Annotated in this window: 55 protein-coding genes (1 of these 55 running past the window's edge); 14 read left to right on the forward strand and 41 right to left on the reverse strand. The window is 50.6% G+C overall.

The features are described from left to right. The 3 genes from hemG to AC6R0R_RS07550 form a co-directional block, all read right to left on the reverse strand. Positions 1-468, reverse strand: a 468-nt coding sequence (gene hemG, locus AC6R0R_RS07540; RefSeq protein ID WP_500626261.1) for a menaquinone-dependent protoporphyrinogen IX dehydrogenase, incomplete at its 3' end; no start/stop codon positions are given. Positions 469-477: 9 nt separating this feature from the next. Continuing rightward, positions 478-1,935 (reverse strand): TrkH family potassium uptake protein, encoded by a 1,458-nt coding sequence (locus AC6R0R_RS07545; protein WP_500626262.1) that lies wholly within the window; start codon positions 1,933-1,935, stop codon positions 478-480. A gap of 42 nt (positions 1,936-1,977) precedes the next feature. Next, complete coding sequence (locus tag AC6R0R_RS07550; protein ID WP_500626299.1) at positions 1,978-2,604, reverse strand: YigZ family protein; 627 nt, start codon at positions 2,602-2,604, stop codon at positions 1,978-1,980. A 261-nt stretch (positions 2,605-2,865) separates the two neighbouring features. Between AC6R0R_RS07550 and fadB the strand changes: the two genes are divergently transcribed. Together fadB and fadA are read left to right on the forward strand one after the other, a co-directional pair. Then, on the forward strand, positions 2,866-5,037 hold the full coding sequence (fadB, locus tag AC6R0R_RS07555) for a fatty acid oxidation complex subunit alpha FadB (protein ID WP_500626263.1): 2,172 nt from the start codon (positions 2,866-2,868) through the stop codon (positions 5,035-5,037). A 12-nt stretch (positions 5,038-5,049) separates the two neighbouring features. Next, the gene (gene fadA / locus AC6R0R_RS07560) at positions 5,050-6,225 is read left to right on the forward strand and encodes an acetyl-CoA C-acyltransferase FadA (RefSeq protein ID WP_500626264.1); all 1,176 of its coding nucleotides are present in this window, start codon (positions 5,050-5,052) and stop codon (positions 6,223-6,225) included. 62 nt (positions 6,226-6,287) lie between these two features. Here the strand turns inward: fadA and AC6R0R_RS07565 are convergent, their stop codons facing one another. After that, positions 6,288-7,010, reverse strand: a complete 723-nt coding sequence (locus tag AC6R0R_RS07565) for a transporter substrate-binding domain-containing protein (protein ID WP_487902973.1) — start codon at positions 7,008-7,010, stop codon at positions 6,288-6,290. Between the two features lie 142 nt (positions 7,011-7,152). Here AC6R0R_RS07565 and AC6R0R_RS07570 point away from each other — a divergent pair, with 142 nt between their 5' ends. Next, on the forward strand, positions 7,153-7,893 hold the full coding sequence (locus AC6R0R_RS07570) for an amino acid ABC transporter permease (RefSeq protein WP_500626265.1): 741 nt from the start codon (positions 7,153-7,155) through the stop codon (positions 7,891-7,893). 49 nt (positions 7,894-7,942) lie between these two features. Here the strand turns inward: AC6R0R_RS07570 and glmU are convergent, their stop codons facing one another. The 23 genes from glmU to AC6R0R_RS07685 form a co-directional block, all read right to left on the reverse strand. Further along, the gene (gene glmU, locus AC6R0R_RS07575) at positions 7,943-9,304 is read right to left on the reverse strand and encodes a bifunctional UDP-N-acetylglucosamine diphosphorylase/glucosamine-1-phosphate N-acetyltransferase GlmU (protein ID WP_500626266.1); all 1,362 of its coding nucleotides are present in this window, start codon (positions 9,302-9,304) and stop codon (positions 7,943-7,945) included. Positions 9,305-9,558: 254 nt separating this feature from the next. After that, entirely contained in the window at positions 9,559-9,990 is a 432-nt protein-coding gene (locus AC6R0R_RS07580) for a F0F1 ATP synthase subunit epsilon (RefSeq protein WP_334555545.1), read from the reverse strand. A gap of 22 nt (positions 9,991-10,012) precedes the next feature. Next, on the reverse strand, positions 10,013-11,416 hold the full coding sequence (gene atpD / locus AC6R0R_RS07585) for a F0F1 ATP synthase subunit beta (RefSeq protein ID WP_334555544.1): 1,404 nt from the start codon (positions 11,414-11,416) through the stop codon (positions 10,013-10,015). Between the two features lie 30 nt (positions 11,417-11,446). Continuing rightward, positions 11,447-12,313 carry a F0F1 ATP synthase subunit gamma gene (gene atpG / locus AC6R0R_RS07590; protein WP_334555543.1) on the reverse strand — a complete coding sequence of 289 codons (867 nt, stop codon included), beginning with the start codon at positions 12,311-12,313 and terminating at the stop codon, positions 11,447-11,449. A gap of 35 nt (positions 12,314-12,348) precedes the next feature. Beyond that, entirely contained in the window at positions 12,349-13,890 is a 1,542-nt protein-coding gene (gene atpA, locus AC6R0R_RS07595; RefSeq protein WP_500626267.1) for a F0F1 ATP synthase subunit alpha, read from the reverse strand. Between the two features lie 18 nt (positions 13,891-13,908). Then, the gene (locus AC6R0R_RS07600; RefSeq protein WP_487902951.1) at positions 13,909-14,439 is read right to left on the reverse strand and encodes a F0F1 ATP synthase subunit delta; all 531 of its coding nucleotides are present in this window, start codon (positions 14,437-14,439) and stop codon (positions 13,909-13,911) included. 15 nt (positions 14,440-14,454) lie between these two features. Continuing rightward, on the reverse strand, positions 14,455-14,925 hold the full coding sequence (gene atpF, locus AC6R0R_RS07605; RefSeq protein WP_487902952.1) for a F0F1 ATP synthase subunit B: 471 nt from the start codon (positions 14,923-14,925) through the stop codon (positions 14,455-14,457). Positions 14,926-14,998: 73 nt separating this feature from the next. Beyond that, the gene (gene atpE / locus AC6R0R_RS07610; RefSeq protein WP_334555539.1) at positions 14,999-15,217 is read right to left on the reverse strand and encodes a F0F1 ATP synthase subunit C; all 219 of its coding nucleotides are present in this window, start codon (positions 15,215-15,217) and stop codon (positions 14,999-15,001) included. A gap of 42 nt (positions 15,218-15,259) precedes the next feature. Then, positions 15,260-16,084: a F0F1 ATP synthase subunit A gene (gene atpB, locus AC6R0R_RS07615; RefSeq protein WP_334555538.1), complete on the reverse strand. Its 825-nt coding sequence runs from the start codon at positions 16,082-16,084 to the stop codon at positions 15,260-15,262. Continuing rightward, on the reverse strand, positions 16,077-16,481 hold the full coding sequence (locus tag AC6R0R_RS07620) for an ATP synthase subunit I (RefSeq protein WP_334555537.1): 405 nt from the start codon (positions 16,479-16,481) through the stop codon (positions 16,077-16,079). The genes atpB and AC6R0R_RS07620 overlap by 8 nt, the downstream gene beginning before the upstream one ends. Positions 16,482-16,623: 142 nt before the next feature. Continuing rightward, positions 16,624-17,526 (reverse strand): ParB/RepB/Spo0J family partition protein, encoded by a 903-nt coding sequence (locus AC6R0R_RS07625; RefSeq protein ID WP_500626268.1) that lies wholly within the window; start codon positions 17,524-17,526, stop codon positions 16,624-16,626. A gap of 21 nt (positions 17,527-17,547) precedes the next feature. Further along, positions 17,548-18,321 carry a ParA family protein gene (locus AC6R0R_RS07630; protein ID WP_500626269.1) on the reverse strand — a complete coding sequence of 258 codons (774 nt, stop codon included), beginning with the start codon at positions 18,319-18,321 and terminating at the stop codon, positions 17,548-17,550. A 14-nt stretch (positions 18,322-18,335) separates the two neighbouring features. After that, positions 18,336-18,968 carry a 16S rRNA (guanine(527)-N(7))-methyltransferase RsmG gene (rsmG, locus tag AC6R0R_RS07635; RefSeq protein ID WP_487902954.1) on the reverse strand — a complete coding sequence of 211 codons (633 nt, stop codon included), beginning with the start codon at positions 18,966-18,968 and terminating at the stop codon, positions 18,336-18,338. Continuing rightward, on the reverse strand, positions 18,965-20,863 hold the full coding sequence (gene mnmG / locus AC6R0R_RS07640; RefSeq protein WP_500626270.1) for a tRNA uridine-5-carboxymethylaminomethyl(34) synthesis enzyme MnmG: 1,899 nt from the start codon (positions 20,861-20,863) through the stop codon (positions 18,965-18,967). The genes rsmG and mnmG overlap by 4 nt, the downstream gene beginning before the upstream one ends. A 466-nt stretch (positions 20,864-21,329) precedes the next feature. Beyond that, the gene (mioC, locus tag AC6R0R_RS07645) at positions 21,330-21,764 is read right to left on the reverse strand and encodes an FMN-binding protein MioC (protein ID WP_500626271.1); all 435 of its coding nucleotides are present in this window, start codon (positions 21,762-21,764) and stop codon (positions 21,330-21,332) included. Positions 21,765-21,815: 51 nt separating this feature from the next. After that, positions 21,816-23,177: a tRNA uridine-5-carboxymethylaminomethyl(34) synthesis GTPase MnmE gene (gene mnmE, locus AC6R0R_RS07650; RefSeq protein WP_500626272.1), complete on the reverse strand. Its 1,362-nt coding sequence runs from the start codon at positions 23,175-23,177 to the stop codon at positions 21,816-21,818. A gap of 131 nt (positions 23,178-23,308) precedes the next feature. Beyond that, positions 23,309-24,928: a membrane protein insertase YidC gene (gene yidC, locus AC6R0R_RS07655; RefSeq protein WP_500626273.1), complete on the reverse strand. Its 1,620-nt coding sequence runs from the start codon at positions 24,926-24,928 to the stop codon at positions 23,309-23,311. Between the two features lie 2 nt (positions 24,929-24,930). Then, entirely contained in the window at positions 24,931-25,188 is a 258-nt protein-coding gene (gene yidD / locus AC6R0R_RS07660) for a membrane protein insertion efficiency factor YidD (RefSeq protein ID WP_334555529.1), read from the reverse strand. Continuing rightward, complete coding sequence (gene rnpA / locus AC6R0R_RS07665; RefSeq protein ID WP_334555528.1) at positions 25,155-25,478, reverse strand: ribonuclease P protein component; 324 nt, start codon at positions 25,476-25,478, stop codon at positions 25,155-25,157. The genes yidD and rnpA overlap by 34 nt, the downstream gene beginning before the upstream one ends. Positions 25,479-25,520: 42 nt before the next feature. Further along, positions 25,521-25,655 carry a 50S ribosomal protein L34 gene (rpmH, locus tag AC6R0R_RS07670; RefSeq protein WP_005378825.1) on the reverse strand — a complete coding sequence of 45 codons (135 nt, stop codon included), beginning with the start codon at positions 25,653-25,655 and terminating at the stop codon, positions 25,521-25,523. A gap of 257 nt (positions 25,656-25,912) precedes the next feature. Next, a complete protein-coding gene (locus AC6R0R_RS07675; RefSeq protein WP_487902959.1) occupies positions 25,913-26,650 on the reverse strand; it encodes an amino acid ABC transporter ATP-binding protein in 738 nt (245 codons plus the stop codon). Next, positions 26,647-27,318, reverse strand: a complete 672-nt coding sequence (locus tag AC6R0R_RS07680) for an amino acid ABC transporter permease (protein WP_334555526.1) — start codon at positions 27,316-27,318, stop codon at positions 26,647-26,649. The genes AC6R0R_RS07675 and AC6R0R_RS07680 overlap by 4 nt, the downstream gene beginning before the upstream one ends. A 103-nt stretch (positions 27,319-27,421) precedes the next feature. Continuing rightward, positions 27,422-28,168 (reverse strand): amino acid ABC transporter substrate-binding protein, encoded by a 747-nt coding sequence (locus tag AC6R0R_RS07685; protein ID WP_487902960.1) that lies wholly within the window; start codon positions 28,166-28,168, stop codon positions 27,422-27,424. 420 nt (positions 28,169-28,588) lie between these two features. Here AC6R0R_RS07685 and dnaA point away from each other — a divergent pair, with 420 nt between their 5' ends. The 5 genes from dnaA (at position 28,589) to AC6R0R_RS07710 (ending at position 35,593) form a co-directional block, all read left to right on the forward strand. After that, complete coding sequence (gene dnaA / locus AC6R0R_RS07690) at positions 28,589-29,995, forward strand: chromosomal replication initiator protein DnaA (RefSeq protein WP_500626274.1); 1,407 nt, start codon at positions 28,589-28,591, stop codon at positions 29,993-29,995. A gap of 108 nt (positions 29,996-30,103) precedes the next feature. Then, entirely contained in the window at positions 30,104-31,204 is a 1,101-nt protein-coding gene (dnaN, locus tag AC6R0R_RS07695; RefSeq protein WP_500626275.1) for a DNA polymerase III subunit beta, read from the forward strand. A 1-nt stretch (position 31,205) separates the two neighbouring features. Further along, the gene (gene recF / locus AC6R0R_RS07700; protein WP_334555522.1) at positions 31,206-32,288 is read left to right on the forward strand and encodes a DNA replication/repair protein RecF; all 1,083 of its coding nucleotides are present in this window, start codon (positions 31,206-31,208) and stop codon (positions 32,286-32,288) included. Between the two features lie 13 nt (positions 32,289-32,301). Beyond that, on the forward strand, positions 32,302-34,719 hold the full coding sequence (gene gyrB, locus AC6R0R_RS07705) for a DNA topoisomerase (ATP-hydrolyzing) subunit B (protein WP_487902963.1): 2,418 nt from the start codon (positions 32,302-32,304) through the stop codon (positions 34,717-34,719). A gap of 436 nt (positions 34,720-35,155) precedes the next feature. Continuing rightward, a complete protein-coding gene (locus AC6R0R_RS07710; RefSeq protein ID WP_487902974.1) occupies positions 35,156-35,593 on the forward strand; it encodes an Hsp20 family protein in 438 nt (145 codons plus the stop codon). A 101-nt stretch (positions 35,594-35,694) separates the two neighbouring features. Here AC6R0R_RS07710 and AC6R0R_RS07715 read toward each other — a convergent pair whose 3' ends face one another. The 3 genes from AC6R0R_RS07715 to glyQ all read right to left on the reverse strand — a co-directional run bounded on the left by AC6R0R_RS07715 (position 35,695) and on the right by glyQ (position 40,152). Further along, on the reverse strand, positions 35,695-36,945 hold the full coding sequence (locus tag AC6R0R_RS07715; protein WP_500626276.1) for a valine--pyruvate transaminase: 1,251 nt from the start codon (positions 36,943-36,945) through the stop codon (positions 35,695-35,697). A gap of 205 nt (positions 36,946-37,150) precedes the next feature. Next, positions 37,151-39,217, reverse strand: a complete 2,067-nt coding sequence (gene glyS / locus AC6R0R_RS07720; RefSeq protein ID WP_500626277.1) for a glycine--tRNA ligase subunit beta — start codon at positions 39,215-39,217, stop codon at positions 37,151-37,153. Positions 39,218-39,219: 2 nt separating this feature from the next. Then, positions 39,220-40,152 (reverse strand): glycine--tRNA ligase subunit alpha, encoded by a 933-nt coding sequence (gene glyQ / locus AC6R0R_RS07725; RefSeq protein ID WP_334555518.1) that lies wholly within the window; start codon positions 40,150-40,152, stop codon positions 39,220-39,222. 459 nt (positions 40,153-40,611) lie between these two features. On the opposite strand from glyQ, the gene AC6R0R_RS07730 reads away from it, so the two are divergent. Together AC6R0R_RS07730 and AC6R0R_RS07735 are read left to right on the forward strand one after the other, a co-directional pair. Continuing rightward, entirely contained in the window at positions 40,612-41,169 is a 558-nt protein-coding gene (locus AC6R0R_RS07730; RefSeq protein ID WP_334555517.1) for a TMEM165/GDT1 family protein, read from the forward strand. Positions 41,170-41,281: 112 nt separating this feature from the next. Then, positions 41,282-41,542, forward strand: coding sequence for a hypothetical protein (locus tag AC6R0R_RS07735; RefSeq protein ID WP_334555516.1), 261 nt, complete (start codon positions 41,282-41,284; stop codon positions 41,540-41,542). Between the two features lie 87 nt (positions 41,543-41,629). Here the strand turns inward: AC6R0R_RS07735 and tusA are convergent, their stop codons facing one another. Beyond that, complete coding sequence (gene tusA / locus AC6R0R_RS07740) at positions 41,630-41,878, reverse strand: sulfurtransferase TusA (RefSeq protein WP_500626278.1); 249 nt, start codon at positions 41,876-41,878, stop codon at positions 41,630-41,632. A gap of 172 nt (positions 41,879-42,050) precedes the next feature. Here tusA and AC6R0R_RS07745 point away from each other — a divergent pair, with 172 nt between their 5' ends. Together AC6R0R_RS07745 and AC6R0R_RS07750 are read left to right on the forward strand one after the other, a co-directional pair. Continuing rightward, positions 42,051-42,236, forward strand: a complete 186-nt coding sequence (locus AC6R0R_RS07745; RefSeq protein WP_334555514.1) for a hypothetical protein — start codon at positions 42,051-42,053, stop codon at positions 42,234-42,236. Between the two features lie 149 nt (positions 42,237-42,385). Beyond that, entirely contained in the window at positions 42,386-43,327 is a 942-nt protein-coding gene (locus tag AC6R0R_RS07750; RefSeq protein ID WP_334555513.1) for a LysR family transcriptional regulator, read from the forward strand. Positions 43,328-43,378: 51 nt separating this feature from the next. On the opposite strand, the gene acuI is transcribed toward AC6R0R_RS07750, so the two are convergent. The 6 genes from acuI to ilvG all read right to left on the reverse strand — a co-directional run bounded on the left by acuI (position 43,379) and on the right by ilvG (position 50,914). Beyond that, on the reverse strand, positions 43,379-44,359 hold the full coding sequence (gene acuI / locus AC6R0R_RS07755) for an acrylyl-CoA reductase (NADPH) (RefSeq protein ID WP_500626279.1): 981 nt from the start codon (positions 44,357-44,359) through the stop codon (positions 43,379-43,381). Between the two features lie 245 nt (positions 44,360-44,604). Then, positions 44,605-46,167, reverse strand: coding sequence for a threonine ammonia-lyase, biosynthetic (gene ilvA, locus AC6R0R_RS07760; protein ID WP_334555511.1), 1,563 nt, complete (start codon positions 46,165-46,167; stop codon positions 44,605-44,607). 3 nt (positions 46,168-46,170) lie between these two features. After that, positions 46,171-48,012: a dihydroxy-acid dehydratase gene (gene ilvD, locus AC6R0R_RS07765; protein ID WP_500626280.1), complete on the reverse strand. Its 1,842-nt coding sequence runs from the start codon at positions 48,010-48,012 to the stop codon at positions 46,171-46,173. Between the two features lie 13 nt (positions 48,013-48,025). After that, complete coding sequence (gene ilvE / locus AC6R0R_RS07770) at positions 48,026-48,970, reverse strand: branched-chain-amino-acid transaminase (protein ID WP_500626281.1); 945 nt, start codon at positions 48,968-48,970, stop codon at positions 48,026-48,028. A gap of 11 nt (positions 48,971-48,981) precedes the next feature. Then, the gene (gene ilvM, locus AC6R0R_RS07775) at positions 48,982-49,266 is read right to left on the reverse strand and encodes an acetolactate synthase 2 small subunit (RefSeq protein WP_334555508.1); all 285 of its coding nucleotides are present in this window, start codon (positions 49,264-49,266) and stop codon (positions 48,982-48,984) included. A 1-nt stretch (position 49,267) separates the two neighbouring features. After that, complete coding sequence (ilvG, locus tag AC6R0R_RS07780) at positions 49,268-50,914, reverse strand: acetolactate synthase 2 catalytic subunit (protein ID WP_500626282.1); 1,647 nt, start codon at positions 50,912-50,914, stop codon at positions 49,268-49,270. A gap of 544 nt (positions 50,915-51,458) precedes the next feature. Between ilvG and AC6R0R_RS07785 the strand changes: the two genes are divergently transcribed. Then, the gene (locus AC6R0R_RS07785) at positions 51,459-52,985 is read left to right on the forward strand and encodes a YifB family Mg chelatase-like AAA ATPase (protein ID WP_500626283.1); all 1,527 of its coding nucleotides are present in this window, start codon (positions 51,459-51,461) and stop codon (positions 52,983-52,985) included. A gap of 45 nt (positions 52,986-53,030) precedes the next feature. On the opposite strand, the gene AC6R0R_RS07790 is transcribed toward AC6R0R_RS07785, so the two are convergent. Then, positions 53,031-54,026, reverse strand: coding sequence for a DUF2860 domain-containing protein (locus AC6R0R_RS07790; protein WP_500626284.1), 996 nt, complete (start codon positions 54,024-54,026; stop codon positions 53,031-53,033). Between the two features lie 182 nt (positions 54,027-54,208). Between AC6R0R_RS07790 and yihG the strand changes: the two genes are divergently transcribed. After that, on the forward strand, positions 54,209-55,138 hold the full coding sequence (gene yihG / locus AC6R0R_RS07795; protein ID WP_500626285.1) for a 1-acylglycerol-3-phosphate O-acyltransferase, YihG family: 930 nt from the start codon (positions 54,209-54,211) through the stop codon (positions 55,136-55,138). Positions 55,139-55,191: 53 nt separating this feature from the next. Here yihG and AC6R0R_RS07800 read toward each other — a convergent pair whose 3' ends face one another. The 3 genes from AC6R0R_RS07800 to ccoG form a co-directional block, all read right to left on the reverse strand. Then, a complete protein-coding gene (locus AC6R0R_RS07800; protein ID WP_334555503.1) occupies positions 55,192-55,791 on the reverse strand; it encodes a thiol:disulfide interchange protein DsbA/DsbL in 600 nt (199 codons plus the stop codon). Between the two features lie 25 nt (positions 55,792-55,816). After that, positions 55,817-56,818, reverse strand: coding sequence for a serine/threonine protein kinase (locus AC6R0R_RS07805; protein ID WP_500626286.1), 1,002 nt, complete (start codon positions 56,816-56,818; stop codon positions 55,817-55,819). A gap of 157 nt (positions 56,819-56,975) precedes the next feature. Then, positions 56,976-57,671 carry the end of a cytochrome c oxidase accessory protein CcoG gene (gene ccoG / locus AC6R0R_RS07810; protein WP_500626287.1) on the reverse strand. The gene runs 723 nt beyond the window's last position, so 696 of the gene's 1,419 nt are visible here — the last part of the coding sequence; its start codon lies off the right edge, out of view — the gene reads right to left on this strand; it ends in the stop codon at positions 56,976-56,978.

Raw genomic sequence — 57,671 nt, forward strand, 5'->3', positions numbered from 1 at the left:
CACCTCTTTGGTTGTATCGGTTTCACCGCCTGTCATCGACATAATGAACTTAATCATAGTTTTATCGAACCAATTGTAACGTGGGTAACGCAGCGCCCCGGCAAAAACACCAATCAGACTGGGTTGCCAAGCGGATTTGCTGAGGAAGGTTTTGATGTACGCACTCCCTTCTGGGGTGTCCTTTCCTTGCGCTTCTTTTCTCGCGGTCAGATTGACACAAATAAATGCTGCTTTGTGCTGCTGCAGTTGATCGAGGTTTCGCTCAATAAAACGATACAGTTGCTTATTTAAGTGGCCATAACGAATAGAGGCGCCGACCAGCACTCGCTCGTAGGGGGCAAAGTCGACCTGATCAACAAGGTGGAGATCGATAATGTCGCACTCCATGTCCAATTGTTGTTGCAGGGTGTGGAGAATTTTTTTTGTCTGTCCTTCACGGGAAGAATAGAGAAACAGCGCTTTTGACATGGACTTCCTTTAACTTTTCCAAAAGGTAGGGGTCAGCAGAATCAGTAGGGTGAACACTTCGAGACGCCCAAACAACATAGAGACGATCAACACCCATTTGGCTTTATCATTTACATCGCCGAAGTGGAGTGCCACTTCGCCAAGACCCGGGCCTAAGTTGTTCAGCGTGGCGGCCACTGCAGAGAAGGCACTTAATTCGTCCATGCCGCTCGCAATAAGACCCAGCATGCAAACCACAAAGACCAATGCGTAGGCAGAGAAAAACCCCCACACAGCATCGACCACTCGTTGTGATAGAGCACTTCCGCCGACTTTAATGGTATACACCGCTCTTGGGTGAACCAGACGTTTGAGCTCTCGCACGCCTTGTAGTGTTAATAGCAGGATACGGATCACCTTCATCCCACCACCGGTCGAACCGGCGCAACCACCAATAAAAGAGGAGAACAGCAATAGGACGGGAAGAAACAGCGGCCACTCTGAAAATCCTGTGGTAGTAAAGCCTGCTGTTGTCGAAATCGAAACTGTCTGGAACAGCGCTTGGTCAAACGCATCGTATTTTGAGTCGTAAGAGTGATGATTCAATAACACGAGGAAACAGATGATAAAGAGCAGCGCTTGAATAAAGAGGAATGCGCGAAACTCGGGATCTTTCCAATAATATTTAGGGTGTACACCGCCAGAAGCAAAGGCGGCAAAGTGAAGTGAGTAGTTACAGGCAGAAATCAATAAGAACACCACAGTGATCATATTGATGGCGTAGCTATCGAAATACCCCATACTGGCGTCATGAGTAGAGAACCCCCCGATCGCGATAGTCGAAAAGCTATGGCTGATCGCGTCGAATGGCGTCATGCCGGCCAACCAGAACGCAAGTGCACACGCAATCGTCAAACTCAGGTAGATGTACCAAAGCGCTTTCGCGGTTTCTGCAATCCTTGGCGTCATCTTGGTATCTTTGACCGGACCCGGTATCTCAGCGCGATAAAGCTGCATACCACCGATACCCAGCACGGGTAATATCGCCACCGCGAGCACGATGATCCCCATGCCACCAAACCATTGCAGTATCTGACGATAAAAAAGGATCGCTTTTGGTAACTCATCCAGCCCAACAATGACGGTGGCCCCTGTTGTGGTCAGCGCGGAGAATGATTCAAAAAACGCATCGGTCACCGACACATTGGGGTAATCCGCCGCTAAAAAAGGCAGCGCTCCTGCACTGCCCAGTACCGTCCAAAACAGCACCACAATCAGAAAGCCATCACGCGCTTTCAATTCATGTTTATGACGACGATTCGGAAACCAACACACTGCGCCACAGGCAAGCAAAACAAAAAAGGTGGAGACAAAGGGCACGCCCGCACCGTCTCGATAGATGAGTGCGACTAAAGCAGGCGCCAGCATGGTGACGCTAAATAGGGCCAGCAGTAGGCCGACGATGCGAATAATTGAACGAAATTGCATACAGAGACGACTATTGAAGCTTGGCTTCAGACTTCCTAATTATCATTGTTTTCCATCGAAAGAGGTGATGTTAGCTTTGGCGCCACTTTTATTGATGACCGCCTGGGTAAACACAGCGGCATCCCTCCGCTCTATCTCTACCACCAGCACGACATGATCGCTGTACTCGGCCGATACTTCCACGGCATTGAATTGCGGTAGCATCGCCTGCGCAATAGGCAGGAAGCCATAGTCTAACTCCAGTCGCAAGTTTGTGGTGATTTTTTTCTCAATTGTTTGAAGCAACTTAAGCGCTTGCCCCACACCGCCACCATAGGCTTTGACCAAGCCACCCGTCCCCAGCTTGATGCCACCTGAATAACGGGTGACGACCGCCGTCACTTCACCGACGCCCGATCCGGATAATTGAGCCAAGATTGGTTTGCCCGCTGTCCCCGATGGCTCACCATCATCACTGAATCCCCACAGCATGGAATTTTCCGGTCGCCCTGCGACAAAACCCCAACAATGGTGCCGAGCACTGGGGTGCGCCCGTCTCACTTGTTCGATAAACGTCTTAGCACTGTCGATACTTGGTGTGTGGGCGAGCTGGGTGATAAAGACGCTCTTCTTTATCTCTTCTTCAAACACCGCAGGCTGCAGGGGAATTAAATAAGGGTGATCATTCATGGGCATAGCAAGTCTTGGCAAACTGGCGTGAGTCTAACATGAGAGCGGTTTGCGCGTCGTCTAAGATTTGTTCAAGCGCACAATGTTAAACACTTGTTTGAAAAATGTATTGAATTTGTCCAATGAGCGATCCACACTAAGTTCTCTGGTCTAACCAGAGCAATAAATATAACAACTTTCCTAGTTAATCTTGCGTGGTCCATAACGACCGGTTCGCGAGATCAACACGCAATCCACGATTGTATGTCATGGAGATAGACAATGATTTACCAAGCCGACACCCTACAGGTAAAGGAATTAAACGACGGGTTAGCTGAACTCTGTTTCTGCTCTCCACAATCCGTTAACAAACTCGATCTCGCCACACTCGAGTCTCTCGATAAGGCGCTCGATGCCCTCGCTCAACATTCAGGTCTTAAAGGTCTGCTGCTGACTTCAGACAAAGACGCGTTCATTGTTGGCGCCGACATCACCGAATTCTTAGGTTTGTTTGCCAAACCAGAAGCCCAGCTCGATACGTGGCTCCAATTCGCCAACAGCATCTTCAATAAGCTTGAAGATCTCCCAGTGCCGACCGTCTCTGTGGTCAAAGGCCACACCTTAGGTGGCGGTTGTGAGTGTGTACTCGCTACCGACATGCGCATTGGCGATAAAACCACCAGCATCGGCCTACCTGAGACCAAACTGGGCATCATGCCAGGCTTTGGTGGCTGTGTTCGCCTACCGCGCGTGATCGGCGCAGACAGCGCGATGGAAGTGATCACTCAAGGCAAAGCCTGCCGTGCAGACGAAGCACTCGCGATCGGATTGTTGGACGCCGTCGTCGACTCTGAGACACTTTACGACTCTGCGCTGAGCACGCTCACCCTAGCCGTCAATGAGAAAATCGACTGGCAAGCTCGCCGCAAACAAAAAACCTCCGCGCTGACGCTCAGCAAGCTCGAATCTATGATGAGCTTTACCATGGCCAAAGGGTTAGTCGCCCAGAAAGCAGGCCCGCACTACCCAGCGCCGATGACGGCGGTCAAGACCATCGAACAAGGCGCAGGTTTTGCGCGCGATGAAGCGTTGGCCATTGAACGTAAACACTTTATTACGTTGGCAAAATCCGAGGAAGCGAAGGCGTTAGTTGGTCTGTTCCTTAACGATCAATACATCAAAGGGATTGCCAAGAAAGCAGAAAAATCGGCCGACAAAGCCACGGCGCGAGCTGCGGTACTTGGCGCTGGCATCATGGGCGGCGGCATTGCTTACCAATCCGCCCTCAAAGGGGTACCGGTGCTAATGAAAGACATTGCTCAGCCGTCACTGGATCTGGGCATGACCGAAGCCTCTAAGCTACTCAACAAGCAGCTTGAACGTGGCCGTATTGATGGCTTCAAAATGGCAGGCATCCTTGCCTCCATCACACCAAGCTTGCACTACGCGGGCATTGAGCAAGCCGATGTTGTCGTCGAAGCTGTGGTTGAAAACCCGAAAGTCAAAGCCGCCGTGCTGAGTGAAGTTGAGCAGCAGGTGAGCGAAGAGACGGTGATCACCTCGAACACATCGACTATTCCAATCAACTTGCTGGCTAAGTCGCTGTCTCGCCCAGACAAATTCTGTGGTATGCACTTCTTTAACCCCGTACACCGTATGCCATTGGTCGAGATCATCCGTGGTGAACACACCTCAGACGACACCATCAACCGCGTGGTCGCCTATGCGGCTAAGATGGGCAAATCCCCGATCGTGGTCAATGACTGCCCGGGATTTTTCGTCAACCGTGTGCTCTTCCCTTACTTTGGCGGCTTTAGCTTGCTACTGCGTGATGGGGCCGATTTCACCCAAGTCGATAAAGTCATGGAGCGTCAGTTTGGTTGGCCGATGGGCCCTGCTTACTTGCTCGATGTGGTCGGTATTGATACGGCACATCATGCTCAAGCCGTCATGGCGCAAGGCTTCCCAGAGCGTATGGGTAAATCGGAGCGTGATGCGATTGATGCGCTGTTTGATGCAAACAAGTACGGCCAGAAAAACGGCAGTGGCTTCTACAGCTACAGCGTCGATAGAAAAGGCAAACCGAAGAAAACCTTCAGTGATGATGTGTTACCGCTGCTCGCTGAAGTGACGCAATCGTCGCAAGCGTTTGATGACCAAACCATTATTCAACGCATGATGATTCCAATGATCAACGAAGTGGTGCTGTGTCTTGAAGAGGGCATCATCGCCTCTCCTCAAGAAGCGGACATGGCGCTGGTTTATGGTCTTGGCTTCCCTCCGTTCCGTGGTGGGGTGTTCCGTTATCTCGATAGTGTGGGCATTGCTGAGTTTGTCGCAATGGCGCAGCAATACGCGGATCTGGGTGCAATGTACCAGGTGCCAAAACTGCTCAAAACCATGGCTGAAAAAGGCGAGACCTTCTATGGCCAACAGCAGCAAAGTTCTATCTAAGGAGATTTCAGCATGACTAACCACACCAGAAACGTCGTCGTTGTCGATTGTCTACGTACTCCGATGGGACGTTCAAAAGGCGGCGCATTCCGCCATACGCGTGCAGAAGATTTATCGGCACACTTAATGAAAGGCATCTTGGCCCGTAACCCGCAGGTGAACCCAAGCGAGATTGAAGACATCTACTGGGGCTGTGTGCAACAAACCCTTGAGCAAGGCTTCAATATTGCCCGTAATGCTGCGCTCCTCGCAGGGCTGCCGATTGAGATTGGTGCCGTGACAGTTAACCGTCTGTGCGGCTCCTCAATGCAAGCGCTGCACGATGGCACGCGCGCCATCATGACAGGCGATGCAGAGATCTGCCTGATTGGTGGTGTCGAGCACATGGGGCACGTTCCAATGAATCATGGCGTCGACTTCCACCCAGGCATGTCAAAACACGTAGCGAAAGCGGCGGGTATGATGGGTCTCACCGCGGAGATGCTCGGCAAACTGCACCAGATCAGTCGTGAGCAGCAAGATGCATTCGCGGCACGTTCGCATGCTAGAGCTCACGCAGCCACGGTCGAAGGCCGTTTTAAGAACGAGATTCTTCCAACCGAAGGTCACGCCGCAGACGGCACACTGTTTACCCTCGACTTTGATGAAGTAATTCGTCCAGAAACCTCGGTCGAAGGTCTGTCTCAGTTGCGCCCCGTGTTTGACCCTGCCAACGGTACCGTCACAGCAGGCACCTCTTCCGCCCTGTCTGATGGCGCCTCTGCCATGTTGATCATGAGTGAGGAGAAAGCCAAAGAGCTTGGTCTCACCATTCGCGCTCGCATCAAAGGTATGGCGATTGCCGGTTGCGATCCTTCCATCATGGGATACGGACCTGTACCTGCAACACAAAAAGCCCTCAAGCGCGCTGGCCTCTCTATTGATGATATGGATGTGGTTGAGCTCAATGAGGCTTTCGCCGCCCAGGCTCTGCCTGTTGCGAAAGATCTCGGCTTACTGGACGTGATGGATGAAAAGGTCAACCTTAATGGCGGCGCTATCGCTCTCGGTCACCCATTAGGCTGCTCAGGTTCACGCATCTCGACTACCTTGATCAATCTTATGGAAGCGCAAGACGCCAAATACGGATTAGCGACCATGTGTATCGGTCTAGGTCAAGGTATCGCAACCGTGTTTGAACGCCCCTAGGGCGAGTCAAATAATGTCAAAAGAGCCGCTTTGCGGCTCTTTTACTATCTATACCTATTACACTAAAGTGTTTTCAGCCCCCACTTTTCGGCGGTCTGTTTGAAAAATCCTTGGGTTTTCTTCAACTCAACCCAGTGATTAATGTAATTGATCCATACTTGGTCATCTTGGGGTAACAGCATCGCGATCGGGGTAGGCTTTCTTGCCTCTTTGACAGGCACAATCGCCAACTGTTGAAACTTCTCGACCAAGGTCGCAGCTTCCACGTTCGAGGTCACCGAGACGTCCGCGCGGCGCGCCAATAGCTCTTGAAAATCACGAGCGGGCGCTTCGATGACAATGTGCTGCGCAGAAGGGAAAAACGCTTTCACCATCTTTTCTTGTACGGTACCCAATGTGGCCGCCACTTTGACGTCAGGCGAGTCAAAATCAGACCAGTCTGAGAAGCGCTCCAGATCCTTCTTCTGCACAACCGGAACAAACGCGAGATAAAAATAGGGCTGACTGTACCCCGCGACCTTCGCGCGAGACATATTGAGCGACGCACTGCCTGTAATGTCATATTTGTTGGCAGTCACGCCATTGACCAAGGTTTTCCAGTCAGTGGCGACAAACTCGACACTGACCCCTAGATCTTTGGCTAATTCGGTGGTCACATCGATATCAAACCCTCGATAACTATTGGTCGCTGGGTCTTTCATCGTCATTGGGTTCCAGTCGCCGGTCGTCCCGACACGCAGAACGCCTGAGTCTAAAATTTGATGGAGGCGACTGCCTTGAGCCATCGCTTGCGGGAGCGAAAACAGACTGATGAGCAGTGCGCAGATGATCGATTTCATTTTATCGTCCTTAGTGATTACACGAATTCCACTTTCATTGTTAACATAGCAGTAAGAAACGGATTTTCTAGTCTAAACAAGGTGTAATGTGACCACTAAAGTATGGGTGTTGATCACTACGCTGCTGCTGACTGGCTGCAGTGACTATCAATGGGGATGGTATGTACTCGATCCTACCACCGAGCAAGGCCGGGCAAATGTACTGTTTTTGATGGGTGGATTTGGTGAGACGGTGCAGATCTCCTTGCTCAGCATGGTGCTCGCGATGAGCCTTGGCTTGATGGTCGCGATGCCAGCATTATCCAACCTGAGAGTGTTACGTTGGTTTAATCGCCTCTATGTCGAAAGCGTACGCTCAGTCCCGGTGCTCGTTTTGCTGCTGTGGGTCTATTATGGGATGCCGACCTTACTCGATCTTTCCTTAAACCATTTCTGGGCAGGCGTGATAGCCCTAACGATCGCCGAAAGCGCGTTTATGGCGGAAGTCTTTCGCGGTGGTATTCAAGCCATTAGCCGAGGTCAACGCGAAGCCTCTGAATCGTTAGGACTCGGTTACTGGCAGACCATGCGCTTTGTGATATTGCCACAAGCCTTCCGTCAGATTTTGCCGCCACTGGGAAACCAATTTGTTTATATCCTCAAAATGAGTTCGTTGGTCAGTGTCATTGGTCTGAGCGATCTGACCCGCAGAGCTAACGAGCTGGTGGTCACCGAATACTTACCTTTGGAGATTTACACCTTTTTGGTGATCGAATATCTATTGCTTATCTTATTGGTCTCTCAAGCTGTGCGCTGGCTAGAAAAGCGCATTGCGATTCCAAGCCTATAGATCGAAAAAGCCGCTTCAATGAAGCGGCTTTGATATTGAGCATCGACGATTATTTTTTCTTCACCGGACGCTGCCAGCCTGTAATCTTGCGCTCTTTAGCGCGAGTGATGACTAACTCACCTTGTGCAACGTCTTTCGTCAACGTCGTGCCTGCGCCTATGGTCGCGCCATCAGCAATCGTCACTGGAGCCACCAGCTGGCTGTCTGAGCCAACAAACACGTCGTTGCCGATAATGGTTTTGAACTTGTTTGCGCCATCGTAGTTACACGTAATCGTACCTGCGCCAATGTTGGTACGCTCACCAATCTCAGCATCGCCAAGATAAGTGAGATGGTTGGCTTTTGAACCCTGACCAAGACGCGCGTTTTTCACTTCAACAAAGTTACCGACGTGGGCGTCTTTCTTCAGCTCAGCGCCAGGACGAAGACGGGTAAATGGCCCAACGGTACACTCTTCACCGACCGTGGCACCTTCAATCACACTGTATGGGCGCACTATGGTGTTATCGTCGATTTCGCAATCTTTAAGCACACACCCAGCGCCAATCACTACGTTGTCGCCAAGAGAGACGCTGCCTTCAATCACAACATTGACGTCAATCTCGCAGTCCATACCGCATTGCAGCTCACCACGTAAATCAAAACGTGCTGGGTCACGCAGCATCACGCCTTGCTCAAGCAGCTTGCGAGCTTGCATGGATTGGAAGGCACGTTCCAAGCGCGCCAACTGATTGCGATCGTTGACCCCTTCCACTTCGATTGGGTTGACTGGGTGAACCGCCTCGACAGCGCGTCCTTCGTCGTGCGCGGCCGCAATCACGTCAGTGAGGTAATATTCACCTTGCGCGTTTTGGTTGTTGAGGCCTGATAACCAGCGCTTAAGATCGCCGCCTGTCGCAACCATCACACCTGTGTTGATCTCTTTGATTTGACGCTGCTCTTCGGTGGCATCTTTTTGTTCAACGATCGCCACAACAGGGCCATTCTTACGGACGATACGGCCATAGCCTGTTGGGTTGTCCAAGACGACAGTCAAGAGCGCGATACCGCCGGTAGGCTGCGCATCCAGCAGGCTCTCAATGGTCTCTTCCGAGATCAAAGGCACGTCGCCGTACAACACCAGGATCTTTTCATCATCTTGAAACTGATCCGATGCTTGATCCACCGCATGACCTGTCCCCAATTGATCCGCTTGCAATACCCAGTTAACCGACTCTTCGCTCAGTTCAGCTTGCATTTGATCGCCACCGTGTCCATAGACGAGGTGGATGTTTTGCGCGCCGAGCCCAGAGCAAGTATCAATCACGTGCTTCACCATGGGTTTACCCGCTAGGGTATGCAGTACCTTTGGCTTGTTAGAGTACATGCGAGTCCCTTTGCCCGCCGCGAGAATCACCGCGCTAAACTTCATGAAATTACCTATAGACGTTGTCATAAAAACTTGAGGGGTATTCTAGACACTAATCAACGATTAGTTAATGAAATCGGAAAATTTTCCGTTAAAAATTAAGCAGCCACCAGCCTTCTCACCACCTAAGTTGGCTCACTCACGTCGCTATGCTTGGTTAGCGAAACCGTTTCACTCGGAGAAAATAGGTTTCTGTAAATAAACAAAAGCCCCGAGCGAACTCGAGGCTTTATCTAGCGATTCAACGCACAATCATACTAGCGACGGCTGCTGCGTCTCACGAGCTCAATGACTTTCAATTGAGCGACCGCTTTCGCCAGCTCAGCCGCAGCTTTCGCGTAATCAACATCACCGTGAGGTAGGTTGATCAGCTCTTCTGCACGCTGTTTTGCTTCTTCCGCTTTTGCTTTGTCTAGGTCTTCACCTCGAACAGCGGTATCCGCCAAGATGGTGACATCGTGAGCCTGTACTTCAAGAATACCGCCCGAAAGGTAAATAATTTCTTCCTTACCTTTCTTTGTTACGATGCGAACCATACCAGGACGAATCAGCGTCAACAACGGAGTATGACCCGCTAAAACACCGAGATCACCCTCTTCACCTGAAACTTGAATGCTGCGAGCATAGCCAGAGAAAATACGCTCTTCGGCACTCACAACGTCTAGGTTAAAGGTCACTGATGCAGTCATAACGCCTCCTTAAAGTCTTCGCTTACATCTTCTTCGCGTTTTCTAGAGCGTCGTCGATGCTTCCGCAGTACATAAATGCCTGCTCAGGAATATCATCATACTCACCAGAAAGAAGACCTTTAAAGCCACGAAGTGTCTCTGTAAGAGGTACGTATACACCCGGGTCACCCGTGAAGACTTCCGCTACGTGGTAAGGCTGAGTCAAGAAACGCTCAATCTTACGCGCACGAGATACGACTTGCTTATCTTCTTCAGATAGCTCGTCCATACCTAGGATAGCGATGATGTCTTTCAGCTCTTTGTAGCGCTGAAGTGTCTGCTGGACGCCACGAGCGATGTCGTAGTGTTCTTGACCAACCACTAATGGGTCAAGCTGACGAGACGTTGAGTCAAGTGGGTCGATCGCTGGGTATAGACCCATAGCTGCGATGTTACGGTTAAGTACAACCGTTGCATCCAAGTGCGCGAACGTGGTGGCTGGAGACGGGTCAGTCAAGTCATCCGCTGGTACGTATACCGCCTGTACAGACGTGATAGAACCCGCTTTTGTTGACGTGATACGCTCCTGAAGTACACCCATCTCTTCTGCAAGAGTTGGCTGGTAACCTACCGCTGAAGGCATACGACCTAGCAGTGCAGATACTTCCGTACCCGCCAGCGTGTAACGGTAGATGTTATCAACGAACAGTAGAACGTCACGGCCTTCGTCACGGAAACGCTCAGCCATCGTTAGACCTGTCAGTGCAACACGTAGACGGTTGCCTGGTGGCTCGTTCATCTGACCGTAAACCATCGCAACCTTTGATTCTTCAGGTTTTTCGATGTTTACTACGCCCGCTTCCTGCATTTCGTAGTAGAAGTCGTTACCCTCACGAGTACGCTCACCTACACCCGCAAATACAGAAAGACCAGAGTGTTGTAGTGCGATGTTGTTGATAAGTTCCATCATGTTAACGGTCTTACCTACACCTGCACCACCGAATAGACCGATTTTACCACCCTTAGCGAATGGACAAACTAGGTCGATTACTTTTACGCCGGTTTCTAGAAGCGCTGTCTCGTTTGATTGCTCTTCGTAGCTTGGCGCTTGACGGTGGATAGAGTAAACCTCTTCTGCACCGATTTCGCCACGCTCGTCAATCGCGTCACCTAGAACGTTCATGATACGACCTAGGGTCTTAGTACCTACTGGTACTGAAATTGGAGCGCCTGTGTTAACCACTTCCACTCCGCGACGTAAACCATCAGAGCTACCCATCACGATACAACGAACTACGCCACCGCCTAGCTGTTGCTGAACTTCAAGAACAAGACGCTCTTTTGAGTCCGTAACGTTTAGAGCGTCATATACACTTGGTACATCGCTCTGTGGGAACTCTACGTCGACTACCGCACCGATGATCTGTACGATCTTACCTGTAGCCATCGTTAATCCTCTAAATTTAATCTGCCTAAATTACACTGCTGCCGCACCAGAAACGATCTCGGATAGCTCTTGTGTAATCGCCGCTTGACGGGCTTTGTTGTACACAAGCTCTAGTTCATCGATCAAGTTTCCAGCATTGTCAGATGCTGCTTTCATAGCAATCATACGAGCAGCCATTTCGCACGCTAAGTTTTCAACCACAGCCTGGTACACCTGAGACTCGATATAACGAGACATCAAGGTATTGAGCAGAACCTTTTGGTCTGACTCAAACATATAGCTCCACGCATGCTTGAACGACTCATCGTCACTCATGGACTTAGGCAAAGGTATTAATTGATCAATTTTGGGTTGCTGTGTCATTGAGTTCACAAACTCATTGAACACTAGGTACAAGCGATCGATTTCACCCTCTTCATACTTCTTAAGCATGACTTTGATAGAACCGATCAGATCATCTAATGATGGCGTGTCTCCCAAACCTGAGGTTTGAGCGACAATCTTCGCACCTATGCTATTGAAGTAAGATGTGGCTTTTGAACCGATCACTGCCAGCTCAATCTCTACACCTTGATTCGACCAATCGTTCATCTCCTTGACGGCTTGCTTGAACAAGTTAATGTTCAAGCCGCCACAAAGACCACGATCGGTCGATACCACAATATACCCAACGCGCTTAGCGCCACGTTCCACAAGGAATGGATGTTTGTATTCCAAGGTACCGTGCGCTAAATGACCAATGACTTTACGTATTATTTCAGCGTAAGGACGAGGGCCTTCCATTGCATCTTGCGTACGACGCATTTTGGAAGCCGCTACCATTTCCATCGCTTTCGTGATTTTTTGAGTGCTTTTGACACTACCAATCTTGCTACGAATTTCTTTTGTATTGGCCATCGTTACTCTCCGTTAATTACAAAACTTGCTTGTAATTACCAAGTTTGGGTTGCTTTGAAATCATCAACCAAGGCTTTCAGTTGAGCTTCGATTTCATCGTTGTAAGCGCCAGACTTGTCGATCTCAGCTGCAAAATCTGCATGCTGAGCACGAGCATACGATAGTAGAGCACCTTCAAAGTCGAGGACTTTGTTGAGCTCGATATCATCGAGATAGCCACGTTCCGCCGCGAAAATAGACAATGCTTGGTCAAACACTGACATTGGCGCGTACTGCTGCTGCTTCATCAACTCAGTCACTTTCTGACCGTGATTTAGCTGGCGTTTCGTCGCTGCATCAAGATCCGATGAGAACTGAGCAAACGCAGCCAATTCACGGTATGCCGCCAATGCAGTACGGATACCACCTGACAGTTTCTTGATGATTTTCGTCTGAGCCGAACCACCTACACGAGATACTGAGATACCTGGGTCAACCGCTGGGCGTACACCCGCGTTGAACAGCTCAGTTTGTAGGAAGATCTGACCGTCGGTAATCGAGATTACGTTGGTCGGTACGAATGCCGATACGTCACCCGCTTGAGTTTCGATGATAGGTAGCGCAGTCAGAGAGCCTGTCTTACCTTTCACTTCACCGTTGGTGAAACGCTCTACGTACTCTTCGTTGACTCGCGCAGCGCGCTCTAGTAGACGTGAGTGGAGGTAGAATACGTCACCCGGGAAAGCCTCACGGCCTGGTGGACGTTTTAGGAGTAGAGAGATCTGACGGTAAGCGACCGCTTGTTTAGACAGGTCATCGTAAACAATCAGTGCATCTTCACCGCGGTCACGGAAGTACTCACCCATCGCACAACCTGCGTATGGCGCTAGGTATTGAAGCGCTGCAGATTCAGAAGCCGATGCTACGACCACAATCGTGTTCTGCAGTGCGCCGTGCTCTTCTAGTTTGCGGACCACGTTAGCAATGGTCGATGCTTTCTGACCAATCGCTACGTAGATAGAGAAAATACCCGAGTCTTTCTGGTTGATGATGGCATCGATCGCCATCGCCGTTTTACCAGTCTGACGGTCACCGATGATAAGCTCACGCTGACCACGACCGATTGGGATCATTGAGTCAACAGACTTGTAACCGGTTTGAACAGGCTGATCAACCGACTTACGGTCGATAACACCTGGTGCAATCACTTCAACTGGTGAGCTCAGTTTCGCATCGATAGGACCTTTGCCATCAATTGGTTGACCCAGTGTGTTAACCACACGGCCAAGTAGCTCAGGGCCTACAGGTACTTCAAGGATGCGTCCAGTACCCGTCACTTTCATCCCTTCTTTAAGGTCTGCGTACGGGCCCATCACTACAGCACCAACAGAGTCGCGCTCTAGGTTTAATGCCAATGCAAAACGATCACCTGGAAGCTCGATCATTTCACCTTGCATCACATCTTCAAGACCGTGAATGCGGAGAATACCGTCACTTACAGAGACGATCGTACCCTCATTACGAACTTCAGACACGACATTGAATTTTTCAATGCGCTGTCTAATCAGTTCGCTAATTTCCGTGGAATTAAGTTGCATTGCTCCAATTCCCCTAATTTAAGACTTAATAACGTCTTTAAGACGAGTTAAACGGCTAACGAGTGAGTTATCCAACACAGTATCGCCATCACGGATAACCGCGCCGCCGATCAAGTGCGCATCAACGATACAGTTTAATTTCACTGTGCCACCAAAACGCTGTTCAAGGCTGGCGATAAGCTGCGACTTTTGCGCTTCAGACAATTCAGTAGACGTCGTAACCGTCACCTCTTTCGTATTTGAAGCCTTGTCTGCCAGTTTCTTGTACTGCTGATAAATATCACTTAACGCTGAGGTGCGACGATTCTCGATCACCACTTTCAAAAAGTTTTGAAAGGGTTCATCAAAGTATTCCCCGCCAACATCAACATACAATTGCACTAGTTGCTCAGGCTGCAAACTCAAAGCAGCGGTCTTTAGCTCTTTCACTGAAGACATCTCTTTGGCAAATGCAAGCATCTGTGACCATTGTTCAATGGCACTGTTATCACTCGCAAAGCCGTATGCAGCCTTAGCATATGGTCGAGCAATAGTTGTCAAATCCGACATACTGATGCCCTCTTGTTATAGTTTTGCTGAAATACTATCAAGGATGTCTTGATGTGCAGCTGGATCAATAGAACGCTCGATCACTTTCTCTGCGCCAAGAATCACTAAGCTCGCCACGTCTTTCTTCAGCTCATTGCGCGCACGCAATGTTTCTGCTTCCAGCTCAGCTTTACCTTGAGAAAGAATATGATCTCGCTCGACAGTAGCTTCGTTGCGGGCTTCATCCAAAATCTGAGCTTTGCGTTTGTTCGCTTGCTCGATGATTTCTAATGCTTGTTTCTTCGCGTCTTTCAGCTGGTCTGCCGCATTGTGCTTGGCAAGCTCTAACGCTTTGTCCGCACGTGCCGCCGACTCTAGACCTTCAGAGATCTTCTTTTGGCGTTCTTCAATAGCAGCAATTAATGGTGGCCACACGAACTTCATGCAGAACCACACAAAAATTAGAAATGCTATTGCTTGTCCCAGCAGAGTAGCATTGATATTCACAATGACCCTCCTTTACCTATTCTTAGTTTCGAAACATCGAAACGACGTATCATGAATGAATAAGAGAGGTCTATTACAGTGCGAATAGCATGTACATAGAGATACCAACACCGATCATTGGAACCGCATCCAATAGACCCGCGATGATGAACATGTTGGTTTGTAGAACAGGCGCCATTTCTGGCTGGCGAGCAACTGACTCAAGGAACTTACCACCAAGGATCGCGAAACCAAAACCTGTTGCGATAGCACACATGCCTAGTAGTAGACCTACAACCAAATAAATTTCCATAATTATCTCCAAATCAGATTTGATAAAAAAGTTAGGTAAAAATTAATGTGAATCGTTACTTGCCATGCTGAGGTAAACAACAGTCAGCATTGTAAAAATGAAGGCTTGTAAAACAATTACTAATATGTGGAAGATTGCCCAAATGACGTGCGCGACGACACCTAATCCACCCAATACAACACCAGCACCGTAGGTCACAGCGATCAGGATAAAGATCAACTCGCCCGAGTACATGTTGCCGTAAAGACGTAAAGAAAGAGACACCGGCTTAGCCAGCAATGAGACACTTTCCAAAACTAAGTTGAAAGGAATTAACGCTTTATTGTTAATTGGGTGAAGCGTAAATTCTTTCACAAATCCTTTAAATCCTTTGTACTTGATGTAGTAAACCACCGTCAGTACTAGGACACCTAATGCAAGTGCTAGCGTGATGTTTAAGTCAACCGTTGGTACGATCTTAAAGTACTCAAAGCCAGCCGCCCCCATTAGATGAGGAATAAAGTCAACGGGTACTAGATCCATCAAGTTCATGAGGAAAATCCACACAAACAAGGTGAGAGCTAGTGGTGCGACTAATTTATCACGACCATGGAAAGCATCTTTTACAATGGCATCGACTTGCTCTACGACCATTTCGATAAAACATTGCAGCTTACCAGGCGTGCCTGTGGTTGCATTTTTTCCGACACGATAAAACAACCACAAAAATAGTGCACCCAGACCAACAGAGAACAACAATGAATCCCAATGTAAGGTCCAGAACCCAGCGTCGGCACAACCATAGTTGGTTGCTACGCCACCATCAACCACACAAATCTTCGCGTTGGTTAGGTGGTGCTGAATATATTCCTGCGGAGTATCAGCCATGGTTAATCCCATTTTTATGAAAAAATAAAATTGGTGATAACCAGAAGATCAGCAGTGTGAGCTTGTAACCTGTAAAGAACGCCCCAGGTTTGAGGAACTCGTTGACAGAAAACACCAACACAAACATCACTATGGTAAACACCAGCTTTAACGCCCATCCCACCATCAGGAAGCCAAGGAGAACTTTCCCATCGGACCCTGGTTTAGGGAAAAACGTAAACAGGGCATAAATGTAATTACCCATCACCGCGATAAAGCCGCCTTTTAAAACAAAGCGAGCCGTTTCAGGGCTGATCATCACATAAGCCAAGCTCCCGATGAGGAGCACAAATATCAGCTGGAGGTGGACGAGTCTAAAAGCAGCTCTTCCTTGCTTGCTTCGATTTGCACTAAACATCAAAAGCACCTGTTTCTGTATCTAACACCGCATTGATCACAGTCAATGCATGGTGAAAAAAAGCACGAAAATTATATAGCTCCTACCCAAAAACACAATAATTGCTTCGGTGATAAGCTTTATTCCTACTAGGAAGTGTGAGCTAGGAAGCGGAATCGATGTTTTGTAGTTGTTTTAACATCGATTGAAGTTGCTCATTGTCTGCAAAGTTGATGACAATTTTACCATCGCCTTTTGTTGACATTTGTAGGGCAACTTTTGTGTTTAATTGTTCAGACAAATGCTTTAACGATAACTCCGTCGTGTTATCAATTTCTGGTTTTGGCGTGGTTGATTCAACTTCGCCCTGGAGCGTCTTTTTTACTAAGTTTTCTGTTTGACGCACCGTCAGTTTTTTCTTGGCAACGTGATTGGCGAGCGCCACTTGCTGCGTGGCTTCTAACGCCAGTAGCGCGCGAGCATGGCCCATCTCAATCAATTTGGCCGACATCAAGGCTTTCACTTCATTATCTAACTGGTTGAGTCTTAACAAGTTACTCACAGTGGTGCGTGACTTGCCAATCGCATCCGCCACTTGCTGATGAGTCAATTCAAATTCGTCTTGAAGACGCTCCAATGCTTGGGCTTCTTCAATTGCATTGAGGTCTTCGCGCTGAATGTTTTCAATCAATGCCATCGCAACCGCCGCACGGTCTTCGACATTTTTGACCACGCAAGGCACTTGCTTGAGACCGGCTTTACGCGCCGCACGCCAGCGACGTTCGCCAGCGATGATTTCGTATTTGTCCGCCTCAACCTGACGCACAACAATCGGCTGGATAATCCCTTGCGACTCTATCGATGAGGCCAACTCTTCGAGCGCTTCAGGCTCCATCTCTTTGCGGGGCTGATACACGCCCGGTTGTAACGCATTGATACTCAGTTCAGTCAAATGCCCATCGGACGACAACGCTTGGCTATTGAGCGCACTTTGCTGTTTCTCACGCGCCAGTGAGCTGGTCGATAGCAGAGCGTCAAGCCCTTTACCTAAACCACGTTTAGACATAAGACGGAATCCTTCGGTTGATTATGCGGGTACTTCTTCGCGGCGAAGCATTTCTCCAGCAAGGGCAAGGTACGCTTTTGCGCCCGCTGAATACTTGTCGTAATACATGGCAGGTTTGCCATGACTCGGCGCTTCGGCCAAGCGAACATTTCGGGGAATAACAGTGCGGTACACTTTGTTGCCAAAGTGCTTTTTGAGTTGATCGGACACTTCATTCGAGAGGCGATTACGCGGGTCATACATGGTGCGTAACAAGCCCTCGATTTTTAGATTTTCGTTGACGACAGCAGCGAGCTTGCTGATCGTATCCATCAATGCCGTTAACCCTTCTAACGCGAAATACTCGCACTGCATCGGAACCAAGACGGAATCAGCTGCAGCCATAGCATTGATTGTAAGAAGGTTTAGCGACGGAGGACAATCGATAAAGATGAAATCATAGTTATCACGAACGGAGGATAATGCGTGCTTGAGACGCACTTCGCGGGCAAACACTTCCATTAATTTGATTTCTGCGGCGGTGACATCACCGTTGGCCGCGATCAAATCGTAATTGCCAGACGTCTTACGACAGACCACCTCTTCGAACGGTACGTCTTCAACCAGCAGTTCGTAGGCGGTGGCGTCGACTTGGTATTTGTCGACACCGCTTGCCATGGTTGCGTTTCCTTGTGGGTCGAGGTCAATGACCAACACTTTGCGCTTAGTCGCAGCCATAGATGCGGCTAAGTTGACACAGGTCGTTGTTTTACCCACGCCACCTTTTTGGTTAGCAATTGCTACGATTTTTCCCACAGTGAACCTCGCTATTAATCCTTGCGCGATAAGATTACTAGATGACGCTCGCCTTCCAACTCTGGAACATTCAAAGCTTTGATCTCGCTCACAGAACACCAGTCGGGCAATTGTTCAATCTCATCCTGAGGCAATTGACCTTTCAGCGCCAGAAACACGCCTGACTCCGCTTTTGGAAGGTGATGACACCAACTGACCATGTCTACCATAGAAGCGAATGCGCGACTTAGAACAGCGTCAAACTTCTCTTCTGGTTGAAACTCTTCGACGCGACTTTGAATCGGCGTCACGTTTTTTATCCCCAGCTCATGCAGCACTTGTTTGATAAAGCGAATGCGTTTGCCGAGACTGTCGAGCAAATAAAAGGTTTTCTCTGGGTGCATGATCGCCAAAGGGATCCCTGGCAATCCAGGGCCAGTGCCGACATCGATAAAGCGCTCACCGACTAAGTGAGTACTCACAACAATACTATCCAAGATGTGTTTAACTAACATCTCAAACGGGTCACGCACTGAGGTCAGGTTGTAGGCTTTGTTCCACTTGTCCAGCATTGCCACATAGCCCACCAACTGCTCGCGTTGCGCATCAGAGACCTGCAAGTCAGTGGTCGCGATCAGCGCATCGAGTTTGTCACGTAGTGCGCTCATGCCGCTTCCTCACCTTTTTTCAACATACCGTGCTTTTTCAAATGCACCAACAAAATGGAGATCGCGGCTGGCGTAATACCTGAGATACGAGAAGCAATACCAATCGACTCAGGTTTGGCTTCTGACAGCTTGGCAATCACTTCGTTCGACAAACCTTTCACTTGTCGGTAATCCAAATCGAGCGGCAACTTGGTGTGTTCATGACGCAGTGATTTCTCAATCTCGTCTTGCTGACGCTTGATGTAACCTTCGTACTTGACTTGTATCTCCACTTGCTCTGCCGCTTGCTGATCATCCAATGCAGGCTGGAAGGTCTCTAGCGAGGTCAGCTGCTGATAGGTGATTTCAGGTCGACGAAGAAGATCTTCACCGCTTGCTTCACGCACTAACGGAGTTTTCAGTAGATCGTTCAGCGCATCGATCCCCGCCGATTTCGGGTTGATCCAGATATCTTGTAGGCGCTGACGCTCTTTTTCCATCTGCACGATCTTTTGATTGAATCGCGTCCAACGCGCCTCACTCACTAAGCCCAATTCATGCGCTTTTTCTGTCAAACGCAGATCGGCGTTGTCTTCACGCAGCAGCAAACGGTACTCGGCACGTGAGGTGAACATACGGTAAGGTTCTTTCGTGCCCATGGTCGAGAGGTCATCAATCAACACGCCCATGTAAGCTTGGTCGCGTCGTGGGTTCCAACCTTCTTTGCCCTGGCTGTGCAAACTGGCGTTCAAACCGGCCATCAAACCTTGTGCCGCCGCTTCTTCGTAACCGGTGGTACCGTTGATCTGGCCTGCAAAGAACAGACCAGATATAAATTTGGTTTCATAGGTTTGCTTGAGATCACGCGGGTCGAAGAAATCGTACTCGATCGCGTATCCCGGACGCACGATGTGCGCGTTTTCAAACCCTTTCATTGAACGCACGATTTGAACCTGAACATCGAACGGCAAGCTGGTGGAAATACCATTCGGGTAGAGTTCGTGTGTCGTCAAGCCTTCCGGCTCAATGAAAATCTGGTGGCTGTTCTTATCCGCAAAGCGCATCACTTTGTCTTCAATCGAAGGACAGTAACGTGGCCCAATCCCTTCAATCACCCCGGCGTACATCGGGCTACGATCGAGGTTGTTGCGGATCACTTCGTGGGTGCTCTCGTTGGTGTGCGTGATGTAACACGGGATCTGCGCCGGATGTTGGCGACGATCGCCTAAAAACGAGAATACTGGAGTCGGGTTGTCACCGTGTTGCACTTCTAGCTGTGAGAAATCCACACTGCGTGCATCGATGCGCGGAGGCGTACCGGTTTTCAAACGATCAACGCGGAACGGTAATTCACGCAGACGATCCGCAAGCGCGATCGATGGCGGATCCCCAGCGCGGCCACCAGAAGCGCTTTCCATGCCAATGTGGATCTTGCCACCTAGGAATGTCCCGACGGTGAGCACCACTGCTTTGGCGCGAAACTTGAGACCCATTTGAGTCACTACACCCACCGCCACTTCGTTTTCAACAATCAGGTCATCCACCGATTGTTGGAATAGTGTTAGGTTTGGCGCATTTTCCAACGCATGGCGAACATACGCTTTGTACAAAGCACGATCCGCTTGAGCGCGAGTGGCGCGTACCGCTGGGCCTTTGGAAGCGTTGAGTGTACGAAATTGAATACCTGCGTGGTCGATGGCTTGTGCCATCAAACCGCCCATTGCATCGACCTCTTTGACAAGATGGCCTTTACCGATCCCACCAATGGCAGGGTTACATGACATCTGTCCTAGTGTGTCGATATTGTGCGTCAGCAACAGCGTCTTTTGACCTGTACGTGCAGACGCGAGGGCGGCTTCCGTTCCTGCATGACCGCCACCGACAACGATGACGTCAAAGTTTTCGTGATAAAGCATGAACTGACCTCAGGTATTCAATCAAGCAATAGAAAAGTTAAAAGAGCGTTATTCTACCTTCTTTCCAAGGGAGAGAAAATGCTTTTGACGCTTTTGTCTTAAAGGGCTGAAACTCTTATATATATAAGATCTATATATATGATCTTTTATTAGATCTACTATTAGGATCGAAGATCTCTGTGGATAACTAAAAAATGATCAACAAGATCATGGATCTTTTTATGATCACATCATGTGATCTTACCTTGATCAGATCGAGGATTACCTGGGATCAAAATCGATGGTTATACACAGGGGTTGGCAAAGGTAAAAGTTGTTATTTGGATAACTAAAGGAAGATAACGGGATATCATTTTAGTTATCCACAGATGTTTTGGCTAAAAAAGCAGCGAACAGTACGAGAGGAAAAGAGAAGGTGAGGTGAACATCGGCCAATACTGCGCACAATACTGGCCGAGAAGGGGGATCAGAAACGGTCGATATGAGTTTCTAGCCAGGCTTGTGCAGCATCTTCTGGTACGTCATGGCTAAGGACATCAATCGTAACGCACTCCGCGAGCGGCGTGGCACCTATGTCTTCCAATAGGGCGTAGGCATGTTGGCCTGCTGCGCAAAAGGTATCGTAGCTCGAATCACCAATCGCGATCACCGCATAGTTGACGTTCGCCATATTTGGCGGTGTGTTTTGCAGCGCGGCAATGAAGGGCTGAATGTTGTCTGGGTATTCGCCCGCACCGTGGGTTGAAGTGATGATGAGCCAAGTGCCTTGTGCCTCTATCTCATTCAGATCCGGTTGGTTGTGGATTGTGGTTTCAAAGCCTTGTTCAATCAGCAGATCACTAAGGTGATCGCCAACGTATTCGGCTCCGCCTAAGGTACTGCCTGTTATTATGTGGATCATGGGTTTTCCTTACGCCAATAAAAAGCGCGACCGTGTGCCGCGCATTGTGAGTTATTTACCGATACAGAATGAAGAGAAAATTCTGCCTAATAGGTCATCAGAGCTGAATTCGCCAGTGATCTCATTGAGATGCTGCTGAGCGATACGCAGCTCTTCTGCGAGGATTTCTCCGGCCATGTAGCCTTCAAGTTGCTGCTGACCGATATCGAGGTGCTCAGCCGCTTTGGCGAGTGCATCGAGATGGCGGCGGCGGGCCATAAAGCCACCTTCACTGCCGCCGGAGAAGCCCATACAGGCTTTCAGGTGAGTGCGTAGTGCATCGACGCCAGCGCCAGTTTTCGCGGATAAGCGGATCAGCGTCGGTGTGTTCACATGGCAGATCCCAAGTTCCTCGCCAGTTTGATCGGCTTTATTGCGGATCACTGTCATGCCGATGCTGTCGGGCAGACGATCGACAAAATCCGGCCAAATCTCTTTGGGATCGGTGGCGTCGGTGGTGGTGCCATCGACCATAAATAGCACGCGATCTGCTTGGGCAATTTCATCCCAAGCGCGCTCGATACCGATTTTTTCCACTTCATCCGACGCATCACGCAGCCCAGCGGTATCAATAATGTGCAAAGGCATGCCGTCAATGTGGATGTGCTCGCGCAGCACGTCACGCGTTGTGCCTGCAATGTCGGTCACAATCGCAGATTCCTTGCCTGATAGCGCATTGAGTAGGCTGGATTTACCGGCGTTAGGTCGACCAGCGATCACCACTTTCATCCCTTCACGCATGATGGCGCCTTGGTTGGCCTCTTTGCGCACGGCTTCTAGGTTGTCGATGATGGTTTGCAGATCGGCGGCGACTTTACCATCGGCGAGAAAATCGATCTCTTCCTCGGGGAAATCAATCGCGGCTTCAACGTAGATACGCAGATGAATCAGTGACTCGACCAGGGTATTAATTCGGCCCGAGAACGCGCCCTGAAGCGATTGGAGCGCCGATTTAGCCGCTTCTTCTGAGCTCGCATCAATCAAATCGGCGATCGCTTCGGCTTGCGCCAAATCGAGCTTGTCATTTAAAAACGCGCGCTCGGAAAATTCCCCTGGGCGTGCGATGCGAATCCCCGGAATATCGACGATGCGTTTGATCAGCATGTCCATCACAACAGGGCCGCCATGCCCTTGCAGTTCAAGGACATCTTCGCCCGTGAACGAGTGGGGATTGGGGAAATAGAGTGCAATGCCTTGGTCTAGTTGGCTGCCATCTTGGGCCATAAACGGCAAATATTCGGCGTAGCGAGGACGCAGTGATTTGCCGGTCACCGCGATAGCCACTTGCTCGGCAAGCGGGCCTGACACGCGAATGATGCCGACACCGCCTCGGCCTGGGGCGGTGGCTTGGGCTACGATGGTCTCTGTGGTCATAAGATTATCTCTATGGTCAATAAACAGCGAATTAGGCGCTGAATCTGTATGGCGCAATGGTCGTCAGCAAATTGTAAACAGCGCAAAACAAAAAGGCGACCTTTTGGCCGCCTTTTGATGATGCTTAGCTGTTACTTCGAATGTAAGCCTTTTTTCTCCAGCGCCTTGTAAATGAGCGTTTGCTGGATAAGTGTTACCACGTTCGAAACCAACCAGTAAAGTACTAGACCAGACGGGAAGAACAGGAAGAAGAAGGTAAACATCACCGGCATAAAGGTCATGATCTTCTGCTGCATTGGGTCTGTCACTGTGGTTGGGCTCATCTTCTGGATGAGGAACATCGACGCACCCATCAGTAGCGGCAAGATGTAGTATGGGTCTTGCGCAGAGAGGTCGTGAATCCAACCGAAGAACGGCGAGTGACGAAGCTCGACCGATTCCATCAATGCCCAGTAGAGAGCGATGAAGATCGGCATCTGGAGAATAAGCGGTAGACAGCCACCCAGTGGGTTCACTTTCTCTTTCTTATACAGCTCCATCATCTCTTGGCTCATGCGCTGACGGTCATCACCGATACGCTCACGCATCGCTTGCAGCTTAGGCTGAAGCATACGCATTTTCGCCATTGAGGTGTATTGGGCTTTGGTCAGTGGGTACATGGCACCACGGACAATGAACGTGAGGATCATGATAGAGACACCCCAGTTCACCGCAAAGCTCTGAATGAAAGAGAGCAAAGTGTGCAGTGGCTTAGCGATGAACCATAGCCAACCGTAATCGACCACCAAGTCTAGGTTAGGTGCCGTTTCTGCCATTGCGTCTTGCAGTTTTGGACCCACCCACAGCGTGGCGTTGAATTGTGCAGACTCACCATCAGCGATGGTTTTGTTTGGCATGCGAACGCCGATGTCGCCCATGTTACCAATTACACGCGTGTAGAGGTTGGTGCCAGGCTCATTGCGTGGGATCCATGCACTCGCAAAGTAGTGTTGGATCATCGCCGCCCAACCTTGACCATTCGGTAAGGTGATCGACAGATTACGGCTTTGCATATCATCGAAGCTGTACTTTTTGTAACGAGTGTCGTCACTGGAGTACGCACCGCCACGGTAAGTTGGCATAGTGATGCTGCCACCATCGTCCATCAGGTTTTGACGAAGATGCGCGTACATACCAAAGGTCGCGTTGTTGCCTGATAGGTTGCGAACATCAAATTCGACATCCACTGCGTAGCTGTCACGCTTTAGGATGTAGGTTTTGGTGTATTCAAGACCGTTGGCCGCGTACGTCATTGGAATGCGTAGCTCATCTTGACCTTCTGCCAAGGTAAAGCTGTCGGCATCAACGGCGTATTGCGGACGATTCGAGCTGCTTAGGTCAATGCCCTGTGGGCCAACAAGGCCACTTTGAGCGATGAACTGGTGGCCCGCTTCGTTTTTGAGAAGAACGAATGGATCGGTGGAATCAAGTTCAGCGGAGTACTGGTTTAGGTCTGCATGAACCACATCACCACCTACCGTATCAATGGTTAACGTCAAAACGTCAGTGGTTACGGTGATGGTTTTTGCTGAAGCTTGTTGTGACGGTGCGGGATCAAGCTCATCTGCAAAAGATGGTGCAGGTAAAGTACTGCTTGATTGTGCCTGCTCAACCGGCTGCGGTGCTGGGTTCTTTGCGACTTGCCATTGTTGGAACAAGAGGAAAGAAACCAGTGCTAGCGCGATTAACAGGATATTACGTTGAGAATCCATCGTTATTTATCTCTGTCTTGTGTTTGGGCTGGTGGAACGGGGTCATAGCCACCTTCATTCAAAGGGTGGCATTTTAATAGACGTTTGCTTGATAACCAACACCCTTTTACAAAACCGTGAGCTTTCAACGCTTCAATGGCATAGGTAGAACAGGTTGGAGTAAAACGACAGCGCGGCCCAATAAGAGGACTAATCAGGCCTTGATAGAGACGGACCAGCCCGATGGCTAGCCACGTGAAGGGCGAGACAGACGCTGCCATAATTTATCAAACAGGGCGAAAATTTCATCATTGCTGAGATCTTGCGCGCTTTTCTTGGCAATAACAACAAAATCTTTATTAGGAAGTTGGTGTTGTTTGTTACGAAAACTTTCGCGAGCAAGGCGTTTAAAGCGATTACGGCCAACGGCAGTTTTGATTTGCTTTTTAGGTACCGCTAGTCCCAGTCTTGGATGGGAAAGGGTATTGTTACGGGCAATGATGGTGAAATGAGGTGAGCCAGCTCGGTGAGCTTGCTGGAAGACATTTTGATAATGCTCGGGAGTTAACAAACGTAACTCCCGATTGAACGCGTACGTATTCAAAATAAAAAATTATTTTGACAGGCGCGCACGGCCTTTAGCACGACGTGCATTAATTACTTTACGACCGTTCTTAGTTGCCATGCGAGCACGGAAGCCGTGAGTACGCTTGCGCTTTAGAACTGTAGGTTGAAAAGTGCGTTTCATGATAATTACCTTTACTGATCAGTAGTTTTAGGTCGATGTTAACCCGGCGTGGGTCAAAGCGTCTTCTTTATTAAGATAAGGAGGACAAACCGACGCCTCTCAACAAAGAGGCGGAATTGTAATCACTGTCACATTAAGAGTCAATGATGAAATTCCGCGCCGGGGGATTATACGTAGTGTGAGCAAAATCTCAAGGATCAAAGGATCCTTATCGGCGATCCTTGTCGGTGTTTACCGGTGATCCCTTTCAGTGATAGTTACTCAGCGCCTACCTGTCTTAAGAACTTCTTCAGCCTTGGATCTTGTGGGTGATTGAAGAGTTCATCTGGCGATCCCTGCTCAACAATATGGCCTTCAGCCATAAAGATCACGCGATCCGCCACTTCTTTTGCAAACTGCATTTCATGAGTGACCACCAGCATGGTTTGGTGCTTAGTGGCGAGATCTTTCATCAATTGCAATACCTCACCTACCCATTCTGGGTCTAAGGCTGAGGTGGGTTCATCAAACAGCAGCAGTTCCGGTTGCAGCGCCATCGCTCGGCCAATGCCGACCCGTTGCTGCTGACCACCAGAGAGGGCTGCTGGGTAGCTGTCGCCTTTGTCACTAAGGCCGATGTCGTCTAGGATTTGCTGCGCGCGAGCCAGCGCTTGCTCTTTTTTCCAGCCACGCACGGTAATCAGCCCTTCGGCAATGTTTTGTCTGGCGGTCATATGGGCAAACAGCGCGTAGTTTTGAAACACAAAGCCGGTTTTGCGCCTTAGGGCTAACACGTCCGATTTGGTGTGTTTGGCACTGTCGACCGTGACATCATCAATGGTGATGGTGCCTTGATCGGCATTCTCAAGGAAGTTCACACAGCGAAGCAGCGTCGATTTACCGGTACCACTTGAGCCGATGATCACGATGATTTCACCCTGTTTGATGCTGAGATCAATCCCTTTGAGTACTTCGCTGTCACCAAAGCGCTTATGAATATTGGTCAATGTAATCATCGTACGTACGCCTTATTGAGTTTCGCTTCTGCCCAAATCTGCACGCGGGTCAAAATGACCACCACGCCCCAGTAAATCAGCGCAACCGCCAAAAACGCTTCGAAAAAACGAAAACTGGATGACGCTTCCATCTGCGCTTTGGCCATGATCTCGGCCACGCCAAGGGTAAAAGCAAGCGAGGTCGATTTGATCATGTCGATAAAGTAGTTCATCAGCGATGGCAGCGCTACGCGCGTTGCTTGCGGCAAAATAATGCGGCGCATGGCTTGAGGAGTGGTCATACCGACCGACAAGCTCGCCTCCATTTGGCTGCGATCGATGCCGATGATGGCGGCGCGAATGCTCTCTGCCATATAGGCGGCAAAGTGGAGCGTTAAGCCAATCACTGCGGCGCTAAAGGCATCGAGTCCCACCAATAAAGGAAAAATTTGTGGCAGGCCATAATAAAGAAGAAACAGCTGCACCAACAGCGGCGTACCACGGAAGAAGCTGATATAGAGCTGACTCAACTGATCGAGCACTGGGACGCGAAATACGCGAATATTGGCCAATATCACGGCTAAAATTAGTGAAAACACCAAACCCCAAGTGGCCATTTCCATGGTGGTGCCAAGGTACTTGAGCAGTATTGGCATCAGGTTGAGCATGTAATTAAAGTCGAATCCCATTACGTATCCCAATGACTAAGGCGAGAAAAACAAAACCCACTGCAAGCAAGAGAGCAGTGGGTTTTTTCGTCAATCCGAAACGGATTTATGGAGGCGGAGCCGATTACTGAGTAATGTCAGCGCCAAACCACTTTTGAGAAATTTGCTCTAGTGTACCGTCAGCACGCATTTCTGCCAGTGCTTTGTTCACTTCTGCTTGCAGTTTTTGGCCGTTCTCATTGTTCACGAATGGCCATGCGTTTTGAATGGTTTCAAACGGCTGACCGGCTAATTGTAGTGGTAGGCCCGTTTTTTTGATTAGCTCAAGTGCAGAGAGACGGTCCATAACAAACGCATCCGCGCGGCCTAGTGCCACATCGTGTTCGATACCTGTGTCGTAGGTTTTGATGTTGATTTTTCCGTCTTTGTCGTAGCTGCGTAGCAGTTGCTCAAAGTTTGAACCTAAGTTCACCGCAACGGTTTTACCTGCGAGATCTTCCACGCTTTGGATGTCGTCGTTGCCTTTACGTACGGTGATTTGCGCGCCATCTACGACGTATGGGTCAGCAAACAGGTATTTCGCTTGGCGCGCTTCTGTCATGGTGATCTGGTTTGAGATGGTGTCGATGCGGCCCGTTTCTAACAGACCAAACAGACCTGAGAAGTTGGCGGTCACGTACTCTACTTGGTAGTCGTTACGTTTGCCAATCTCATCCCACAGATCCACTTCAAAGCCTTGCAGTTTGTCTTGCTCAACGAAGGTGAACGGGAAGTAACGGCCAGACATACCCACTTTGACCTCAGTCGCAGCTTGAACGGTGGCAGCAGAAAGTGCGATAACGGCAACAGCCGCTTTAATCCAGTTTTTCATTTTACAACTCCTAAAATTTATAGGGAGAAATACTACTGTCATCCTTGTCATTTAGATAAATAACAAGTTGCCATAATCTAGATGGATGCGGAATAAGATTATAGCTGTGGATAATCATTGTCGCTCTATTGATGGGTTTGGGGCGACTTCTGGCGCCGAGATCCGCAAGATATGATCGCTGTGAAACTATTCATTCACAGAGTTATCACCAGATCGACGATCCTGCGATCATTGCGCCATTGTGGATCAATGTGTGGGTAAAAATGGGGCAGGGTGTGATGATCTCACCAATAATGGCAGAAATATTGTGAATAACTTCGATCTTATTCACTGGATCCTCGATCAATCGCTGGCGATCTCGGTTATCAACAGGTAAAATTGCCAGTCTTTTCCGATCATAGAATTACGAGTGAGGGCATCGTGTCATCTTCGCTTTGGTTGCAATGTTTGCAACAGCTTCAAGAAGAGCTTCCAGCAACTGAATTCAGCATGTGGGTCCGTCCTTTACAAGCTGAGCTCAACGACAATACTCTCACTTTATTTGCGCCCAACCGTTTTGTCCTTGATTGGGTTCGCGATAAATACCTCAACAGCATCACCCGTCTTTTGCAGGAATATTGTGGCAACGATATTCCTCATTTACGTTTTGAGGTGGGCAGTCGCCCTGTGCAAGCGCAGGCACCTGCACCCAAACGCACCCCGGCCGATGTGGCGGCGGAATCGTCAGCCCCGGCACAATTGCAGGCGCGTAAGCCTGTGCATAAAACCTGGGATGATGACCCGCAAGCGATGGCAGACATCAACCACCGCTCTAATGTGAACCCCAAGCATAAGTTCAACAACTTTGTTGAAGGTAAATCGAACCAATTGGGCTTGGCGGCGGCACGTCAGGTGTCGGACAACCCAGGCGCGGCGTACAACCCGCTCTTTCTGTACGGCGGTACCGGTTTGGGTAAAACCCACTTGCTGCACGCCGTGGGCAATGCGATTGTTGACAACAAGCCCAACGCGAAAGTGGTTTACATGCACTCAGAGCGTTTTGTGCAAGACATGGTGAAAGCGCTGCAAAACAACGCGATTGAAGAGTTCAAACGTTACTACCGCAGTGTGGATGCCCTCTTGATCGATGACATTCAGTTTTTTGCTAACAAAGAGCGTTCACAAGAAGAGTTCTTCCATACCTTCAACGCCTTGCTTGAGGGCAATCAGCAGATCATCTTGACCTCAGATCGCTACCCGAAAGAGATCAACGGCGTAGAAGATCGCCTGAAATCCCGCTTCGGTTGGGGATTGACGGTCGCCATTGAGCCACCTGAGCTTGAAACGCGCGTCGCCATCTTGATGAAAAAAGCGGAAGATCACCAAATCCATCTGGCCGATGAAGTGGCGTTCTTTATTGCTAAGCGTCTGCGCTCCAACGTTCGTGAGCTAGAAGGGGCGCTCAATCGCGTGATTGCGAACGCCAACTTCACGGGTCGTCCTATTACGATCGATTTTGTGCGTGAAGCCCTGCGTGATCTGCTTGCCTTGCAAGAAAAGCTGGTCACCATCGACAACATTCAAAAAACGGTCGCGGAATACTACAAAATCAAAGTGGCGGATCTGCTCTCTAAGCGCCGCTCTCGTTCAGTTGCGCGACCTCGTCAATTGGCGATGGCGCTGGCTAAAGAGCTGACCAACCACAGCTTGCCAGAAATTGGCGATGCCTTTGGTGGCCGCGATCATACGACCGTACTGCATGCGTGTCGTAAGATTGAACAACTGCGTGAAGAGAGTCACGATATTAAAGAGGATTACTCCAACTTAATCCGTACTCTTTCTTCGTAAATCGCGCTATTCTAACGGTTTATATTCATGGCCAAGGTAGGGCTCAATCCCTTATCGTGGCCATGTTTGTTCTCTTCGCCAACAACAAGATTTCTTTAAGAGCGTGCTATGAAATTTTCCATTCAACGTAGTCATCTGCTGAAACCACTGCAGCAAGTCTCAGGGGCGTTAGGTGGCCGTGCCACTCTACCTATCCTTGGTAACTTATTGATCAAAGTAGTGGATAACCAACTGACGTTGACGGCGACGGATTTAGAAGTCGAGCTGGTCAGCCGTGTGCAGCTTGAAGGTGAATTTGAAGCGGGCAGCGTGACTGTCCCGTCGCGTAAGTTTCTTGATATTTGCCGTGGACTGCCTGATGACGCGGTGATCACCTTTGTTTTAGAGGGCGATCGCGTGCAACTGCGCTCTGGTCGTAGTCGTTTCTCTCTCTCTACACTGCCAGCCAGCGATTTTCCAAATATTGAAGATTGGCAGAGTGAAGTCGAACTCTCCCTGACGCAAAGTGAACTGCGTGGGCTAGTAGAAAAAACGCAGTTTTCGATGGCGAACCAAGACGTGCGTTACTACCTCAATGGCATGTTGTTTGAGATTGAAGACACCACGCTGCGCAGCGTGGCCACCGATGGTCACCGTATGGCGGTCGCGCAAACTCCGCTGGTCGGTGAGTTTGCCAAAAAGCAGATCATCGTGCCGCGTAAAGGGGTGCTGGAATTAGTTAAGTTGCTGGATGCGCCAGAGCAACCTGTGGTGTTGCAAATTGGTAGCTCAAACCTGCGCGCTGAGGTCAACAATTATGTCTTTACCTCTAAGCTGGTGGACGGTCGTTTCCCTGACTACCGCCGCGTGATGCCACAAAGCACCACCAAAACATTGGAAGCGGGCTGCGATGAGCTGCGCCAAGCGTTCTCGCGTGCGGCGATCCTCTCGAATGAGAAGTTTCGTGGCGTGCGCGTTAACCTCGATGGCAGCGAAATGCGCATTACCGCCAACAACCCAGAGCAAGAAGAAGCGGAAGAGATGCTCGATGTTCACTTTGACGGCGAGCCGATTGAGATTGGCTTTAACGTCAGCTATGTGCTGGATGTGCTTAATACGCTGCGCTGCGAGACCGTGAGAGTCTCGATGTCTGATGCCAACGCCAGTGCGTTAATTGAGAACAGCGTCGATGACAGTGCCATGTACGTGGTGATGCCGATCCGACTCTAGCATGCCGCTCTCTCGTCTTGTTATTAAGCAGTTTCGCAATATCAAAGCCTGTGATATCTCGTTATCATCAGGCTTTAACTTTCTTATTGGCCCGAACGGCAGCGGGAAAACCAGTGTCCTGGAAGCCATCTATTTGCTGGGCCACGGTCGGTCGTTCAAAAGCAGTTTGACCGGGCGAGTGATTCAAAATGACCATGATGAGCTGTTTGTTCACGGTCGTTTTTTGAACTCGGATCAATTTGAGCTACCCATTGGCATTAATAAGCAGCGTGATGGCTCAACAGAGGTTAAAATAGGCGGTCAATCTGGGCAAAAGTTAGCCCAGTTGGCGCAAGTGTTACCACTGCAACTGATTCATCCTGAAGGGTTTGATCTGTTGACCGATGGGCCGAAACATCGCCGTGCATTTATTGATTGGGGCGTATTTCATACCGAATCGGCCTTTTATGATGCATGGGGGCGTTTTAAGCGCCTAAACAAACAGCGCAACGCACTGCTGAAAACGGCGCGTAGCTATCGAGAGCTCAGTTATTGGGATCAAGAGATGGCGACACTGGCGGAAAACATCAGTCGTTGGCGTGGTGAGTACGTTGAGCAATTGACGCACAAAGCCGAAGAGATATGCCGGGCATTTTTGCCTGAGTTTGATATCTCGCTCAAGTACTATCGTGGTTGGGACAAAGAGACGCCATACCAAGCGATTCTCGAGAGCCACTTTGAGCGCGACCAGGCGCTGGGTTACACCTTCAGTGGCCCAAACAAGGCGGATTTACGCATTAAGGTAAATGGTACGCCAGTGGAAGATGTCCTGTCTCGGGGTCAGTTAAAGTTGATGGTGTGCGCGCTACGCGTCGCACAAGGCCAACATCTGACTGAGATGACGGGCAAGCAATGCATCTACTTGATAGATGACTTTGCCTCTGAATTAGACAGTCAACGTCGCAAGCGTCTTGCCGATTGCTTGAAACAGACGGGGGCTCAAGTTTTTGTCAGCTCTATTACTGAAAGCCAAATCAGCGACATGCGTGATGAAAATGGCAGGATGTTCCATGTGGAACATGGCACAATAGAGCAAAATATATAGCGGAAGATAACTCATGGCTGAAAATTACGATTCATCGAGTATTAAAGTACTAAAGGGTCTGGATGCGGTTCGTAAGCGTCCGGGTATGTACATCGGCGACACGGATGATGGCACCGGTCTGCACCACATGGTCTTTGAGGTGGTAGATAACTCAATTGATGAAGCGTTGGCGGGTCACTGTAAAGACATCGTGGTGACCATTCATGAGGATAACTCTGTCTCTGTCAACGATGATGGCCGTGGTATCCCAACAGAGCTTCACCCGGAAGAGAAAGTCTCGGCGGCAGAAGTGATCATGACCGTGCTTCACGCAGGCGGTAAATTTGATGACAACTCGTACAAAGTATCGGGTGGTCTGCACGGTGTGGGCGTGTCGGTGGTGAACGCGTTGTCTAAGAAAGTGACGCTGACAATCCATCGCGGTGGCAAAATTCACACTCAAACTTATCACCATGGTGAACCTCAAGCGCCACTGGCTGTGATTGGTGAGACAGAAAAAACGGGCACAGAAATTCGTTTTTGGCCGAGTGAAGAGACGTTCTCTAACACTGAGTTCCATTACGACATTCTTGCAAAGCGTTTGCGTGAGCTCTCTTTCCTAAACTCTGGTGTTTCGATCAAGTTACGTGATGAGCGTGAAGAAGACAAACAAGATCACTTCATGTACGAAGGGGGTATTCAAGCCTTTGTCGATCACTTGAACACCAACAAAACTCCAATTATTGAGAAAGTATTCCATTTCAACTCAGAACGTGAAGATGGCATCGCAGTCGAAGTGGCGATGCAGTGGAATGATGGTTACCAAGAGAATATCTTCTGTTTCACCAACAATATTCCACAGCGTGATGGTGGTACTCACCTTGCCGGTTTCCGTGCGGCATTGACGCGTACCTTGAACTCGTTCATGGACAAAGAAGGCTTCTCGAAGAAAGCGAAAACCGCAACGTCTGGTGATGATGCGCGTGAAGGTCTCACCGCGGTTATCTCGGTGAAAGTACCTGATCCAAAATTCTCAAGCCAAACCAAAGACAAGCTGGTTTCTTCTGAAGTGAAATCTGCGGTTGAGTCTGCCATGGGCGAGAAACTGTCAGAGTTCCTTGTTGAGCATCCAACAGAAGCAAAAATCGTTTGTACCAAGATCATTGATGCAGCACGTGCTCGTGATGCGGCGCGTAAAGCACGTGAGATGACTCGCCGTAAAGGCGCCCTAGACCTTGCTGGTCTGCCAGGTAAATTGGCGGACTGTCAGGAAAAAGATCCAGCACTGTCTGAACTCTACATAGTGGAGGGTGACTCGGCAGGCGGCTCCGCAAAACAAGGCCGTAACCGTAAGAACCAAGCGATTCTTCCTCTGAAAGGTAAAATCCTGAACGTAGAGAAAGCGCGTTTCGACAAGATGCTCTCTTCTCAAGAGGTGGCGACACTGATCACTGCGCTTGGCTGTGGTATCGGTCGTGACGAATACAACCCAGACAAACTGCGTTACCACAACATCATCATCATGACCGATGCGGACGTCGATGGTTCGCACATCCGTACGCTACTGTTGACCTTCTTCTACCGTCAAATGCCTGAGCTGATTGAGCGTGGTTACGTCTACATCGCTCAGCCACCGCTGTACAAAGTGAAGAAGGGTAAGCAAGAGCAGTACATCAAAGATGAAGAAGCGATGAACCAGTACCAAGTCTCTTTGGCCCTAGACAACGCAGCGCTGCACGTCAACGCGGACGCGCCAGCATTGGCGGGTGAATCTCTAGAGAAGCTGGTTCAGCAATACAATGCTGGCATCAAGCTGGTGGATCGCATGAGCCGCCGTTACCCGCACGCCTTGATTCATGAGTTGATTTACGTGCCACGTTTGACCGCAGAGCAGTGTCATGACGCTGCTGTGGTAGAGGCTTGGACCAAGACTTTGGTTGAGCAGTTGAACGCTAAAGAAGTGGGCGCAAGTCAGTACCAATATGAAGTAGAGCAGCATGCTGAGCTCGGCTTGAACTTGCCGAAAATCATCGTGCGCACACATGGCGTAAGACACGAATACGCACTGAGCGTCGATTTGATCAACTCGAAAGAGTTTGCCAAGTTGGGCGAGCTTTCTGAAGCGCTGAATGGCCTTATTGAAGAGGGCGCGTACATCAAACGTGGTGAACGCACTCAGCCTGTGAGCAGCTTTGTGGAAGCGCTAGAGTGGCTGATCAAAGAGTCTCGCCGCGGATTGAGCACACAGCGATACAAAGGTCTGGGTGAGATGAACCCGGATCAACTTTGGGAAACCACCATGGACCCAGAAACGCGTCGTATGATGCAAGTGACCATCGAAGATGCGGTTGGCGCTGATCAGCTCTTCACGACATTGATGGGTGATCAGGTTGAGCCTCGTCGTCACTTTATCGAAGAGAACGCGTTGAAAGTAGCGAACTTGGATGTGTAAAGTTCCTAGTTTCTAGAAGCGAGTTCCTAGAATTTGAAAAAGCGCAGATCGAACGATCTGCGCTTTTTTATTGGTTTCTATTTTCCATTTCAATCCAATACATTGTCCCACTCTAGGAACTAGGAACTAGAAACTTTTTTACTCTCTCCTCTTGAAACCATTTTGGCCGATCCCTATATCTATTGTTGAAAAGGGAAGCTGTCTTGCTCCGATGAGAAGAAACAGGCCTTCTGGACTCGCTGAAGAGGTATCGCTCCTATGAGGATGGCCTTAACAGCACACGTTAACACTGAGTTTGTTGCTATGTCCTACGTGCTGGCCCTATAGAGGCAGCCAGAGGAATAGTGAACGAATCCCTTAGTCGCTAGGGGTCGAGTTAATCATCGTCCCTACACAGTCACGACTAAGACTATTGCTTAATCAAGAGGATAGTATGATGAGAACTGTAGATTTCACTCCTTTATACCGCAACGCGATTGGTTTTGACCGTCTTCTTAATATGATGGAAGCCAACAGCACGAAAAACAGCTCCGGCGGTTACCCTCCGTATAACATCGAACAGAAAGATGAAAACCACTACCGTATTACCATGGCAGTGGCAGGCTTTGCCGAAGAGCAGCTTGAACTGACGCAAAAAGAGAACACCTTGATTGTGAAAGGTGAGCGTAAAGAGGAAGAGGGTAAGAACTATATTTACCAAGGCATTGCTGAGCGTGATTTTGAGCGCAAGTTCCAATTGGCCGACTATGTGAAAGTCACCGGCGCGAGTATGGAAAATGGCTTGCTGCACGTTGATCTTGAGCGTGAAATTCCTGAAGCGATGCAACCGCGTAAAATTGCCATCAACTCAAGCCAGTTGCTGGAAAACAAATAAGCGAGCCTGTGCGCCGCTATGCTGCGGATCTAAAATGCGGGTATAAATAGTGAAAGAGCGCCAATCGGCGCTCTTTTTTATGCTTGGTAATGTTAGGGCGATTAGCCCTGCTGGTAGGCTTTTTGCACTTCTTCCGCGATGATTTGGATGCCTTTTTGCATCATCTCGTCGTCTTGTACATAGTTCATTCGCAGGCACTGGTGCGCATGTTCCCACTCATCTTCTTGGCCGATAAAGAAGTACTCACCCGGAACAATCAACACCCCGCGTGCTTTCAAACGTTGGTAGAGTTCCATGGTGGTGATAGGCAGTGCATCAAACCAGAGCCAGAGGAAAATCGCCCCTTCTGGCTTGTGAATACGAAAGCGCGGATCGGTAATCGCCTCTTGCAGCAGTTCGACCGCACGCTGAGATTTCTGCTGATAAAACGGCTTGATGACCTCTTCACTCAAGCGCAGAAGATCGCCTTTTTCAATCATATGGTGAGCCAGCGCCGGCCCTACACTGCCTGGCGCTAGGCTGATAATGCCATTCATGTTGGTGAGCGCTTGTGTGATGGCTTCATTGGCAATCACAATCCCACAGCGCACGCCAGGCAAGCCTAACTTGGACAAACTCATGCAGAGAATGGTGTTCTCATTCCAAAAGGGCGTCACCTCCTCAAAAATGATGTTGGGGAAGGGCACGCCGTAGGCGTTGTCGATGATGAGCGGAATGTGGTTGTCGCGCGCGAGTTTATCGAGCTTGATGATCTCCTCATCGGTCAGCACATTGCCCGTCGGGTTGGTCGGGCGAGACGCGCAGATCGCCGCAATCGAGTCATCGATCTTTAGTTGCTCAAAATCGACGTGGTATTTGAACATGCGATTGTCGAGTTTCTCAATTTCCGGGTGGTAAGAGACAAAAATATCCTCATCAATGCCCGCATCCCCATAGCCAATGTACTCAGGCGCTAACGGCAGCAGAATCTTTTTGTGTGAGCCATCGGGCTGCGTGCCTGCCAGCAAATTAAACAGGTAAAAAAAGCCGCTTTGACTGCCATTGGTTAAGCTGATGTTCTTCTCACTGACTTCCCAGCCATAGGTCTCTTTGAGCAGGGCGGCGAGCGCTTTGACGAAGGCATCTTTGCCTTGTGGGCCATCATAATTGGCGAGCGCTTGAATCCACTCGCCGCTGGTCAGCATCTCTTGGCTGGCTTGGTGAAAGTAATCAATCATGGCGGGAATGGCCGCAGGGTTACCGCCACCGAGCATGATGGCGCCGGGTGTGCGTAGACCATCATTGAGGTCGTCCATTAATTGGGTAATGCCGGAATATTGATTGAATTTTTCACCAAACTTTGAGAACTGCATGACTCACTAACCTTGATCTGATTATTGCTTTACTGAATGGGTGTGCTGATCAGTGCGTGGCTGACCAATAGAGTAATCCTTGAACATACAGCAATGGCAATGTGAGGCAAAGCACTATTTTAGTGCGCAGAACTGGTCTGTTTTGTTGGCATAAAAAAGCCCAACTCATTGAGTTGGGCTGGGGGTCATCTATCCGTACGCGCGATTATTTCTGCAGAAGAGAAATATCAGCAATCTGCAAGAACAAGTTACGTAGGTTGTTCAGCAGTGTTAGACGGTTCTTCTTCAGTGCTTCGTCATCAGCCATAACCATGACGTTATCGAAGAAGGCATCCACAGGCTCACGTAGACCTGCTAGCTTGCTGAGTGCTTCTTGGTAGTTGCCCGTTGCGAACGCAGGCTCGAGCGCTTCTGTCATCACCTCAACGCTTTCTGCCAGTGCTTTCTCTGCGTCTTCTTGTAGAAGAGCGAGATCGATCTCTGCGGCCAGCTCACCATCGAATTTCGCTAGGATGTTACCGACACGCTTGTTCGCTGCGGCGAGTGCTTCCGCGGCTTCTAGCTCACGGAAGTGAGAGACCGCTTTAACGCGCTGGTCGAAGTCTGCTGGTTTGGTTGGACGATTCGCCAATACCGCTTGGATGATGTCCACGCTGAAGCCTTGGTCTTTGTACCATGCATTGAAACGACCCAGCATGAAGTCGATAACGTCGTCTGCAACGTTCGCGTTGGTTAGCTTGTCGCCAAACAGAGACTGCGCTTTCGCGATAAGGTCTGTTAGGTCTAGGTTGTAGCCGTTTTCGACGATGATACGCAGCACGCCTAGAGATGCGCGGCGCAGTGCGAATGGGTCGCTGCCTTTAGGTGCTTGGCCAATACCGAAAATACCTACAATGGTATCGAGCTTGTCAGCCATAGCGACAGTAGATGAGATACCTGTGCTTGGTAGGGCGTCACCGGCGAAACGCGGCATGTACTGCTCGTAAAGCGCTAGGGCCACTTGCTCGTCTTCACCATCGTGGGTTGCGTAGTGCATGCCCATCACGCCTTGAGTATCGGTAAATTCGAATACCATAGAGGTCATTAGGTCACACTTCGCGAGTAGACCCGCACGCTTCGATTTTTCAACGTCAGCATCGATCTGCTCAGCGATGTAGCCAGCAAGTTCAGTGATGCGATCAGTTTTGTCTTTGATAGTACCAAGCTGCTTTTGGAAGATCGCTTGCTCTAGCTCAGGGAGACGGTCGATAAGCGGGCGCTTACGGTCAGTGTTAAAGAAGAACTCGGCATCCGCTAGACGTGGACGCACCACCTTCTCGTTACCTTCGATGACGTAGCGAGGCTCTTTCGATTCGATGTTCGATACGAAGATGAAGTTAGGCAGTAGCTTCTTGTTCTCGTCATAGACAGGGAAGTATTTCTGGTCACCTTTCATGGTGTAAACCAGCGCTTCAGAAGGCACTTTTAGGAACTCTTCTTCAAACTTCGCGGTTAGAACCACTGGCCATTCAACCAGAGAGGTGACTTCTTCTACTAGGTCATCTTCTAGATCCGCTGTACCACCAACCGCTGCTGCTGCTTTTTGCGAGTCAGCAAGGATGATGGCTTTACGCGCCTCAAAGTCGGCCATGACTTTACCGCGCTCTTCTAGGATAGCAGGGTATTGCTCGGCAGAATCGATAGTGAACTCTTGCTCACCCATGAAGCGGTGACCACGGATAGTGCGGTCTGATGCGACACCTAGGATCTCACCTTCAATCAGCTCAGAGCCCATTAGCATGGTCAGTGTTTTAACTGGGCGGATAAACTGAGTCGTCTTGTCACCCCAACGCATTGGCTTAGCGATGGGTAGGTTACCCAGTGCTTTAGCGGCTAGGTCGACTACGATGTCAGACGTTGCTTGGCCTTTCACTTCTTGTTTGAACAGTAGCCATTCGCCTTTGTCTGTCACTAGACGGTCAGCTTGTTCAACCGTGATGCCGTTACCACGTGCCCAGCCTTCTGCTGCTTTGGTCGCGTTACCATCAGCATCGAATGCGACAGAAACCGCAGGACCGCGCTTCTCAACCACTTTGTCCGCTTGGCCTTCCGCTAGCGCTGAAACCTTAAGGGCTAGACGACGAGGCGCGGCGTACCATTTCACACCTTGGTGTGATAAGTCTGCGCCTTTTAGTTCAGCTTCGAAGTTGGCTGCGAACGCTTCCGCTAGGGTGCGAAGTTGCGTTGGTGGTAGCTCTTCAGTACCCAGTTCAATTAGAAATTCTTTCGCCATGATTACTTCTCCTCGCTCTTTGCATCTTGGGTACGGCACATTGGGAAGCCTAGTGCTTCACGTGATGCGTAGTAGGCTTCTGCAACAGACTTGGTCAGGTTGCGGATACGAAGGATGTAACGTTGGCGCTCGGTGACCGAGATGGCTTTGCGTGCGTCTAACAGGTTGAAAGCGTGCGCCGCTTTCAAGATGCGCTCGTAAGCGGGTAGAGGTAGAGGTTTCTCTAGCTCAAGGAGTTCTTTCGATTCTTTTTCACACTGGTCGAAGAAGCTAAATAGGAAATCGACGTCAGCGTGCTCAAAGTTGTACGTTGACTGCTCCACTTCGTTTTGGTGGAAGATATCACCGTACGTCACGTTAGAGCCGTCTGGTGCGACGTTCCATACTAGGTCGTAAACGGAGTCAACTTCTTGGATGTACATAGCAAGACGCTCAATACCGTAAGTGATCTCACCAGTCACCGGTTTACACTCTAAGCCACCGACTTGTTGGAAGTAGGTAAACTGCGTCACTTCCATACCGTTTAGCCAAACTTCCCAGCCTAGACCCCAAGCGCCTAGCGTTGGGTTCTCCCAGTTATCTTCAACGAAACGGATGTCGTGGACTAGCGGGTCGATACCCAACACTTCCAGTGAGCCTAGGTACAACTCTTGAATGTTGTCTGGCGATGGTTTAAGTGCCACTTGGAACTGGTAGTAGTGCTGAAGACGGTTAGGGTTTTCACCGTAACGGCCATCGGTAGGACGACGAGAAGGCTGAACGTAAGCGGTTGACATTGGCTCTGGGCCAAGGGCGCGCAAACATGTCATTGGGTGAGAGGTACCTGCACCTACTTCCATGTCGAGTGGTTGAACAATGGTACAGCCTTGTTGGGCCCAATAATCCTGCAGCGCGAGGATCATACCTTGAAAGGTTTTGATGTCGTATTTTTGCATAGTATTCGCGCGATTCTCTGAGAAAGTTCTGTCTAAATGAAGAAAAAATAACAATCAAGTATACCGAGATATTCGATGTCCGAGTAGAGCAAATCGGGAGAAATTCTCGCTGAAAAATCTCCTTTAATGGAATTTTATCGACTTAATGACCAAATTTTTCTTAAAGTCGCATTTCTATGAGAAATCTCGCCAAACGCCCCTTTGGGCATAGGTGCACGTTTGCGACTTGAGATTTTTCAGTGAGATGGATAGAATTGCCGCCATCTTTGGGGAGTAGCTGACCAAATAGAGGGCTTCTGTTTGGTTCGACCGTCAACATAATCGGTGCAAAATCACCGTGGCGCTCGAGATTCATCGCCCGATGAATTAAGCAAGACCTTAGATAAACATCGTGAACCGGGGTGGGGCGCGAGGTTTGTCTATGGTAAAAAATAATAATCCTGCCCCAATGAGCATGTCGTGAGCGTTTTAGCCATTTCTATTACTACTGTTGCCCTTGCTGAGATTGGCGACAAAACCCAATTATTGTCTTTATTGTTGGCCAGTCGGTATCGCAAACCCATCCCGATTATAGCGGCGATCTTTTTTGCCACCATCGCCAATCATGCCCTTGCGGCGTGGCTCGGTGTGGTTGTCGCGGACTACCTCTCGCCAGAGGTACTCAAGTGGGTCGTTGTTGCCAGCTTTTTGGCGATGGCCGGCTGGGTGCTGATCCCCGATAAACTCGATGATGAAGAATCCATTTCCAATCGTGGCCCTTTTGTCGCAAGCTTTGTTGCGTTTTTTATTGCTGAGATTGGCGATAAAACCCAAATTGCGACCTCGATTCTTGGCGCCCAGTTTGCTGACGCGCTGACTTGGGTCATTTTAGGCACCACCATTGGTATGTTGGCGGCGAACGTGCCGGTTGTTGTGATTGGTAAGCTTTCTGCGGACAAGATGCCGCTGGGTTTGATTCGTAAAGTCACCGCACTGCTGTTTGTCGCGCTCGCTTTAGGCGCGGCCTTATGGCCATGATGGCCTCGGCGTCACACAGGCAACATTTGCCCTGAGTCGTGATCCAGGTTTGATTTGCCACTGTGCGTGCGTGTTAACGTAGTGCTGTCGATGATAGCGAGAGGGCAAATGCATGCTGACACGTTACATGGGTATCACACCGAAAAGTCAAAGTTATCTGTTCACTTTTGGTTTGGCGCTTTGCTTATTGGCACTCCCACTGACCGATATGTGGCTGCCTATTGTTGCCGGCTCGTTTATATTAACCGGTCTCACGGTGGAGGCCTGGATTCGAGTCGCGCACATCATCCCAATGCATGAAGAGATGCGGGCGATGCAAAAGCAGTTGCAAAAACTGCAAGCAGAAGTGCGCAGCCTGGAGTACGACGAATAGCGACCCGAAATTGAGAGAATCAAATCAACAACGGCAGCCTGATGGGCTGCCGTTTTTGTTTGCGAGATCGTTGTTGTTGGCGAGATCTTAGGCGACCCCTTTCTTAATCAAGTATTGATATGGCACAGCGTCGATCTGCGCAGCCAGCAACTGGTGATCCATAAAACGACAAAAACTCGGGATGTCGCGGGTGGTCGAGGGGTCATCCGCTGTGACCAGTAATACATCGCCATCGTCCATGTTTCGAATTGTCTTCCTGACCATCATAACGGGCTCCGGACAGCGAAGTCCTTCTGCCTCTAAGGTGTGGGTTGCCTGGGTGGTATCGATAGTCATCGGGCGCTCTTTGTCAGGTCAATTAGGCGCTTGATAATACTGGCGGTGAAAAAAACTTCAATAAGCACTTGGCAAATGGATCATTTTGTTTTAAATTAGTTAACAACTTGGTAACATTTAAAGCTCAAGGCAGGGATACGCTGACTTGAGTTGACACCAGCAAGGAGCGCTTATGTTGACCGCATTGGATCGATTGACCATTTACTCGGTGCTTTGCTTGATCTCATTTTGCGCGCTTGTGTTACGCGCCCCGGCGGACGCTTCCTTCATGCCTTTGCTCGGTATGGTGGCCTGCGTGACAGGGATCTGGTTAGAGATGCACCGATTTTCAAAAGCCTCTGACGAACATAGAGGTTAACGCTTCCCTTCCTAGTGGCGTTGACCTAACCCCATCTCCAAATACATTCCGACACTATCCCCCAGTTTTCTTGGGCTTCCCCGCTGAAAGGCGGGATTTTTTTTTCTTAGCGGTTACACTAACAATACCTTATCTCCAGAGTGGTCATTGTGGAACTAGAAGATGTGTATCGCCGCGACCTCAATTTATTGGTTGCACTGCGAGTCTTGATTGAAGAGTGCAGCGTGAGCAAAGCGGCGCAGCGGCTCAATTTGAGTCAATCGGCCATGAGCCGTGTGTTGGGGCGATTGCGTGATTTACTGGGTGATCCCTTGTTTACCCGTCAAGGTCAGCAGCTTATCCCGACAGAAAAAGCGTTGGAGATAGATCGCGCGCTCGGCGAGCCGTTGGAATCACTGCGGCAATTGCTCTCGCCGCTCGATTTTGACCCGCAGCGCTGCGACCAAACCTTCACCATTGCCACCACCGACTACGCGATGCAAACCATCTTGCCGTTCGCTCTGCCGAGGATTTATCAAGAAGCGCCGAATGTGTCGTTTCACTTTCAGCCGCTTCAGCATGACCGACTTGCCGATCAACTGATTTATGAAGGTGCAGATTTAGCCATTTGCCGACCGACAGGCCCCGTTGAACCGCTGCGCAGTGAGGTGCTCGGCAGAGTGGGCGTGTTGTGTTTGCTGTCTAAGCAGCATCCATTGGCTGAGAAGACGATGCGGCTCGACGACTACCTGCACTACCCCAATGCGATGATTGCCATCAGCGATGGTGTGAACGCCTTGATAGAGCAAGCGCTGGTGGATCTACCCAAACGAAAAATGGTGCTGCGCGCGTATCATTTAGAAGCCGCGCTAGCGATAGTGGATACCATGCCGCTGATCATTACTGTCCCGGCGGATTTGGCGTATCTGGTCGCGGAGCGTTATGACTTGGTGATCAAACCTTTGCCGTTTCACTTCACGCCGTTTGATTACTCGATGATTTGGCATGCGCGTTGTGAACATTCGCCGGCGCAAGAGTGGCTAAGAGCGATTGTCAAAGAAGAGTGCGGACGACTCATCGCCAAGCGCATAGAAGATATGGGGTTAGATTAATGCCATGCACCCTCTCGAGTGCATGGCAGAGGTCTCGTCAAATGTGCGCAATTACAGCTTGATGACCACACGACCCGTCACTTGGCCGTTGGTGATCTGCTCGGCAAATTGCGGCGCTTGCTCAAGGGTAATTTCGTTACACGCTTGCGCGAAGTAGCTTTCAGGTAGCAGCTTGGTGAGGCTTTCCCACGCCTGAATACGCTTGTCGGTTGGGCAAGAGACTGAGTCAACGCCTTGCAGACGCACATTACGTAAGATAAACGGCATCACGGTCGTTGGCAGATCAAAACCACCCGCAAGGCCACAGGCGGCCACGGTGGCGTTGTAATCCATCTGCGCGAGCACTTTTGCCAGTACCTTGCTACCCACAGTATCAACCGCGCCGGCCCAAATTTGTTTTTCAAGTGGGCGCGCAGGCTCTTCAAATTCTGCGCGATCGATGATGCGTTTCGCACCGAGCTTTTCAAGAAGTGGGCCATTTTGTTCAACACGCCCTGTGACCGCAGCAACGCTGTAGCCGAGCTCAGCCAGCAGCGTCACCGCCACTGAGCCCACACCGCCGCTGCCACCAGTGACAAGAATCTCACCGTGCTCCGGTTTGATGCCCGCATCAAGCAGCGCTTGGACACACAGCATCGCGGTAAAGCCTGCGGTGCCCACCATCATCGCCTTCTTGCTATCTAGCCCTTGTGGCAGTGGAACCAACCAATCGGCTTTTAGGCGCGCACGTTGCGCCATGCCGCCCCAATGGTTTTCACCCACGCCCCAGCCGGTTAACACCACCTGATCGCCCGCTTGGTAACGAGCGTCGTCAGAGCGCACCACGGTGCCCGCTAAATCAATCCCGGGAACCATAGGGAACTGGCGGATGATTTTACCTTTACCCGTGATCGCCAAACCGTCTTTGTAGTTCAATGATGAGTAATCGACCTCCACCAACACCTCGCCTTCGGGCAGTTGGTTTTCGTCAATTTGCTCAATCGATGCGATGGTGCGTTTTTCTTCTTGGTTTAGGATCAGTGCGTTAAACATAAAACTCTCCACAGTGGTGCAGCAATAGTAAGAACTGTGTTGAGTGTAGACGCAAAACCACTATGACTAAAATGAAACTTTAGCATTATGCTCATGCGCATCACGCATTATTCAATGGGTAAGATGAGTAGGAAGCGGGTGAGAGGGCTGAGGGGCGATGCGGATGAAAGAAAAAACCAGTAAGAACAAAGCCAGTCCGAAGACTGGCTCACTATTCATTCCCATCGATTTTGATGATCGAGAGATCAGGACAAGAAGAACTGATAGGACGGGTTGTCCGTTTCGTCTTTGTACTGATAGCCGAGCTCGCGTAGGTGCGCGCCAAAGCGGGAGAGATCCTCTTCGCTTAACTCAAAACCACACAGAACGCGACCGTAATCGGCGCCATGATTGCGATAGTTAAACAAGCTGATGTTCCAGTGCGTGCCGAGCGTCGACAAAAACTTCAGTAGCGCCCCTGGGTATTCCGGAAACTCAAAACTGTAGAGGCGCTCCTTGAGCGGTTTCGACGGCTTGCCGCCAATCATGTAGCGCACATGCAGTTTGGCCATCTCGTCGTCAGAGAGATCCACCACCGGATATCCCCCTTCGCGCAGATCGGCAATGATGTGGTCGAGCTCCTCTTGGCCGCCTTGCAGACGCACACCAACAAAAATATTGGCTAGGGTGTCGTCGTTGTAGCGGTAGTTAAACTCGGTCACGGCACGACCGCCGATCAGGTTGCAAAACTCAAAAAACGCGCCTTGTCGCTCCGGTATGGTTACCGCGAGCAAGCCTTCTCGTTTTTCGCCCAGCTCACAGCGCTCAGAGACGTAACGCAAACCGTGGAAGTTGGTGTTGGCGCCAGAGAGCACAGTGCCGAGGTTTTGGTCGCGCAGCTGATGTTTTTCCGCGTACTTTTTCAGACCGGCCAACGCCAACGCCCCAGAAGGCTCGGCAATGGCGCGCGTGTCTTCAAAAATGTCTTTGACTGCGGCGCAGATCTCATCACTGGATACGCTGATGTGACCATCAATGTACTTTTGGCACAGACGGAAGGTCTCATCACCAATGCGTTTGACCGCGACGCCATCGGCAAACATGCTGACTTGGTCAAGCACCACAGGCTCGCCTGCGTCTAACGCGGCTTTTAAGCAGGCCGAATCTTCCGGCTCCACCGCGATCACTTTGACTTCCGGCATCAACTGCTTCACCAATACCGCCACGCCAGCCGCTAAACCGCCACCGCCGACAGGAACGAAGATGTAGTTGAGGTGGCCATTTTGCTGCAACATCTCCATTCCGATCGTCCCTTGCCCTGCGATCACCAATGGGTGATCAAAAGGCGGTACAAAGGTATAGCCATGTTCGGCAGCCAGTAACTCCGCTTGGGCTTTCGCTTCATCGAAATTACTCCCGTGCAGCACCACTTCGCCGCCAAAACCGCGCACGGCCTCGACTTTGATGTCCGGCGTGGTTTTGGGCATCACTATGATGGTTTTAATGCCCAGTTTGGTGCCCGAAAGCGCCATCCCTTGGGCATGGTTGCCCGCCGAGGCGGCAATCACACCGGCGGATTTTTGCGCCTGCGTCAGGCTAGAGACCATAGTATAAGCGCCGCGAAGCTTGAACGAGTGGACCGGCTGGCGATCCTCTCGTTTGAGCTGCACATGGTTATGGATGCGCGCGGATAGGCGCGGCATCGCTTGCAGCGGCGTTACTGTGGCCACTTCATACACTGGGGCTCGCAGGATCTGGCGCAGATAATCGGCGCCAGAGGGCTGAGGCTTTTTGGTCGTTTTTTTCTCGCTAGTGGCCGTGTCAGTCATGGTTTAGCCCTCGAGTTTGGACTTATCACGCACCGCGCCTTTGTCTGCGCTGGTGGCCATGCTGGCGTAGGCTTTCAGAGCAAAAGAGACCTCACGCTCGCGAGAAACCGGTTTCCAGCCCAGTTTGTCCTGCTCTGCGCGGCGAGTCGCCAGCTCTTCCTCAGACACCTCAAGCGAGATGGTGCGGTTTGGAATGTCGATCGCAATCAAATCACCCGGTTTCACCAGGCCAATCGCGCCGCCATTGGCCGCCTCTGGAGAGGCGTGACCGATAGAGAGACCCGAGGTTCCGCCTGAGAAGCGGCCATCGGTAAGCAGAGCACACTCTTTGCCAAGCCCCATAGATTTCAAGTAGGTGGTAGGGTAGAGCATCTCTTGCATGCCCGGGCCGCCTTTCGGGCCTTCGTAGCGGATGACGACCACATCGCCCGCTTTGACTTTGCCACCGAGAATACCTTCGACGGCATCTTCTTGGCTTTCAAAGACCACCGCAGGGCCAGTGAACTTGAGAATGCTCTCGTCCACCCCAGCGGTTTTAACGATACAGCCATCGAGTGCGATGTTGCCTTTTAGCACCGCAAGGCCGCCTTCTTGGCTAAAGGCGTTGTCTTTGGCGCGAATACAGCCAGAGACGCGATCGTCATCGAGTCGATCCCAGCGGCACTCTTGAGAGAAGGCTTTGGTGGTGCGAATACCGGCCGGTCCTGCGCGGAAAAAGGTCAACACGTCTGGGTCTTCGGTCTGCATGATGTCGTATTGCGCCAACTGCTCTTTCATCGATAGGCCCAGTACGGTGCGGGCATCATTGTGCAGCAAGCCAGCGCGGTCGAGCTCACCCAAAATTGCCATGACGCCGCCTGCACGGTGGACATCTTCCATGTGGTATTTTTGCGTCGACGGCGCCACTTTACATAGGTGAGGCACTTGGCGTGACAGACGGTCGATGTCTTCCATATCGAAGTCCACTTCACCCTCTTGCGCCGCAGCAAGCAGGTGCAAAATGGTGTTGGTGGAGCCGCCCATGGCGATGTCGAGCGCCATAGCATTTTCAAACGCGTCAAAGGTGGCAATGTTGCGCGGCAAGGCAGACTCGTCCTCTTGCTCGTAGTAGCGGCGAGTCAGCTCGACAATGCGCTTACCGGCATTGATAAACAGCGCCTCACGATCGGCGTGTGTGGCCAGCATAGAACCGTTACCCGGCTGAGAAAGACCGAGGGCTTCGGTGAGACAGTTCATCGAGTTGGCGGTAAACATGCCTGAGCACGAACCACAGGTTGGGCAGGCGCTGCGCTCAATCTGCTCACTTTGCTCGTCGGAGACTTTAGGGTCAGCACCTTGGATCATCGCGTCAACCAAGTCGAGCTTGATCAGTTGATCAGACAGCTTGGTTTTGCCCGCTTCCATTGGTCCGCCCGAGACGAAAATCACCGGGATATTGAGGCGCATTGAGGCCATCAGCATTCCCGGTGTGATTTTGTCACAGTTGGAGATACATACCATGGCATCCGCGCAGTGGGCGTTGACCATGTACTCCACCGAGTCGGCGATCAGCTCACGAGAAGGCAGCGAGTAGAGCATGCCGCCGTGACCCATCGCAATACCATCATCGACCGCGATGGTGTTGAATTCTTTGGCAATACCGCCTGCTTTCTCAATTTCGCGAGCTACCAGTTGGCCCATGTCTTTGAGGTGAACGTGACCGGGAACAAACTGAGTGAACGAGTTCACTACCGCGATGATCGGTTTACCGAAATCTTCATCTTTTACCCCAGTTGCGCGCCAAAGTGCACGAGCACCGGCCATGTTACGTCCATGAGTGGTGGTGGCGGATCTGTATTTAGGCATCTTGCATACTTCCTTATTTTGCTGCGTCTGCGGGGTAAACGTAATCTAACCAGCCCCACTTATCTTCAGTGGTGCCGTTGAATAGGCCAAAGTAAGCCGTTTGAAGGGCTTGAGTGATAGGGCCTCGACGGCCACTGCCCACTTCGATTTTATCAATGGTTGCGACGGGAACGACTTCCGCCGCCGTGCCGGTCATAAAGACTTCATCGGCAAGGTAGAGTGCTTCACGCGCAATGTTGGCTTCGCGGACGTCATAACCCATGTCACGCGCGAGCGTCATGATCGAATCACGGGTAATGCCAGGCAAAATCGCACTGGTGGCGGGTGGAGTGGTGATCACGCCATTTTTGATGACGAAAATGTTCTCACCGGCCCCTTCAGACAGGTAGCCATCAACGCTCAACGCGATCCCTTCATCGTAGCCGTGACGACGGGCTTCACCGCCAACCAGCAAGGAAGAGAGGTAGTTACCGCCCGCTTTTGCTGCGGTTGGAATGGTGTTCGGCGCGGCGCGATTCCAACTGGAGATCATCGCATCAACGCCTTTCTCTAGTGCTTCTTCACCTAGGTAAGAGCCCCAAGGGAAGGCGGCGATGATGAGATCCATTTCGGTATCCGCTGGCGGGCAAACGCCCAAGCCGACGTTGCCGACAAAACCGAGCGGACGGATATAAGCGTTATCAAGCTTATTTTGGCGCAGGGTTTCGCGGGTCGCTTCCATTATTTCATCGATGCTGTAAGGAATTGGGAAACGGTAAATTTTGGCGGAGTCTTTGAGACGCTGCGCGTGTTCGCGGTGACGGAAAACAATCGGCCCTTTAGGCGTGTTGTAGCAGCGCACGCCTTCAAACACGGAGGTGCCATAGTGCATCGCATGGGTCAGCACGTGCACATTGGCTTCGGCCCAAGGGACCATCTCGCCGTTGAACCAGATGTAGTCTGCGGTTTTTGTTGCCATGATTGCCTTCCTTATGCGCAAATTTGTTGTTGTAGGTTATTGTTTGGCAATGCGTCATTCGCAATTTGCGTCACTTCGACACTGCGCACGTCCCACAGTTTTTCAATCTGATTGGTGAGAAATGAAATGGGGCGATCGCTGTCGACGATGATCTCTACGCTGGCGATTTTGCTGGAGTGGTTTTGCGTACCGGCCACCTGTTTGACCACAAAGCCACGATGACGAACCACGCGAAGGACACGCTCAAGCAGTACCGGTTTGTCATCGGCTTTAATATCAATTAAGTATCTTTCCATGTTAAGTGTTCTCCAGCATATCGTTGTTGGACGCGCCCGGTGGAACCAGCGGCCATACGTTTTCTTCTTCATCGATAAGGACATGCAGCAAGTACGACGTCTCGCTCTCAAGCATCTCTTTGAGCGCAGGGCCGACTTCTTCTTTGCGGCTGATGGTTTTACCCGGAATGTCGAACGCTTTCGCCAACATGACGAAATCAGGGTTGTCATCCAGAATGGTTTCACTGTGGCGGCCATCAAAGAACAGCGATTGCCATTGACGCACCATGCCGAGGCGTTGGTTGTTGAGCAGTACAATTTTCACCGGGATCTGACGACGCTTTAACGTGCCCAGTTCCTGAATGTTCATCATAAATGAGCCATCACCGGTGACCAGAATGGATTGATCGCCCGGTCTGGCAACGGCGGCGCCCATGGCTGCCGGTAAGCCAAAGCCCATAGTGCCAAGACCGGCTGAGGTGATGAAGTTCTGCGGCTCGCGCGGCTGGATGTGCTGTGCCGCCCACATTTGGTGCTGGCCAACATCGGTCGAGACGATGCTGCTGTCAGGCATCATATCCGATAAGTTTTTCAATAAGCCCGGCGCGTAAATCAATGAGCCAGGGTGGTCATAGCGCCACTTAAAGCCACTGCGTAAGCTCTCGCTGTGTTTCACCCACGGTGTAATGTCTTGAGACAATTCGAGCTGAGAGAGCGCAACGCCAATTTCACTGCGAACAGGCGCATTGGCTTGGCGTAGCTTGTGGATTTCGGCGGCGTCGATATCGATATGGATTACTTTGGCGTTGGGCGCAAAGGTGTCGAGTTTGCCGGTCACGCGGTCATCAAAACGGGCGCCGACGGCAATCAACAAATCACACTCTTGTACAATCAAGTTGGCGGCTTTGGTGCCGTGCATGCCAAGCATGCCTAAGTAGTGTGGGTCATGACGTTCAATCGTCCCTAAGCCTTTAAGTGTGCTGACCGATGGCATCGGGTTGAGGCGCAAAAACTCGCGCACGGCGCCCGTGGCATGGCCAAGTTGCACACCACCACCGACGTATAAAACGGGGCGGGCACTGTGTGACAGCAGATCTTGCGCTTTGGCAATCTCATCAGCGCTGGCGCGTGGCATGGCAGGTGGAGTGAAAGAAGGAAGAACAGAGACCGGCGCGTTGGCCAGTTGGACATCTTTGGCAATGTCGACAATCACAGGGCCCGGGCGGCCGGTTTTGGCGACTTCAAATGCCTCGGATAAGGTAGGTGCCAGTTCGTTGATGTCGGTCACTAGGTAGCTGTGCTTGGTACACGACAGCGACATGCCAATCACATCCATCTCTTGGAACGCGTCGGTGCCGATGTGTGAACTGGCGACCTGTCCGGTGATCGCCACCAGTGGAATGGAGTCCATAAAGGCATCGGCAAGGCCAGTGACCAAGTTGGTGGCTCCCGGTCCTGAGGTTGCCATACAGACGGCCACTTCTTGAGTGGCTCGCGCCATTCCAATGGCGGCCATTGCGGCGCCTTGCTCGTGTCGACACAAAATGTGCTCAACACCGCCATCATAAAGGGCATCGTAAATTGGCATGATGGCCCCGCCGGGGTACCCAAAGACGGTTTGGATGCCTTGCTGTTTTAATGCGGCTACGACTAACTCTGCACCAGTCATCAAAGGCCTCCTTGTGTCTTGTGACTGCGACCTTGTGTCTTGTGACAGCGAGTAGCTTGGCAGTCTTGTTGTGTTGCTTTGCACGTCATGTGCGCTCCCATTCTTCCTGCAGTTCTTAATGATGAACTGTCTAACGCTTAAAATTCTGCCATCCCATAGGTTGAAAAAAACCCCCGGACTTTTCAGTGCGGGGGTTTTTTAGAATCTGTGGTTATTTGTCGCCCACCATCCCCCGCGCGGAATCAATAATGACCACGATAATCAGGGCTAGCAGTGAAGTGAAGCGGGCGTAGAAATTCATATTTAATTATTTACTTTGATGTTGTGTCGCCATTCGTACCAATCGCGCATTTCACTGGTTCTGCTGTTTGTGCAGTTTTGGTTACGTGCGTCGGCTTAATTTCGTACGAAATTGATTGCGTCACTAGTGGTAACATAGAATTCCGTTACATGACAAGCAAAAAGTCATTCTTTTTTCACATTCCCGTTGCTTCTCTACACGCTATATAACATCACGCCTAGTCAATTCAATCAGAGAGAACACATGAGTTTAGCCGTGATTTATAGCCGCGCATCGGTCGGTGTCGAAGCTCCGCCGGTGACGGTGGAAGTCCATATTAGTAATGGGATGCCTGGGTTTACCCTAGTGGGGCTGCCGGAAACCACTGTCAAAGAGTCACGAGATAGAGTGCGCAGCGCCATCATCAACTCTCGGTTTGAATTTCCCGCCAAGCGAATCACCGTCAACCTCGCGCCCGCCGATCTGCCTAAAGAGGGCGGGCGCTTTGATTTGCCGATCGCGCTTGGGATTTTGGCGGCCTCAGATCAGATCCCACTCTCGGCGATGAGCGACAAAGAGTACATTGGCGAATTGGCACTGTCGGGCAAAATTCGCCGCGTGAAAGGGGTGTTGCCCGCCGCGCTTGCTGCCAGTCGAGCCCAGCGCTGCTTGGTGGTGCCTAAGCACAACGGCGATCAAGCGGCGCTAGTAGGCGCCGCGGTGCACAAGTCGGCCAGCAGCTTGTTAGAGGTGTGCGCGGATGTGTGCGGACAACAGAGCTTGAATCTGTTTCAAAGTGCGCCAGAGCCCACCAAGCCGCTGCGCACGACCCGTTGTTTGCAAGACATTATTGGTCAGCAACAAGGCAAGCGCGCATTGGAAATTGCCGCAGCAGGCAACCATAACTTGTTGTTTTTGGGCCCGCCCGGTACGGGTAAAACCATGCTTGCGTCGCGTCTGTGCGATTTACTGCCAGAGATGACCGAAGCCGAAGCGATGGAAACCGCCTCCGTCACTTCGCTGACTCAGCAAGAAATCAACGCCCACAACTGGAAACAGCGCCCCTTTCGCGCGCCGCATCACTCCAGCTCTATGGCGGCCTTGGTGGGCGGAGGGAGCTTGCCAAGGCCGGGTGAAATTTCTTTGGCGCACAATGGCTTACTCTTCTTGGACGAGATGCCCGAGTTCGAGAGAAAAGTGCTCGATTCACTGCGCGAGCCACTCGAATCCGGGGAGATCATTATCTCCAGAGCGCAAGGTAAGACGCGCTTTCCCGCTCGCTTTCAATTGGTGGGTGCGCTGAATCCGAGTCCGACTGGCTACTACGAGGGCAACCAAACTCGCGTCAATCCTCAGGCCATTTTGCGCTATTTGAGCCGTTTGTCTGGGCCTTTGCTGGATAGATTTGATATGTCGATAGAGATCCCCGCACTGCCCAAAGGCACCTTGTCTGAAGGGGGCGATCGCGGTGAGCCTACCGAGCAGGTTAGGCAGCGCGTTGAGCAGGCAAGAGAGACCATGTTGGCGCGCAGTGAGTGTGTCAACGCGCTGTTAGGCAGTCGCGATATTGAGGCGTTTTGCCCGCTCAAGAAAGCCGATGCAGAGTTTTTGGAAACGGCGCTGCACCGATTGGGGCTGTCGATTCGCGCCTATCACCGTATCATCAAAGTGGCACGCACCATCGCCGATTTGGATGGCGCAAAGGACATAGAGCGACCTCATTTGGCCGAGGCGCTCGGTTATCGCGCGATGGATCGCTTGCTCAAGCAGTTGACGGCGCAGGCGGTGTGACATCAAGTTGAGGGCCAACGAACGCCGCAAGCCCTGTGGGGCAGGTTAGAACTGAAAGCTTAAACCCAAAGAGAACAGCGCTTGTTTTTCGTCAAAAAAGTCGAGGTTGGCGTCAGTTTCATTGTACCCGGCGAAGGAGACCAAGGATAAATTTGGCCAGCCGAGAAACTGTTGCAGCTCATAAGCGGCAAACACACTGAGTTTGTCTTCACTGCGAGTTTGACCATACAGAGGGTGAATGGCGTCATAGTCGCGGCTGCGATAGCCCGCGGTGAGCACTAGCTGATGACGGGCAATACGCTGAAAGAGAGAGACCTCTCCGCCCCAAGAGCGAAATGAGTTGGCGGCCCCTTCGGCATCACTGCGCGTGTAGATGATCGCAGGCACCACAAAGGCGGCGCGACTGAAAGGCACGCGCACACTGCCTTTGAGGTAGTAGTTGTCGCTGTCACGGCGCAGGGCTAAGGCATTGTCTGGCGTGAGTTGTGTCAGTCCTGAACGTTCGTCATCGACCTTTTTTTTGCCGTAAGCGCTATCAAGGTTGATGCCTGTGCCGAGAATATTGCCCAGCTTGAGTCGATACGCGTCGCCTTTTTCATCGGTGGTGGCGCGCGCTACGCCGACAAGATACGGGTCTTGCCACACTTCGCCAGACATCACCGTTGGCAAATAGGAGACATCCACCGTGGTGCCATACGCTAAACGCTGTTTATAGCCGAGCTCAAGTGCGAGGGTGCCGATGGCAATGTCATCGCGCGAGGTACCGGCATAGAGTTGTTTGTCGCCTTTTGAGCCAAAGGTATAGCGAATGTTGCCAAGCGGCGCAGGGACCACACTGCTGTCGCTGGTGCCACTTTGCTCGATGCTGTTGATGACCTCATCACCTGACGTATTGAAGTTGGAGGTGGAGGAGAGATAGAGCGCATTGAGCGAAATCTCGCCACTGAGCCCAGGGCGGCCGTTCGGATTAGCAGCGGCGCTTGCCGAACATAACGAGGTGGCGATAAGCGATAAAACCGGTATTGCAAAGCGAACATCCATTTTCGTCTCCTAAAACTCCAGTGCGTGGCCAACTACTCAGACCATCGCCTTAACGATTCCAATGTGGTCAAGGACTTGTATAATTGCACGCGCTTTTTTAAAACCCAAGTTATCTTGACCACACGACAAGATTATTACGCAACATACATCGTAAACTACTCATTGGATCTCACTATTTCACTATGTTGGCCTATTTATTACTGGTAATGAACGTGTTGCTGGTGGCGCTCAATTCTGCTGTCTGCTCTCTGCTCATTTGTCTCATCGCGCTGTTGAAGTTGCTGTTACCAACGCCCGAGCTGAAAGCGAAGGGGACGGCATTGGCCAATCGGGTGATGTGGTTGTGGGCGACGGTCAACACCGCGATTTTGAGCCTCTCAAACCGTGTGGAGTGGGATGTACAAGGGGCAGATGCGCTGAAGCGCGATGGTTGGTATCTGATGATCAGCAATCATCTAAGTTGGACCGACATTGTGGTGCTCTGCTCGGTGTTTAAAGACAAAATCCCGATGCCGAAGTTTTTCCTCAAGCAGCAACTGCTCTACGTGCCGTTTATTGGCATGGCGTGCTGGGCGCTGGACATGCCATTTATGCGCCGTTATTCGCGCGAATACCTGCTGCGTCATCCTGAAAAACGGGGACAAGACTTGGCAACCACACGTCGCTCGTGCGCCAAATTCAAACATAGCCCGACCACAGTGGTGAACTACGTGGAAGGCACCCGTATCACGCCAGAGAAATTGCGTCGCAGCAAAGCCGGTTATGAGTATCTGCTGCAACCGAAATCCGGTGGTATAGCCTATACCTTAGCGGCGATGGGCGAGCAGTTTGATAATATCCTAGACGTAACGCTCGCGTACCCGAATAACCCAGATAAACCGTTTCGCGATGTGTTGATGGGCAAAATGACCAAGATCGTGGTTCGCGTGCAAGTGTTGCCGGTGGATGAGCAGGTGCTGGGTGACTATTTCAATGACAAGCCCTATAAACGCCAGTTTCAGCAGTGGCTCGGTGAGGTTTGGCAGAGGAAAGATGCGCAGCTCAAAGCAATCCATGAGCAGTCATCATCATCCCATCCACTCCCATCAGACCTACCGTCATCAAAACAGTGACCCATCGAAAAAGGAGCCGAGGCTCCTTTTTTCGTTTGACGATGATGACTGGCTTATTGAGTCAGCAGGTAGTTCACCAAGTCAAAGTATTGCTCTAGGGTAAAGCCGCGTGGTGGCTGAACCAAGTAACGGTTGTTGACCACGATAGAAGGTACACCCGTTAGGCCGCTGTCTTTGAACTGCTTGTCAAAGCGACGCACCATAGAGTCCACCGCAAAGCCATTGAAGGCAGAGTCGAATTTTTTGCCATCGATACCTTCGTCAGTAAAGATTTGGCGCAGTTCTTCATCGTTCTTCGGTGCTTTACCCAAGTTGTGGATACGGTTAAACATCACCGGCACCATTTGATCTTCCACGCCAAGCGACACCATAGTCGCGTATGCTTTGCTCATGGAAAGGCCCATGTTGCCACCCATGAACGAGACGTGATTTTTCTGCAACTTCACCCCTTCAGGTAGCTGAGCTTTGAGCTGGACAATCACGGGTTCCATCGAGTTGCAGTGTGGGCAGTAGAAAGAGAAAAACTCCGTCACCACAGGCTTGCTTGACGGTTCCATGTTCAGCACTTTGTAGTGCTCACCTTCGTTGTACTGAGCCGCGTGTGCCGAAACACTGAGGAATAGGGCGGCGACAAGTGCAAACAGTTTTTTCATAATGACTCCATTTTAAAAGGCTTTTTTACCACTGTGGCATTAATGACAAGGGGGGCTCGCTCAGTGCGGATATCTGCTCTTTGAACCCGAGTACCTGATTTTCCCAATATTTTGCGTCGTTAAACCAAGGAAAGGCGAGTGGGAACGCAGGATCTTGCCACCGTTTTGCTAACCATGCCATGTAGTGCACCATACGTAGACCGCGCAGCGGCTCGATTAGTTTCAATTCGTTAACATTAAAATCATGAAACTCTTGGTACGCTTCGAGGATAATATCAAGCTGCATCAGTTTGTCACTACGTTCGCCACTGAGCAGCATCCAAAGATCTTGAACACTTGGTCCATTGCGCGCGTCATCGAGGTCGACAAACATCGGACCATCACGCCACAAAATATTGCCGGGATGACAGTCACCATGCAGCCTGATCGGCGTATAGCTGTTGTCCCACTGCGCTTCGAGTGAGGCGATCAGCAGGTCGAGATCGTTGAAAAAGGCGTTTTCCAGATGAAGAGGAATAAAGTCGGAATTTTGCAGCAGCGCTCTCGGTTGGTAGAGGTACTCCTCAAGACTCATGCTGGGGCGATGCACAAACGCTTGTTTGGCTCCGATACTGTGAATGCGCCCTAAATAGCGACCGACGCCCTCGAGCTGCTCCACATTATCCACTTCAAATTGGCGGCCGCCCACGCTGGCAAAGAGCGCAAAGCGATAGCCTTGGTAGTGATGCAACGTGGCACCATTGATGGTCAGTGGCGGCGCGACGGGGATCTCCGCTTCGACCATCTCTTGGGTGAAATCGTGCTCTTCCTGAATTTGTTCGGCGCTCCAGCGCTCAGGACGATAGAACTTGACCACATAACGTTGGCGCTCTTCATCGCTAAATTGATACACGCGGTTTTCATAGCTATTGAGTGGCAAAAAGCCGGATTCAGCGCGAATGCCGATGCTCTCTAGCGCATACCACATAAAATCCGGGGTAAGGGCATCAAAGTTAAAGGCGTGTGTTGAGGGAATCTTTTGTGTCATAGCCGGTTTCTTGTGACTGAGAAAAAGAACCATGCATGACGCTAGCATGGTCGTGAGGGGCAAAAAGGGCTCATCATGAGCCCTTCACCCTAGAGCGTCGCCTCTCGACGCATTTTTATCAAGGTGATTGAATTGACCTTATCTCGCTAAACGATGGTCACAGCTTCTTGATAAAGCGACTTTCCACCTGGGTGGTAAAGTCTTGGCTGTCGGACAGTATAAACTGGATTGTCGCGACAGGTGAGCTGAGATTGTCCGGGTCGACGCCTAAGCTCATTGGCAAGTTGAGGACTTCCCCAGGCGCCACTTGTACTGTCTGTTTACCATACCAAGTGACATCACTCAGCCCTTCAACAGAGAGTTGATACTCCTGACGTTGCTGGGTTTTATTGATGATCTTCAACGTGTAGGTATTTTCAATCTCCCCAGAGCCGTTGACTCTAAACAGCTGATTGCGGTCACGCAGCACGCTCAGCCCAGCGGGGTCAACGCTGGCGACTTGAACGAAGAATAGGCCAATCATCACCAACAGCACCGCGCCGTAGCCGAGCAGTTTTGGCCTCATCACCTTGGTGTGCTTGCCGGAGAGACGGTGCTCGGTGGTGTAGCTGATGAGCCCTTTGTCGTAGCCCATCCGCTCCATGGTGTGATCGCATGCATCGATACAAGCGCCGCAGTTGATGCACTCATATTGCAAGCCATCACGAATATCGATGCCGGTTGGGCACACTTGCACGCAAAGATCGCAATCGATGCAATCGCCTAAACCGAGCTGTTTGGGATCGGCTTTGCGCGAGCGCGGGCCGCGCTGCTCACCGCGTGCACTGTCATAACCGACGATAAAGGTGTCTTT

Source organism: Vibrio sp. R12-SW3-ISO1 (assembly GCF_059834005.1).

What these genes read in the sequence shown, in the direction of transcription:
- AC6R0R_RS07545 (WP_500626262.1), bottom strand. Translation starts at nt 1,935, where the DNA reads ATGCAATTTCGTTCAATTATTCGCATCGTCGGCCTACTGCTGGCCCTA.
- AC6R0R_RS07550 (WP_500626299.1), bottom strand. Translation starts at nt 2,604, where the DNA reads ATGAATGATCACCCTTATTTAATTCCCCTGCAGCCTGCGGTGTTTGAA.
- fadB (WP_500626263.1), top strand. Translation starts at nt 2,866, where the DNA reads ATGATTTACCAAGCCGACACCCTACAGGTAAAGGAATTAAACGACGGG.
- fadA (WP_500626264.1), top strand. Translation starts at nt 5,050, where the DNA reads ATGACTAACCACACCAGAAACGTCGTCGTTGTCGATTGTCTACGTACT.
- AC6R0R_RS07565 (WP_487902973.1), bottom strand. Translation starts at nt 7,010, where the DNA reads ATGGCTCAAGGCAGTCGCCTCCATCAAATTTTAGACTCAGGCGTTCTG.
- glmU (WP_500626266.1), bottom strand. Translation starts at nt 9,304, where the DNA reads ATGAAGTTTAGCGCGGTGATTCTCGCGGCGGGCAAAGGGACTCGCATG.
- AC6R0R_RS07580 (WP_334555545.1), bottom strand. Translation starts at nt 9,990, where the DNA reads ATGACTGCATCAGTGACCTTTAACCTAGACGTTGTGAGTGCCGAAGAG.
- atpD (WP_334555544.1), bottom strand. Translation starts at nt 11,416, where the DNA reads ATGGCTACAGGTAAGATCGTACAGATCATCGGTGCGGTAGTCGACGTA.
- atpG (WP_334555543.1), bottom strand. Translation starts at nt 12,313, where the DNA reads ATGGCCAATACAAAAGAAATTCGTAGCAAGATTGGTAGTGTCAAAAGC.
- atpA (WP_500626267.1), bottom strand. Translation starts at nt 13,890, where the DNA reads ATGCAACTTAATTCCACGGAAATTAGCGAACTGATTAGACAGCGCATT.
- AC6R0R_RS07600 (WP_487902951.1), bottom strand. Translation starts at nt 14,439, where the DNA reads ATGTCGGATTTGACAACTATTGCTCGACCATATGCTAAGGCTGCATAC.
- atpE (WP_334555539.1), bottom strand. Translation starts at nt 15,217, where the DNA reads ATGGAAATTTATTTGGTTGTAGGTCTACTACTAGGCATGTGTGCTATC.
- atpB (WP_334555538.1), bottom strand. Translation starts at nt 16,084, where the DNA reads ATGGCTGATACTCCGCAGGAATATATTCAGCACCACCTAACCAACGCG.
- AC6R0R_RS07620 (WP_334555537.1), bottom strand. Translation starts at nt 16,481, where the DNA reads ATGTTTAGTGCAAATCGAAGCAAGCAAGGAAGAGCTGCTTTTAGACTC.
- AC6R0R_RS07625 (WP_500626268.1), bottom strand. Translation starts at nt 17,526, where the DNA reads ATGTCTAAACGTGGTTTAGGTAAAGGGCTTGACGCTCTGCTATCGACC.
- rsmG (WP_487902954.1), bottom strand. Translation starts at nt 18,968, where the DNA reads ATGAGCGCACTACGTGACAAACTCGATGCGCTGATCGCGACCACTGAC.
- mnmG (WP_500626270.1), bottom strand. Translation starts at nt 20,863, where the DNA reads ATGCTTTATCACGAAAACTTTGACGTCATCGTTGTCGGTGGCGGTCAT.
- mioC (WP_500626271.1), bottom strand. Translation starts at nt 21,764, where the DNA reads ATGATCCACATAATAACAGGCAGTACCTTAGGCGGAGCCGAATACGTT.
- mnmE (WP_500626272.1), bottom strand. Translation starts at nt 23,177, where the DNA reads ATGACCACAGAGACCATCGTAGCCCAAGCCACCGCCCCAGGCCGAGGC.
- yidC (WP_500626273.1), bottom strand. Translation starts at nt 24,928, where the DNA reads ATGGATTCTCAACGTAATATCCTGTTAATCGCGCTAGCACTGGTTTCT.
- yidD (WP_334555529.1), bottom strand. Translation starts at nt 25,188, where the DNA reads ATGGCAGCGTCTGTCTCGCCCTTCACGTGGCTAGCCATCGGGCTGGTC.
- rpmH (WP_005378825.1), bottom strand. Translation starts at nt 25,655, where the DNA reads ATGAAACGCACTTTTCAACCTACAGTTCTAAAGCGCAAGCGTACTCAC.
- AC6R0R_RS07675 (WP_487902959.1), bottom strand. Translation starts at nt 26,650, where the DNA reads ATGATTACATTGACCAATATTCATAAGCGCTTTGGTGACAGCGAAGTA.
- AC6R0R_RS07680 (WP_334555526.1), bottom strand. Translation starts at nt 27,318, where the DNA reads ATGGGATTCGACTTTAATTACATGCTCAACCTGATGCCAATACTGCTC.
- AC6R0R_RS07685 (WP_487902960.1), bottom strand. Translation starts at nt 28,168, where the DNA reads ATGAAAAACTGGATTAAAGCGGCTGTTGCCGTTATCGCACTTTCTGCT.
- dnaN (WP_500626275.1), top strand. Translation starts at nt 30,104, where the DNA reads ATGAAATTTTCCATTCAACGTAGTCATCTGCTGAAACCACTGCAGCAA.
- recF (WP_334555522.1), top strand. Translation starts at nt 31,206, where the DNA reads ATGCCGCTCTCTCGTCTTGTTATTAAGCAGTTTCGCAATATCAAAGCC.
- gyrB (WP_487902963.1), top strand. Translation starts at nt 32,302, where the DNA reads ATGGCTGAAAATTACGATTCATCGAGTATTAAAGTACTAAAGGGTCTG.
- AC6R0R_RS07710 (WP_487902974.1), top strand. Translation starts at nt 35,156, where the DNA reads ATGAGAACTGTAGATTTCACTCCTTTATACCGCAACGCGATTGGTTTT.
- AC6R0R_RS07715 (WP_500626276.1), bottom strand. Translation starts at nt 36,945, where the DNA reads ATGCAGTTCTCAAAGTTTGGTGAAAAATTCAATCAATATTCCGGCATT.
- glyS (WP_500626277.1), bottom strand. Translation starts at nt 39,217, where the DNA reads ATGGCGAAAGAATTTCTAATTGAACTGGGTACTGAAGAGCTACCACCA.
- glyQ (WP_334555518.1), bottom strand. Translation starts at nt 40,152, where the DNA reads ATGCAAAAATACGACATCAAAACCTTTCAAGGTATGATCCTCGCGCTG.
- AC6R0R_RS07735 (WP_334555516.1), top strand. Translation starts at nt 41,282, where the DNA reads ATGCTGACACGTTACATGGGTATCACACCGAAAAGTCAAAGTTATCTG.
- tusA (WP_500626278.1), bottom strand. Translation starts at nt 41,878, where the DNA reads ATGACTATCGATACCACCCAGGCAACCCACACCTTAGAGGCAGAAGGA.
- AC6R0R_RS07745 (WP_334555514.1), top strand. Translation starts at nt 42,051, where the DNA reads ATGTTGACCGCATTGGATCGATTGACCATTTACTCGGTGCTTTGCTTG.
- acuI (WP_500626279.1), bottom strand. Translation starts at nt 44,359, where the DNA reads ATGTTTAACGCACTGATCCTAAACCAAGAAGAAAAACGCACCATCGCA.
- ilvA (WP_334555511.1), bottom strand. Translation starts at nt 46,167, where the DNA reads ATGACTGACACGGCCACTAGCGAGAAAAAAACGACCAAAAAGCCTCAG.
- ilvD (WP_500626280.1), bottom strand. Translation starts at nt 48,012, where the DNA reads ATGCCTAAATACAGATCCGCCACCACCACTCATGGACGTAACATGGCC.
- ilvE (WP_500626281.1), bottom strand. Translation starts at nt 48,970, where the DNA reads ATGGCAACAAAAACCGCAGACTACATCTGGTTCAACGGCGAGATGGTC.
- ilvM (WP_334555508.1), bottom strand. Translation starts at nt 49,266, where the DNA reads ATGGAAAGATACTTAATTGATATTAAAGCCGATGACAAACCGGTACTG.
- ilvG (WP_500626282.1), bottom strand. Translation starts at nt 50,914, where the DNA reads ATGACTGGTGCAGAGTTAGTCGTAGCCGCATTAAAACAGCAAGGCATC.
- AC6R0R_RS07785 (WP_500626283.1), top strand. Translation starts at nt 51,459, where the DNA reads ATGAGTTTAGCCGTGATTTATAGCCGCGCATCGGTCGGTGTCGAAGCT.
- AC6R0R_RS07790 (WP_500626284.1), bottom strand. Translation starts at nt 54,026, where the DNA reads ATGGATGTTCGCTTTGCAATACCGGTTTTATCGCTTATCGCCACCTCG.
- yihG (WP_500626285.1), top strand. Translation starts at nt 54,209, where the DNA reads ATGTTGGCCTATTTATTACTGGTAATGAACGTGTTGCTGGTGGCGCTC.
- AC6R0R_RS07800 (WP_334555503.1), bottom strand. Translation starts at nt 55,791, where the DNA reads ATGAAAAAACTGTTTGCACTTGTCGCCGCCCTATTCCTCAGTGTTTCG.
- AC6R0R_RS07805 (WP_500626286.1), bottom strand. Translation starts at nt 56,818, where the DNA reads ATGACACAAAAGATTCCCTCAACACACGCCTTTAACTTTGATGCCCTT.